This is a genomic window from Nitrospinota bacterium, from assembly GCA_029881495.1.
Lineage (GTDB): Bacteria > Nitrospinota_A > UBA7883 > JACRGQ01 > JACRGQ01 > JAOUMJ01.
On sequence record JAOUMJ010000004.1, the window covers coordinates 57,672 to 115,342 of the forward strand.

The window sequence follows — 57,671 nt, forward strand, 5'->3', positions numbered from 1 at the left end:
GAAGAGTTGATCGGGAAGGATATTTCCAGTTTTTACGTAAATCCGGAAGAGCGATTGAGGCTCCAGGAGTTGCTGAGGGAGAATGGCGGATTCGTAAAGAATTTTGAGGCAAAACTCCGGAAGAAGGATGGGAGCGAGATATGGCTCTCAACGGACACCGGTTATTATTACGACGAACACGGGAGCATCGCCGGAGTTGAAGGGGAGACCAAGGATGTAACCGAAAAGAAGGAGATCGAAAACGCCCTGAGGCTCTCCGAGGAAAAGTACAGAACGCTTATCGAAAATATACAGGAGGGGATATTCCTCCTTCAGGAAGGGAAGTTCGTCTACGTAAATGACAGGTTTGCCGAAATGACCGGCTACAAGGTAGCCGAGATAATTGGAAAGGAGTTTGCCCCTTTCGTGGCCCCGGAAGACAGGAACAAGGTTTTCGAGCGGTACAAAAGGAGGTTGCAGGGGGAAGACGTTCCAAAGGAGTACGAGTTCCGGCTCCTGCATAAGGATGGCAATGCGCGGGTGGTTGTGCATATGCTGGTGAGTCTCACCCAGTATCAGGGAAAACTGGCAACCACCGGTACGATCACCAATGTATCCGAAAAGCGGAAGATGGAAACTCTCTATCAAAAAGCCCAAAAACTCGAATCTGTGGGATTGCTGGCTGGCGGCATTGCCCATGATTTCAACAACCTCCTCACCTCGATACTGGGCGGTCTCTCACTGCTGAAGCTTACTATCGACAAGAGCGGAGATGACGAGGATTTGCAGATAGTCACGGAATCTATAAACGCCACTAAGCGCGCGAAAGACCTCGCAAGACAGCTCCTTTCATTTTCGAAGGGGTCGGAGCCTGTAAAGAAGCTGTTAAGCCTCAAAGATCTCCTGATGGACTGCGTGTCGTTTTCTCTTCGGGGTTCGTTATCGAATTATTCGTTCGATATTGTCGACGACCTCTGGAACGTGGAGGCCGATGAAGGACAGCTTAACCAGGTATTCAATAATTTGATAATCAACGCGGAACAGTCAATGCCGGACGGCGGCGTGATAGATGTCTGCGCCTACAATATAAACATATCGTCGCACAGCGGGATACCTCTTCCACCAGGGAAGTATGTTCAGATTACGGTTGAGGATGCCGGCCACGGAATACCGGATGAATATCTCGACAAGATATTCGATCCCTACTTCACCAGTAAACAGAAGGGGAGCGGGCTCGGCCTTGCGTCAGCATATTCGATAATCAGGAACCACGGCGGATTTATCGATGTTGAATCCGATCTCGGAAAGGGGAGCAGGTTCCATGTATTCGTTCCGGCCAGCGATTTGGCGATAAATGAATACGCCTCTTCTCCAGCGCTTGTGAAAGGCCATGGGAGGGTTCTTGTTATGGATGATGAGGATGTCGTAAGGAATGTTCTCGGCAGGATGTTAAAGAGGCTGGGGTACGAGACGGAGTATGCCGTCGACGGCGAAGAGGCCGTCAGCATTTACAGGCAAAACCTCGAAAACGGCACCCGGTTTAAGGCGATAATTACCGATCTCACGATACCCGGCGGGATGGGGGGAGAAAAGGTCTTGAAAATCCTCAAGGAGGCCGACCCTGAGATCAAGGCGATAGCAACAAGCGGCTACGCGCTTGATCCCATAATGTCGGATTATCCCAAATACGGATTTGCCGGAATTCTTCAAAAACCTTTTGAAATGGAAAACCTAAGCGTGGTACTGGAAAAGGTGACGGCGGAGAACGGCGGGAAATCATAACTCCCCTTATTTGGCTCTAATAACAACTTAATAAAGAGCTTTCCGGGCCTATTCCAGCATTGGGGTATCGTTTCCCGTAACGGCTCGGTTATTATCAATGTAATGAAAACTCTTCTCCACTATCTGAAGCTGGTCGCGATAGTTGTAGGCGCAGGGACGCTCAGCGGCCTCTTTGTGATGCTTATCGCCCTGAGGGACAAGGGTGAGGTGGAGGTTCCCTACATAGAGAGGGAAGAGATAGTCACGGCCCTTGAGAAGATATCTTCGGTTGGGCTGAACCTCAAGATGACCGAACTTGCCTATCACGATCATCTGCCGCGAAATTATGTGATAAGCCAGAATCCCGAAGCGGGGAAGGGGCTAAAGCCGGGGCGGGATGTCCGTGTTGTTGTCAGCAAGGGTGTGCGTGATTTTGTCATGCCGGACGTAAGGGAGATGTCGCTTCGGCAGGCAAAAAACATTCTTTCCCAGCGCGGCATGAAGATCTCCCAGGTAGAGGAGGCGCATTCCGATGTGAAGGAGGGGTATGTCATCGTCCAGTCCCCTCCGAGAGGGAGAAGGATAGATAAGGAGGCGCGCGTGGAGCTTTTTGTCAGCATCGGCCCGTGGCCGGAAAAATTCATCCTCCCCGATTTCCGCGGGGACGCGGCGGGGGACGCGGCGAGCGAGATACAGATGGCGGGGTTGAAACTTGGAAAGCTCCGCTACTCCAGCGAAGGGGACGGTTTGCCGGATACTGTTGTGGCGCAGGAGCCGACAGCAGGTAAACCTGTAGAAAAGGATGAAGAGATATCACTCGTTATAAAGAAGGAGAAGTCCTCCGCATCAAAGAAGGGGCGAACCTATACCGTATACAACTACACGGTTCCTTCAAACGCCTCCGGCACCGTCCGCGTAAAGGCGGAGAACGTCGACGGCGAAAAGGATATCTATCTCCGCTCCCACAAGGGGGGACAGACGATATCCATCCTTGTGGAGGTTGCCGGCAAAACAACGGTAAGGATATTCCTTGGCGACGAGCTGATGGAAGTTAAGGATTTTCAGTAATCGCGGAATTTGACCCGACGGCGGCAAGGAATGGTAAACTAGACCTCGTTTTTTACAGGATATTCCTTGTTGCGTTAAAGAAATAGTTTTCGTATTTAGGGGAAAGACAAATGGCTCTAATAGCGCCCTCGATACTCTCGGCGGATTTCGCACGCCTCGGCGAAGAGGTAAAGGCGGTAGAGAAAGCCGGCGCCGACTGGATACATGTCGACGTCATGGACGGCCATTTCGTTCCGAACATAACCATCGGTCCGCTTGTTGTCTCCGCCGTAAGGCCTGTCACGAAACTCACGCTCGACGTGCATCTGATGATAGAGAACGTCGATACATACATACCGGAGTTCGCAAAGGCTGGCGCCGATTACATCACCATCCATCAGGAGGCGGGGAAACATCTCCACCGCTCGCTGATGATGATAAGATCGCTCGGTAAAAAAGCGGGTATCTCGCTAAATCCGGCCACGCCTGTGGAGAGCATCCGTTCCATCGCAAAGGAGGTGGACCTTGTTCTTCTCATGTCGGTAAATCCCGGGTTCGGCGGGCAGTCTTTCATCGAAAGCTCCATCGCCAAGGGGAAGGAGCTTAGAAAACTGCTCGATGAAACAGGCTCGAAGGCCCTTATCGAGATGGACGGCGGCATCGGCACCGGGAACGCAAAAACCGTCAGGGAAGAGGGTTGCGTAGATGTTATCGTCGCCGGCTCCGCGGTCTTCGGCTCGAAGGACTACGCGGACGTGATCGCAAAGCTGAGAGGGTAGCCTCCGGCGCATCGTGACCTATCTTTCATATAGATGAAAGCTTTTCCTGTAAACCATCCATGCGCATCCACATTTTTTTATTTAATGGAAAGTTGCAGATGGGGTAATAAAACCGGGTCAGCTTGAAAGCGTTTTGAGCGACTGCCTGATTATCTCCGATATGGAGAGTTCCTTTTCAGGCGCCGATACCGCCATTACCGCTTTTTCCGCCTGCGCCCTTTTGTAGCCGAGGTTCACGAGCGCTTCTACAGAATCCCGTATATCGGCGCTTCCCGACAGCGCGGTTCCGGCGCCGGTCGGCGGTGCCATTTTATCCTTCAGCTCGATTATGATCCTTTCGGCGGTCTTCTTGCCGAGGCCGTGAACGCGGGAGAGTTTCGCCACGTCGTTATTCGCGATTGCCGATTCGAGGTTGCTTGAGCTGATGCCGGAGAGTGTCTGTATAGCGAGCTTCGGACCGACGCGCGAGACGGTTATCAGTTTGTTGAAAACATCCTTCTCATCGGTATCGAAAAATCCGTAGAGGTGCAAAGCGTCTTCCCTGGCTATCGTGACAACATGAAGCCTTGCGTTCTCCCCCCTTTGCGGAAGTTTTTCATAGGTGTTGAGCGATATGAAAAGCCGGTACCCGACCCCACCTACATCGAGGATGACCTGCGTCGGTTTTTTCTCCGCCACAATTCCGGTAAGCAGGGCGATCATTTGAGCGCAAGCCTCTTCAACGCGGGCGCCGAATGTATATGGCATATCGCGACGCCGAGCGCATCGGCGGCATCGGCAGGCTTTGGAGCCTCTTTGAGCGAAAGGAGACGGCGCACCATCCCGGCGACCTGATGCTTCTCCGCCTTCCCGTGTCCCGTAAGCGCCTTTTTCACCTGAAGCGCGCTGTATTCATATACGGCGATGCCGCGGTTTACGGCGGGGAGCATCGCGGCTGAGCGCGCCTGACCAAGAAGCAGTGCCGATCTCGGATTCTCGGCGGTGAATATGTTTTCTATCGCCGCTTCGTCCGGAGAATATTTTTCGATTATTTCGCTGAAGCTCCTGTATATTTCACCCAGCTTTTCTGGGAGATTTTTGGACGGGTCTGTCTTTACCGCGCCGAAAGCGACGAGGGAAAGCCTGTTCCCTTTTTCCTCAACGAGCCCCCACCCCGCTATTCTGCTTCCCGGATCTATGCCAAGGGTAAGGATGTCCGTTACTCCGAAAGCTTCTTCATGATTTCGTCGGAGATGTCGAAATTTGCGTAGACCTTTTGAACGTCGTCGTGGTCCTCGATGCTATCCATCAGTTTGAGCATTGCCGCCGCTTTGCTCTCGTCGAGGCTTACGGTATTTTGAGGGATCATTGTCAGCTCGCATTCTGTCGGTTCCAAGCCTTTTTTCTGAATGGCTTCCCTTACCGCTTCGAAATTCGAGGGTTCGGTCCTTATCTCGTAAACATCATCTTCGGTCTTGATGTCCTCCGCCCCTGCTTCGAGAGCCAACTCTATCAGCTCATCTTCAGATATCTGGTCGACCGGAATTTCGATGTACCCCTTGTTGTCGAATAGATAGCTCACACTGCCGGTAGTCCCCATGCTCCCTCCGCTTTTGCCGAGAAGGAGCCGTATTTCCGGGAGTGTTCTGTTCTTGTTGTCTGTCGCGCACTGAATGAGGATGGCCACTCCCCCCGGCCCGTATCCTTCATAAGCGACCTCTTCTATCATCTGTCCGGGGAGTTCTCCCGTCCCTTTCTTGATGGCTCTGGTAATGTTATCGGCCGGCATGTTCACCGATTTCGCGGCGTACACGGCTGTTCTTAGCCTCGGGTTGGCATCTATATCTCCTCCTCCCGACTTTGCGGCAAGAGTTATCTCCTTGATATATTTTCCAAAAATCTTCCCCTTTTTCTGGTCGGCGGCCCCCTTTTTCCGTTTTATCGTCGACCATTTTGAATGACCTGACATCGTAATGCTCCCAAAAAGTAAGGTTGTATCTGTAATTTGCTGTTGAGAATGTTATCACAGCTGAAATGCGCCGCATAGCGGACAACTTTTTCCTCTGAGTTGATCTGATTTCTGCGGGGAGGCAGGCTCATCCTTTCCGGATTTTTTCGATATCCTCCTCCCCCTTCGCCTCTATCTTGCGGATGTCTGCTGAGTATCTTTCGGTGATGTCGTCACGTTCCGCCGGATTGGAGGTTTTTGACAACGCCTCCCGAAACATTATCTCCTCCTGGGCGAGCCTCGCGGCGGTTTTGGAGCGCACTTCGGCTATCCCCTTTCTTTGTTCGTCGGTCAGTTTGCGGTTCTCTCCACCGGATCTTTCCATGGCGAGTTCTATGGCGCTTTTCATTACTCCCTCCGATTCAGAAACATTCTTTTCCAGATGATACATTATTTCGCGCCGCTTATCTGGTCAAGTACGCGCGCGCAAGGTTATAATCCGGTCATGTCCGAATTGATCGAACCGCAGGGAGAATCGCCGGCAGATGTCGTCATTGATGAAAGCCTCAGGCCGAAATCGATCGACGATTACGTCGGGCAACAGAGGATAAAGGAAAACCTCAAGATATCGATAGCCGCCACGCGCAAACGTGGCGAAGCGCTCGACCACATCCTTTTTTACGGACCTCCCGGCCTCGGAAAGACCACTCTCGCCTACATAATGGCAAACGAGCTTGAAGTGAACATAAGGGCCACCTCCGGCCCTGCCATAGAAAAAGCGGGAGACCTCGCCGCAATACTTACCAATATCGAAGAGAACGAGATAGTCTTTATCGACGAGATACACAGGCTTGCCCCGCCGGTGGAGGAGATACTCTATCCCGCCATGGAGGACGGGAATATAGATCTCGTTATCGGGCAGGGCCCGTCGGCAAGGTCGGTAAAGCTGGAAATCCCGCCATTCACGCTGGTAGGAGCCACAACGCGAGCCGGGCTTTTAACCTCCCCTTTAAGGGACAGGTTCGGCATTGTTCACCGTCTCGAATTCTATACCGAGGGGGAGCTTGCGCAGATAGTCAAGCGTTCAGCCGGAATCTTAGGCGCTCCTCTCGACGATGAAGGGGCAAGGGAGATCGCGCGCCGCTCGCGGGGAACCCCCCGCATCGCCAACCGGCTCCTTAGGCGCGTCCGTGATTACGCGGAGGTAAAGGGTGACGGCAGGGTAACCATGGAGATAGCGGGTCTCGCGCTCCGCATGATAGATATCGACGAAATGGGATTCGACAGAATGGATAGAATGCTTCTCCTTGCGATAATAGAAAAGTTCGGTGGAGGTCCGGTAGGGCTGGATACGCTTGCCGCCGCCATCAACGAGGAGAAGGATACGATAGAGGATGTCCTGGAGCCGTATCTCATCCAGGAGGGATTTCTCCAGAGGACACCTCGCGGAAGGGTCGCCTGTGAAGCGGCATATCGTCACCTGAAAAAAAATCCCCCTTCACGACAAAAAGAGATCTTTTAGGGCTACTCGAAAGAAGCCCTTTTCGACAGAGCCGTCCGGGGAAAACAGCCTCTCTCCCCCAACGAAATCTAAAAAGAGACTGTAACGGATGTTGCGACACTCGTATTTCCGTTACAGACAAATATAGTTATTTTGTATATAATTTTCCAATCTGCGCTTTAGCACAGTTTAAACCAGCGGTGTCTCTCTTTTTGCGGTTTTAAGCTGGTTTTATTTTATTTATGGGGAGAGCTAAATGAGTTCGTATTTTAAGAGTTCTGAATCTTGTGTCAGGTTTTTGATGCGTGTAAATATTTTGATTTTATCTCTGTTCATTAGTGCTGTCTTTAATCCATCGCCTGCGTATGCGGAAGTGCAGGTGGTTGCGTCGAACGATCTCTTCGATATGGACATAGTCGACCTCATGGAACTTGCTGTCACCACCGCGTCGAGAAAATCCGAGAAGCTTGTGCATACCTCCTCGGCAGTATATGTAATTACATCCGAGGCTATCAGGAACAGCGGAGCGACGACCATACCCGAAGCGCTGAGACTTGCGCCCGGGCTTCAGGTAGCGAGAATGGGATCGCACAGCTGGGCGATAACGTCGCGCGGTTTCAACAATGCATACGCAAACAAGCTCCTCGTATTGATAGACGGGCGGAGCGTATACACACCTCTCTTTGCGGGGGTCTACTGGGATGAGCAGGATACCCTGATGGAGGATATCGACAGGATAGAGGTGGTCCGAGGTCCCGGCGGCACCATGTGGGGGGCGAACGCCGTGAACGGGGTGATAAACATCATCACGAAAAAGGCAAACGAAACGGAGGGGACACTCACCTATATCGGAGGGGGCGATTTTGAAAAGAAATTTGCCGGTTTAAGGTATGGCGGGAAGCTGGGTGAAAACAGCTCGTACCGCATGTTCACGAAATATGACGACAGAGGCTCACTGGTAAAAAATGGTACTGATGAAAACATAAACGACGATTGGGATACCGGGAGATTCGGATTCAGGATAGATTCAGAACCTTCCAGTACGAACACGTTCATGTTGCAGGGTGACATCTTCAAAAAGAGGAATGATTACACCTCAGACTCGCAGACACTGAAGTACGGCGGGGATATCGTCGGAAATTGGAGCCATACCATCTCGGAGAAATCAAAGACCGATTTGCAGTTTTATTACGACAGGACCGAAATGTTCGACGAGGATTCCTCGAGGATAATCGAAACGCTGGATCTTGATTTTCAGCACCACCTCTCTGCGGGTGACAGGCATGATTTGAGCTGGGGAGCCGGGATGAGAAACATCAGGTTTGATAATGAAAATACCTCCCCCCCCATTTTCTACGATCCGGCGAAGCGGGAGGACAGCCTGACAAACGTTTTTTTGCAGGACAAGATAGCCGTTTCCCCCGGCCTGTTTTACTGGACTGTCGGGGCAAAGGTTGAGAACAATCCCTACACGGGGGTTGAGTACCAGCCGAATACCAGGTTCCTTTACACACCGGGTGAGAAGAACGTCTTTTGGGGTGCGGTATCAAGGGCTACCAAAACCCCCACGCGCGCCGACATGGACATGGGGATGTATAACTCAAAAGGGGGGCTTTTCCTAGTTCCGAAGAAGGATATGGCGTCGGAAATTCTCGTCGCCTACGAGCTTGGCCACCGCGCGATGCCGTCGGAAAAACTTTCATTTGATACCACCATCTTCTACAACGACTACGACAAACTTGAAACTACCGAATGCGGATTTGCCGGCGGTTCCATGCAGTGCTACCAGGACAACCAGATGTACGGAACCACCCACGGATTTGAAGCGGCCGCGAATTGGAGCCCGGTCCATGACTGGGTGCTCACCGCTACCTACACGTTCCTTGAGATGGATATGAAACTTCTCGATGGTTCCGAATCGATATACGCCACCGACGAGATGGAGTGGGAAAACCCCAAACAGCAGGCAAGGCTCAACTCCTATATCAAGCTCCCCTATAACATGCAGTTTGATTTGGCGGTATTTCATTCCGCCCCCGTAAGTTTCCAGCTATACACCGGCGAATACAAGCTGGCAGGCTACACGCGCGTAGATACCAGGCTGTCATGGAACGCGGGGAACGGATTTGTCACCTCGCTTTTTGTACAGGACGTGCTTAACGAATCAGGGCGCGGGGAATATAAAGGGGCAAGTTACGATCCATCTACTGACGTGGAAAGAAATGTATATCTGAAAGTTTCGTTTGAAAAGTAAACCGGGCAGGGGAGCATCGGAATTTTGAAAAGAAAGAACGGAGAGATACATGTCATCGCGGCGGTAATCTCCCTACTTCTCTGCTCATCCGCCTTTTCAAGTGAGAAGGTATTCACCGAGTACCAGGTAAAATCCGTTTTCATATACAACTTCGCGAAGTTCGTCGACTGGCCCGAACAGGCATTCAGTAGCGAGGCCTCCCCTGTAAACGTATGCGTGCTTGGCGAAGACCCTTTCGGCAACGAGATGGACCTCCTCACAAAAAAATCGGCCAGGGGGAGAGGATTCGACGTTCTCAGGTTCAGCAAGTTCAAGGATAAGGAGGAGCTGAAATCGTGCCACCTCCTCTTTATCAGTAAATCGGAAGAAAGCCGTATCGGCTCGATAATCGAGTCCCTTTCGGGATTCGGTGTCTTAACCATATCCGATGTGGAAGGTTTCATGGATTCCGGGGGGATCATTGAGTTCACGATGAGGGAGAACAAGGTTCGCTTCGCCGTAAATCTGAAGGCCTCCGAACAGGCAGGGATAAGAATAAGCGCGAAGCTTCTGAAACTTGCCGAGGCGGTGAAAAAATAGCCATGCCGAAAACCAGGGACTTCACGATAAAGCAGAAGCTGGGGCTCATCATCGGGGTGACCACTGTTGTGGCGCTCCTTCTCGCTTCGGTGTCGTTCATCCTCTACCAGAGATACATGCTAAGGCAGACCATAGTGCAGGATCTCTCTTCGCTAGCGGAGATCACGGGAAACAACAACGCCGCTTCACTCGCGTTCATGGACACCGGTTCGGCAAGGGATACGCTCGGTGGCCTGAGCGCCAGGCCGTCTATCGAAGGGGCCGCTATATACTCCGCTGACGGCGAGCTGTTCGTGAAATATATAAAGATGAACGCGGATTTTGACGTTCCTGAATACCCAGGCGAGGACGGGCAGAGCTTTTCAGGCGGGAGGCTTATCCTTGCAAGGGGGATAATATTCGACGGTGAGAGGATAGGTACCTTTTTCCTGGCGGCAAACATGGACGAGCTGAACGCACTGACAATAAAAAGTTCGATGACAGTTCTGCTGGTAATGTTTATTTCGTTGATAGCCTCAATGATCGTCTCTTCAAGGCTTCAGGGGCTTATTTCAAATCCGGTAGCGGCCCTTTCAAGCCTCGCCATATCGGTTTCTGAGAGCAAGGATTATTCCGTCCGCGCAAAAAGCGACAGCCGCGACGAATTCGGCGACCTCATGAACGCGTTTAACGAGATGCTTGAACAGATCCAGTCAAGGGATCAAAAGCTGAGGGAACATGGCAAAGAACTGGAAAAGGAAGTTGAGGAGCGTACAAGAGAGTTGAACATCGCCAATACGAATCTAAACGAAGAACTATTGGACCGCAGAAAGGCGGAACAGGCGCTTGCCCGCACGCTAAGCGAACTGGAAACGATAATGAACGCAAATCCCGACATCCTTTACGTCGTAAACATGGAAGGGAAACTGATCAAATGGAACAACGGACTGGCAATGCTCACTGGGCTGGGGCCGGACAAGCTGATGCTACGGCCGATAACCGAATTCATTCATGAAGATGACCGGGATATCGTCATGAGGAGGGTAAAGGATGTATTCCAAAATGGGGAGGCAACGGTCGAAGCGAGATTCTTCGACAGGAACGGCGACCTTTTCCCTTACTACTGCAACGGAATTGTTCTCAGGAACGAAAAGGGGGAAGTGACCGGCTTTACCGGAACGGGGCGCGACATCTCCATACTGAAGGAGACAGAGCTAGAACTGCGAAGGGCAAAGGATAGCGCCGAGGAGGCCACAAGGCTAAAGGACAAGTTCGTATCGCTAGTTTCCCACGACCTCAAAGGGCCTCTTGGAAGTCTTTTGGGATTTCTGGAGCTTATCAAAAGGGACTCTGCGAATGGCATCTCTGCGGAATCGGGAAAGTACCTAAGCATCGCCCTAGATTCCGGCGAGAAAATGCTCACATTGATAGATGATCTCCTCAACATCAGCAGGCTCAAGACCGGAAACATCATGCCGCACTACACATTCAACGATCTTCACATTATCATGTTGAAGATTCTTTCCGGCCTCGCCTATCCCGCGTCCCTGAAGGGTGTGACAATACAGAACGACGTAAGACCCGGCATCCGCGTATATGCCGATAAACAGCTTCTGCAGGAGGTTTTGCAAAACCTTATTTCAAATGCGGTGAAGTTCTGCAATCAAGGGGACACTATCAGGATATTCCTTCCGTCAGGAAACGGGGGGCAAATTTCCGTTGCCGACACCGGGCAGGGGATCGCCCCCGAAAGGATAGGTAAACTCTTTAATTACGAAGAGAAGACCTCCACTATAGGCACCGCAGGTGAGACCGGAACGGGGCTGGGGCTCCCGCTTTCAATGGACATCATAAAGGCGCACAAGGGGAACATAGCCATAAGTTCCGAAGTTGGCATAGGGAGCACTTTCACCGTTTCGCTCCCGATAGTGAAGCCTGTCATTCTCCTTGTGGAAGACGACATAAACCTGATGGAACTCGTAAAGTTCATGCTTGAAGGGCTGGATGTGTTTATTATGGAAGCGAGGGACGGACAGGAAGCACTCGATATTCTCAGCGAGAAAACCCCTCATCTCATTCTCTCCGACATAATGATGCCGCGAGTGGATGGTATGGAACTGCTCGAAAAGGTGAGAAATACCGAACTCCTTAAAGATATCCCTTTTATAGTAATGACAACTTCCAGGGAGCCTGAAGTATCGGAGAGAGCTTTTCAGCTTGGAGCGGACGACTTCCTGGTAAAACCGGTCACGCAAAACGAAATGATCCCGCGTATCAAGAGATTTATTTTATAGGCCGCTACAGGCGGTTGTACTTCGGTTCACATTTTTCGATTCCTTTGTTCGATAAACGTACAGCAATCCAGATATTTTGCGTATTGACGGTACCGGAGTTCAGAAATTATGAAACTTCCAGATATTGTTAAGCTTAAGCCTTATGAAACCAAATCCTTGCATGTGGTAAAATGTACTTGGTTGGAACTTCCATCCGAAATATGCGCACTAAACGGTGGAAATTCCCTAAAGGGGAGAAATCAGATTTGTTGCGAAATGGAACGTTTTTTTTACTGATTTTCTGCATCATGGAAGCTACGAAAGGGAGAAGCTGATCTCTCTGGATGAAAGCGACGGCATAAAAAACCGTCAATTTCCCGTATGGGTGTACGTAATGCAAGGAGTAGCCTGAGACAGATCAGGATCTTTCGGTGTAAATATGACCTCAAAGCCGCAATCAGGGATAGCAAAGCTGATTTTTTCCCCTTGGGGAGCCGTATTGGTATGGAGTGTCTTTATCGCCATCTCCCTTCTGTGGAACATCAGCCACCATAGGAAAGACACCCTGGAAATGGCGGTCAAGGAAGCAACCATCCACTTCAACAAGGATCAGGCTTTCAGGTACTGGGTTACTTCGCATGGCGGCGTTTACGTCCCTGTGGATGAAAGAACACCTCCAAATCCTCTTCTTTCGCATGTGCCGGAAAGGGATATCGAAACCAAATCGGGAAAAAAACTTACCCTGATGAATCCCGCTTACGCCTTGCGCCAGTTGATGAACGATTACAGCGACAAATACGGGATAAAAGGGCGCATTACGAGTCTGAAACTCCTTAACCCGGCAAACGCTCCCGACGAGTGGGAAAAGAAAGCGCTAAAGTCCTTCGAGAATGGCGCGGCTGAAGCGGTTGAATTCACCAAGATCGACGGCGTTCCGTTTCTGAGGTTCATGCGTCCGATGATCACCGAAGAGGGATGTCTTAAATGTCACGCGCATCAAGGGTACAAGGTCGGCGATGTGAGGGGTGGGGTCGGGGTAATCCTTCCGGTACAGCCGTATATGGAAATAGAGAAAAGCGAAGTTGCATCAATAGCCATCTCGCACAACCTGTTCTGGATAATCGGGCTTTTTGCCATCGGGTTCGTATCGAGGCTGAATAAAAAGAGGATACAGGAAAAGAGCGAGGCCGAACAGGCAGTTTTCCTTTTCAGGACCCTTCTTGACCGCTCCAGCGACGCCATCACCGTTGTTGATCCCGACAACGGAAGGTTCCTCGATTTCAATGAAAAGTTCTGCGCTAATCTCGGTTACGGACGCCATGAGATCATGGGGAAGAGCATTATTGATATCGATTCAACCATCAAGGATATCTACGAGTGGAACAAGCGAATTGAAGAGCTGGAGAAACATGAAGAGCTTGTTTTTGAGAGTGTGCATGTCCGGAAGGATGGCTACAAATTTCCGGTAGAGGTCAGCGTAAAGCTTGTTCGGGAAAAAGGGAAGAGGTTTATCATTGGAGTCACCAGGGATATTACGGAGAGAAAGCGCGCGGAAGAGGCGCTCTTGCGGAGCGAGGAAAAATACAGGCTGTTGGTGGAGAGCGGTCTCCTGATCGCGTGGGAAGCGAAGTTCCCTTCGCGGCAGTTCACCTTTGTAAGCTCGCATGCCGGAAAGCTCACAGGCTACAGCGAAAAGGAGTGGTGCAAGCAGGATTTCTGGGTGAACCATCTTTATACCGAAGACAGGGAGAAGGCAATAAAACAGAGCGGGGAGCTTGTCAAAAAAGGTGAGGGTCACACACTCGAATATCGGATGATCGCGAAGGACGGCAAGGTTATCTGGTTCAAGGATATGGTGAGCGTCATAAAGGATTCGGCCTCGGCGCCTGTCGGCCTGCGCGGGTTCCTTACCGATATAACAGAAAGAAAAAACATGGAAGATCTTGCCAAGAGCAGGGGGGAATCCCTCGCCAGAGCGCAGGAGATAGCGCACATAGGGAGCTGGAGCTGGGATGTTCAAACAGGCCATCTCTACTGGTCCGACGAAAATTTCAGGCTCTTCGGATTCTCTCCCCAGGAATTCGAGCCTACGTATGAAAAGTTCCTTGAAATTTTACATCCATCCGATAGAGAGAGCGTGATCCAGGCCGTCAATCTCACGCTGGAGGGGGGCGGGAATTACGATATTGAACATAGGATCGTCCGTCCCGACGGCACGGTAAGGCTGATACATGGGCAGGGGAGGGTTGAATACGGGAGGGACGGAACGCCTGCAAGGATGTATGGCACGGGACACGATATCACCGATCAGCGGAAATCCGAGGAGACCATGCGTCTGCAGAGCGAGATGATGGCGAACATGGGGGAGGGGGTTCTGCTGATAAAGGCCGACAACATGAAAATAGTTCACGCGAATTCCAGACTTGAGAAGATGTTCGGCTATGGTGAGGGGGAGCTTTTGGACAAAGAGGTCGCCATACTTAACGCGCCCACGGAACGCGATCCGAAGGAGACCGCGAGGGGAATAGTCACTCTGCTGCAGGAAAAAGGTTTCTGGCAGGGGGAGGTTCACAATATCAAAAAGGACGGTTCCACGTTCTGGTGTTTTGCGTCAATCGCGGGGTTCGACCACCAGGAGTACGGGAAGGTCTGGATATCGGTGCATGCCGACATAACCGAAAACAAACGCGCAGAGGAAGAAAAACTTCTTTTCAGGAGGCTTGTCAACAGATCTAACGACATGATCCTTCTGGTCGACCCGGAGAGCGCGCTCATTCTCGATATAAACGACAAGGGGTGCGAGCACCTCGGATATGACCGTGAAGAGTTGATGAAGATGCGGGTAATAGATTTCGACGCAACCGTAAGTGAAGTTGAAGCGTGGCAGGCACACACTGCGGAGCTGGAAGCTAAGGATTCACTCCTCTTTGAAAGCGTTCATATAAGAAAAGACGGCGCCCGGATACCGGTAGAGATAAACGTAAAGCTGGTTTCGGAGAGCGGCAGAAGCTTTATAATCGGCGTGGTTCGGGATATATCCGACAGAAAGCGCGCCGAAGAAGAGCTGAGAAACAGCCAGAAGATACTCGCCCGCGCCCAGAAGATAGCAAATATTGGAAACTGGACATGGGATGTGCCGGATCAGAAGTTCAGCTGGTCGGATGAGCTCTATCACATACTCGGTTTAAGCGAGAAGAAGGGGAAGGCGGATTACCTGGCGATACTGGAGACGACCCACCCGGAGGAGAGGGAAGGATTGAAGCGGGCAATTTTCGATGCGCTCGAAGAGAAAAAGCCATGGAACCTTGATCACAGAATAGTTCTTGAGGATGGGAATATTCGCGTAGTGCATCACCAGGGGGAGGTCACCTTGAACAGCGATGAGGAGGTCCTCCTCATCGAAGGGACGTTGCAGGATATTACCGAACGGAAGGAGGCCGAGCGCGCCCTGGAAAAGTCGGAGAGAAATATCAGGGCGATAGTCAAATCGGTCGGAGAAGGGATAGTCGTTGCCAATCGTGATTCGCGGGTGACATTCGTGAACGGAGAGCTCTGCGAAATTTTCGGCTGTTCCGAAGAGGAGATTATCGGACAGCCGCTCGAAATACTTATGCCGGAGCGTTTCAGGGAATCTCACAGGACGTCATTCAAGAGATATCTGGAAGGTGGGAAAGCGAGGGTCGTAGGGAAGAGGATCGAACTGGAAGGCCTTCGAAAGGATGGCTCGGAGTTCCCGCTTGAACTGAGGATCGAGGAGTCGGTATGGGATCACCAGGAGAAATTCTTCGTAGGCGCGATAAGGGATATTACTGAAAGCAGGCGAATCTTCGAGGAGCTCCGAAAGGCGAAGGAAGAGGCTGAAGGGGCCACAAAACTGAAGGACAAGTTTGTGTCGATGGTCTCGCACGACCTCAAGGGGCCGCTTGGGAACATGATGGGATACCTGAAACTGCTGTTGAACGAGCAGGCCGAGCCGCTGGGGGAAGGGGCAAATGTCATCCTCGGGTCCGCGCTGAAATGCGGCGAGGGGATGATAAGCCTGATAGAAGAACTCCTGAATATCTCCCGGCTTAAGACCGGTAAGCTGGTTCCGCAGATGAGATTCCACGATCTGTATGTTGTCTCATTGAGAGCGCTTTCGGGTCTCAGCTATCTCGCCCTCCAGAAAGGGATCGAAATTGTTAACGAAATAAAGCCCGGTGCGAGGGTCTTCGGAGACGAGCAGCTCCTTTCGGAGGTTGTCGCTAACGTCCTTTCTAACTCGATAAAATTCAGCGGGCGCGACAGCAGGATAACGATATCCCACTCCGCAGGAGAGAAGACACTCCTTGCCATCAAGGATAACGGAGTGGGAATTCCGCCCGAAAAAATTGAATTCCTGTTTGATTATGAGGTGAAGACATCGACCGTCGGAACCGCCGGGGAGACCGGCACCGGCCTCGGTCTCCCGCTGGCAATGGATATCGTCAAGGCGCATGGGGGGGATATATCGGTGGATTCAAAGCCGGATGCCGGGAGCAGCTTCACTATTGCGCTTCCGGTCGTGACGCCGAGGATCCTCGTGGCGGATGACGATGAAGGTGTACTCCATATCATCAGAACGATCCTTGCGGATGAGTCGGTGGAGATAATCGAAGCGCTCGACGGCAAGGAGGCGATGGAGCTCATCAGGGAGAAGGCTCCGCACTTTATAATCGCCGATTTCCACATGCCTGAGATCGACGGCCTAAAGCTCCTCGAAAGGGTGAAAAAAGAGAAGTCGATCAAGAACGCGGTATTCTTTATCATGACAAGCGACAAGGATACAGAGATAAAGGAGAGGGCGTTCCAGCTTGGGGCGGATGATTTTCTAAACAAACCGATATTGAAGGGGGACCTCCTCCCCAGGGTGAGGAGATATATAATTTAGCTGCCGAGGGTTGCAGTCCTTTGCTGTTCATAGTCATGGCAGTTCAATCACCTTTGCGGACGCGGGAATGAAAAATATCCAGCGCGATCGGGCGGGAAAAGAGCGTTTGAGTAATCTCGCCTACCTTCCGAAGTGGCGGAACAGTCTTTCTTTTTCGATGTTTATCGCCACCGGCCTTCCATGCGGGCAGGTGTAGGGGAGTTCGGCTCTACCGAGTTCGGCGACCATCGCGGTTATTTCGTTGAGCGAAAGTGTATCTCCCGCCATGACCGCCGCTCTGCATGCCATGTTTGAAACGAGTCCCGATATCATCGTCGTGAAATCGGAGTCGCGGTTTCCAGCGATACTCTCGGCGAGTTCGTCGATGAGCGGGACGATATCCTTTCCCGAAAGGATGGCCGGGATCTCCCGGACGATGAAAGAGGTGTCGCCGAACTCCTCTATCTTCCATCCCAGGTCGTCGAACGTTTTGAGATGGGCGCGTATGACATCTGCCCGCCCATGTTTTTTGTCTATCGTCAGTGGGATAAGTAGCTGTTGCCGCTCTACCTTTTTCTCCTTCAGTCGCTTGAGGAACTTTTCATAAAGTATCCTCTCGTGAACGGTATGCTGATCCATTATTACCAGCCTGTTGCCGTCTTCAATGATGAGAAGGGTATCGAACAGCTGACCGACAACTTTCGATTGAGGGGAGAGGACACCATGCACCGGCGAAAATACCGGAATCTCCCCAAGGGGGGGGTAATTGCTTCTGTCGTTTTCTCTGAGCGGTTCGCTCCAAAGCTCGAACGATCGTTCAAACCCGGCAGACATCCCCGTTTCGCGCTTGTTGGCAAGATGAGGCTCCATTTTGGGAGCGGGATAACCGGAGAGCGCCGGGGCGACGTAGTAGTCTGTACCGGCAGTTTGCGCCGCGACAGAGTATCCACCTCCACCGGCGTATTTTGAAAGCGACTGCCTGACGCAGGCGATGATGGCGGAAGTAATCCTCCCGGGGTCGGAAAAACGGACTTCGGCCTTTGTCGGGTGAACATTGACGTCGACTTCATTTACAGGGAGTTCGATAAAGATGAAGATGACCGGCTTTCTGCCGCGCGGGATGAGATCGTCGAACGCCCTGGCGAGCGACATCCTGATAAGGGGATCCTTCACCGGACGGTTGTTAACGAAAAAATATTGGTCCAGATTTGTTGCCCGGTTGAATTCCGGCTTTCCGGCGAGGCCTGAGACATGGAGTGTGCCGTCGGCCAATTCCATCTTCACCAGGTTTTCAGAATATTCCGAGCCGAATATCTGGTGAACCCTTTCGAGGAGCGACGAGGCGGGGGGGAACTCCATCACCCTCTTTTTCTCCTTTATGAATGTGTACCTGACGGAGGGGGTCGCCAGCGCGGCCTGTATTATCCTTCCGGTGATGTGACCCATTTCGGTTGTGTTGGCCCTTGCGAACTTCCTCCTGGCCGGCGTGTTGTAGAAAAGGTTTTCAACAATAGCCTCCGTTCCGCCGATAGGGGGGCTTTCATGGCTGCTCACGGTTTTGCCGCCGTCGACCACTATTGTCCTTCCGCTCTTTTCGCCGCTCCTTTGTGATGAGAGCGTAAACCGCGAAACGGAAGCAATCGAGGGGAGCGCCTCGCCACGGAAGCCGTAAGTGCCGATATTGAATATGTCGTCGAGCTCGAATACCTTGCTCGTCCCATGCCTCGCAACCGCCAGATGAAGCTCGCCGGAGGGTATCCCCGCGCCGTTGTCCTTTACACGGATCCTCTTCCGTGATAGCGACACCTCCACCTCTATGGAGGTCGCCCCGGAATCGAGGGAATTTTCGATAAGCTCCTTTATGACGTTTGCGGGCCTCTCGATCACTTCACCAGCCGCTATCTGGCTGGCAAGCTCCGGGGGCATAACTTTTATTTGACCGCTATTCTCCATAAGCCGATAATTTACCTTTCTGTCTGCATGGTAATAGTAATGCGTCCGCCATGCAAGCGGTAAGATAATTAATGGTAGTAATATATATACCACATAACAGGAGACGAGTCTGAGCGAAATGAAGAGCGATAAACCAAGTCAGTTAAGGTTCGGATTGACCCTGCCGGAGAAGACTCTCTTTTCGCTAGGCAGGTTCATCGAGGGGGAGCACAACGCAGTCCCGCTCGAGGCAGCAAGAAGGTTCACGCGCGAGGGGAATATCCAAAGCCTGGTGATCTTCGGGAGCCGGGGATCCGGCAAGAGCCATCTCCTTAAAGGGATGGCGATAAATATCGCGGATGAAAGATCAACCGCCGTAGTCGACGCGGCTGAAATGCTGAATAAAAGGAAGATACGGGAAGAGATGAAGAATCTTGCCGGCTATCAGGTTGTCTGCATCGACAACCTTGACGCCCTCTCTGGAACGCCGGAGCTTTTCGATGAGGTTTTCCACCTCTTCAACGAACTCACGGGGAAGGGGGGATTTTTCGCCGCCACAATGGAAGAGTCGCCGGCAAGGGGGGGGAATATGCCGGACTACCTCTATACCAGGCTCCTCTCCGGACTGATAGTGGCAATCGAAAGGCCCGGTGATGCGGAGAAGGGGGAGATACTCAAAAAACTCGCCGCCGACAGGCAGATCGAACTTTCGCAAAAAGAGGTCAAGTACATCCTTGAGCACTCCGCCAGGTCGATCGGCGATCTCGTAGGGCTGCTCGGCAGGCTCGAATCGATGCTTGGAAAAGGGGAGCGCAACATCGGCATACAGCATATAAAGGAGGCGATGTCGGCCGGTGAAATATTCAAAAAGTAAAATTGGAAAGAGGGCTCGATTTTTAATATCATACTGATTGGAGTTTGGTTCAAATTCATCCTGAATATTTCGAGGAGTTAATGGGAAAAAGGATTGGCGAAGGACAGAGCGGCCAGATAATAGACTGCCCGAAATGCGGCTGTCCAAACAGGTCCACCGACATACGTTGCACATACTGCCGCGTCGAGCTTTCATCAGCAAAACCGGGGCTGGGGGACAGGCTAGAACATTACTTCAATTACCTGAAGTTCAAATATAAGCTCCCCAGATACGCCACCTCCGCACGGGAAGCTGTCAAATACTCCCTCATTATCATGGCGGCTCTCCTCCTTTTCTTCGCCGGTAGCTACCTTATATATCTCGCCATGACAGGGGAAGGATTCCTCTACCTCTGTATTGGGATACTCCTCTGCCTCTACGGTGGGGGGGCTATTTACAGCGTTTACAACAGGCCCGCCTGACCTCCTTGAGTTGAAAGGGTCAGGGCATTAGCCTCCCACTGAACGGTGTCCCTGTGCTAGCTGATTATAAAGCTTGCGTACCCCACGACCCGATCCAGGTCGCCGGTTATGTCGCCGGAGTTCGCGTATTCCACCAGCTCCGCTTTCGTTGCCCCCATCTCGCCAGCCGCCCATAGGAGCGTTGAAACAGAGGAGACTCCGCAGAGGGCGTTGTCGCTCTTTAATATATCTATAATCGATTCCTCCGTGAATTCCACAATCTGTTCAATAGTGCGCCGGTCGCGTTCCCGCGCCTCGCTGTCGGTCAAAAAATGGGAAAGATCGCTACTCGATATCACTAGCGAGCCCGATTCGGATGCGCGCTTCCCGATAGCGCTCCCGAGCATCTTGAGCGTTTGCGCCCTCTGCGTACCTAGCGACACAGGCACTATCCTGATATTCTTGTTCCTGTAATAGAGGAACGGAACTAGCACTTCGAGGGAGTGCTCCATCATATGCGCGGCGGAATCAAACCTTACATGTTCGCAATCGGAGGCTATCTTTTTGGCGAGTTCCCGGTCGACAGGGACATCGCCGAACGGGAATTCCCACGCATTGGCGCTGTCGATAGCGACCCTTTCTCCAAGGCCACGGTGGTTTGGTCCGATAAGGATTATGCTGTCAGGTATCTTTATCGAGCCGAACAGCGCTCCGGCAACCTCCCCGGAGTACATCCACCCGGCGTGGGGGGAGATGCAGCCCGCGACTTCCCGCTCAACGCGACTGTCGCCAAGGAGCCTGTTTACCTCTTTCGACATCTCTTTTTCGGTGCCCGGATAAAAACTTCCAGCCACCGCCGTTCTTCTCTTCGCAGTAATGGGCATATTCAAATCACCTTGATTTATTCTAAACCTCTTTGTGGTTTTTTAGCTCCTTTTTCCAGAAGTGAGAGGTAGAGCTCTTCGTACTTCTTCGCCGACCCCTTCCATGAGTGATCTTGCGACATTCCGTTCCTCATGATCCTCGTCCATTCGGCACGGTCGCCAAACGCCTTTATCCCCCGCTTTGCGGCGTCGAGGAATTCCCCCGCTTCCGGTTTGCTGAAAACAAAACCATTCCCTCTTTCAGGGTTGGAGGTCCAGTCGGTGACGGTATCGGCAAGCCCCCCCGTAGAGCGGACAAGCGGGACCGTGCCGTACCGAAGGGAGAACATCTGGTTTAAACCGCACGGCTCAAATCGGGACGGCATTAGAAAAATGTCGGATCCCGCCTCGATAAGGTGGGCGATGGTGTTGTCGAATCCGATTTTGAGCGCCACCCTTCCCGGATGCTTTTTGGCGAGTGATGTAAAGAAAGATTCGTACTCCTTCTGTCCGGTTCCAAGGATGACGAGGTTCATCCTCTCCTCCATCAGTTTTTCCGCTGAGTCGGCGATTATGTCGCAACCCTTCTGCTCGATAAGTCGTGAGACCATGCCGAAGATCGGGGTATCCTCCCCACCGGTCAAACCAAACCGGTCGATCAGCGCTTTTCTGCAGTGACTCTTCCCTTCAAGGCTGTTAATCGAAAAATTGGCTGGTATAAGCCGGTCGGTCTCCGGGTTCCATTCGTCGGTGTCGATCCCGTTCAATATTCCGGCGAGATCCTCCTTCCGTTTTTCGAGGAACGGTTCAAGTCCGAAGCCTAGCTCCGGGGTGAGTATTTCGCGGGCGTATGTGGGGCTGACGGTTGTCAGCGCGTCGGCAAAAAGTATCGCGCTTTTGAGGAGCGCGAGCTTTCCGTACTGCTCCACTCCATCAATGGAGAATAGCTCTTCGGGTAGGGTGGTCAGTTTGAACGACTCTTTCGGAAAAAGTCCCTGGTATGCGAGATTGTGTATCGAAAAAACCGAAACAGTCCCCTTGAGCGGGGAGCGGTCAATCCCCCTCTCCAGTCGGAGTAACAGCGGAATGAGCCCCCCCTGCCAGTCGTTTGAATGGATTACATCAGGGAGAGGCTGTGACGATCTTGCCAATTCGACAACCGCGAGGTCGAAAAAGATGAAGCGTTCATCGTTGTTTTCATAGTCCCCGTTCTCATCGCCATACGGGTTTGGAAGTCCCCCGAAAAGCTCCGGCTGGTCGATAAACAGGGCTTCGGTATTTTCAGCTATTTTTTTTGAAAAAACTGCGGCATGAAAAATTTTTTTTCCAACTTTTTTTTCAATTGTGAACGGGAGCCTGGTGAAACCGCTTCTGTCGATCGAACCGTAAAGCGGGAGGATCACTTTGACATTGTGGCCAAGTCTTCCAAGCTCTACCGGGAGTGAATAGGAGACATCGGCCAAACCCCCTGTTTTTACAAAGGGTTTGACCTCTGATGAGGCAAAAAAGATGCAAAGACTCTTCTCTTGGCTAATTGCGGCCCCCAAAATGTGAAAGATTACCGAGCCAGAATATCATGAAAAAAGGGGTAAATCGGCAAGGAAAAAGTGGCGATATTTTTTTATTTTTTTCTTTGCAGGGGGTTGACAACCTGGTAAATATGTGCAAATATTAGTCATAGAATTAATTGGAATAGTAGCTATTTGACAATGAACTATTTTAAATTAATAAATAAATGGGGGTAAGTTGATGGCTGGCTCGAAGAAAAAGGTTCCGGTTACTACCCATTTATACGAGGACCAGGTTGAAATGCTCAACAAGATCGCCAAGGAGTTGCAGGTGACCAAGGCTGTGCTCTTTCGAACGGCTATTGAGGAGCTGTTGAAGAAATACGAGAACAAGCAACTCGACATTGGGATTAAATAGGGATTCTGTTTCAGGAACAGAAAACTAAATTAAGAAAGGAGGGTAGCAAAATGGCAACTAAGAAAAAAGCTAAGAAAAAGGCCACAAAGAAAAAAGCAGCTAAGAAAAAAGTAGCGAAGAAGAAATCAAAAAAGAAGAAATAAAAAAATAGGAAAATCATGAAGTCGGCCTTTGTTGCGGCACGCAACATATGGCGGACCTTAAGAGAGCATAGCTGTTCTTTTGAGCCGGGAGGCGAGCCAAGGAAAGCCTCCCGGCTTTTTTTTTACCAAATTCACCAGTTCAATCCAGCAATATATAGGAAATTGTCATCTCCACGTCTGTTAGACGTTCCCTATTCGATCAAAAAGGGGTAATATCTACCCCGATATGGAAGGTATGCGCAAGACGGGGAAGGGTGTTTTTCCAATACAGCTTATAAAACACGCGGTCCAGAAAGGTTTTATTCAGGCGCGCGAACCGATAAGGAGCGACCAGTACCAGCCGTCGAGCATTGATCTCCGCCTTGGGGAGAAGGCTTACCGTATCAGGAGTTCCTTCCTCCCTCAGAAACGGAAGGTCGAAGAGATACTGGGGGAGCTTGAGATGTACGAGATAGATCTCAAAAAGGGGGCGATACTCGAAAAGGGCAATGTCTATCTAATCCCGCTTCTTGAGGAGCTGAACCTCCCGGAAGATGTTTACGCGAGGGCGAATCCGAAATCGTCGACCGGCAGGCTCGACATATTCACAAGGGTAATTACCGACAATTCCCACAGGTTCGAGGATGTCGCGGCGGGATACCGGGGCAAACTTTACCTGGAGGTGGTCCCCCGCTCATTCACTATCAAGCTCAAGACAGGATTATGCCTGAACCAGTTGCGGTTATTCAGGGGTGATTCATCCCTTTCCGATATTGAAATCGCCAAGATACATGAGGAGAGTCCTCTTCTCTACTGCTATTCGAGGGAGAGCATAGTGCCGGTGCTCAACGACGGCCTCTTTGTGAGCATTGAGGTCGTAAAGGAGGGGAACGGCGGCGTGATCGGCTATATGGCGAAGAAGAACAGCACGGTAATAGATCTTTCCAACGTGGGGGGGTACAGGGTCCGTGATTTCTGGGATCCTATAACTTCGCCGGAGGAGAATTTTCTGATACTTGAACCGGAGGAGTTTTACATATTCGCGTCGAAGGAGCGGGTGAGGGTACCGGTTGACTGCGCCGCGGAGATGGCGGAGTACGACGCCGGATCGGGGGAGTTAAGGACACATTACGCCGGATTTTTCGATTCGGGATTCGGCGGGGGGAGCGTTGAGGGGACGAAGGCGGTTCTCGAAGTGAGGCCTCACGATGTGCCGTTCCGCATTGAGGACGGGCAGATATTTTTCAAGCTCCGTTACGAGAGGATGCTGGAAACGCCTAACGTCGCCTATGGCGAGAAACTTGGTTCGAACTATTTCAATCAGGGATTACGGCTCAGCAAACATTTTGTAATGGAAAGCGAATAGGGCGGAATCTTCTGCCGATTCGGGAGGGTTTTTAGTCTTAGTTCGCGAAGAGCTCCTTGTGTTTCAGTTTCCATTCGATATTCTCCAGCGTTGCGCTTGCCACTCTGCCGTATACGGAGAGCGGCTCCCCTTTTACCAGATCCTGTAGTTCCGCGGTTGCGTTTTCATCCTGGCTCAGCTTCAGCTGGCTGTCGCTCCTCACATACCGTACCCAGCTGTTCTGCTTGTCGTCCGGGTAGAGGTTTAGGACAGCTGTGGAATATTTCTGCACGGCGTCGAAATCGCGCGAGAGATAGGCTGATTCTATGAGCTGGTAGCGGCTCTCGACCACGAACCATTGGTCAGCCTGGCCAGGCATCTTTTCCTGTTTGTCGACCGCCATTTCGAAGTAGGTGATCGCGTTCTTGTATTCATGCCGCGCCTTGTGCATCAGACCGAGATAGTAGGCGGTCTTTGAAACCCTTTCGAAATCCTGGTCAAGGGAGATCGCCCGCACATATGTCGTCATCGCCTCGCTGTTCTTCTTCTGAATCAGGTAGATATCCCCGAGTGTATGGACAGCCTCCGGGGCGTGGATTGAGCTGTCAAGCAGGTCCGCAAATGGGAGGAGCGTCTCTTCCGCTTCGTCGTATCTCTTAAGGAGGGCAAGTGTCGTTCCCTTTCCAAGCCGTATCCTCTCCTTGAGGAATCCCTGCCTGTCGAGCCTTTCGGCCTCTTCAAAACGCGCGAGCGCCTTGTCGTTCAATCCCATTTCGGAGTAGGCATCGGCAACCTTCACCATTACATTGGCGTCCTTGATATCCGTGAGGAACGGATCAAAGTTGTCGTAATATGTCGCGAGTATGGTGTAGAACCCTTCCTGCTCATGCAGTCCGTGAATAAGCTCGTAGAGGTCGTTCTTGACGAGTTTCACAACAGGTTCCTCCATCTGCGAGTCGGGGAAGTCCACCATCATCTTTTTCAATGCAAGTATCGATTCAATGTATCTCTTCTCCTGGTTGAGGAGTTTAGCTTTCTGGAACAGCGCGTTTCTTGACTGCGGCGTGTTCGGATGTTTTTTGATTATGTGGTTGTATGTATTGTAGGGTTCGAAGTAATCGGGATAGTCGTATATGAGCGCGTCCTTTGGTTCGATAAGTTTTTTCGGCGCGTGACCGAGGGCGGCAAGCCTCAGCCTGGAGTCGAGGCCGTGCGGGAGTTCCGGTATTTTCCTTGCCTGAATCCCTAGAATTCTCATCGCTTCCATCGGCTGGTTTTTCGAAACATAAATGTCGGCGAGCCTGTTCACGGAGGCTCTCCCCTCGTCGCCGTTGGGGAAAAGGTTTATCAGCTTTACGTATAGATCCATAGCCTCGTCGAACTTGTTTAGCTGGTAATAGGTGTCGGCAAATCTGAAAAGTGTGTCGGGGTTCGACATAACGAATGAGGGCCACTTAAGGTTCGAATCTTCGAACATTTTAAGGGCGGTCTTGTACCGTTTTTTGAAATAGAACGCCTCTGCGATCTTGAACCTTGCCTCACGCACTTCCTTTGCTTCGGGGTAGAGGAGAAGTATCTTTTCAAGCTCGTTGTATGCGAGAGCGTAATCTCCATTCTTCAGGTATATGTTTGCCCTGCCGGTGAGCGCACTGACGGTGAATTTCCCTTCAGGCTCCGATTCGATAATGCTTTTATATATGGCGAGAGCTTCAACGTCGAGCCCCTGATCTATATAGAGGTTCGCGATCCTCATTTTCGCCCTGTTCGCCGCCATAGAGCTGGGGAATGAGGCGGCGACAAGCCTGAACGCATTTATCGCTTCAGGGATCCTTTCATTCTTTTTCTTTGCTATGCGGTAGACCGTTTCGGCAAGCATGAACATCGCTTTTTCCTGGTATTTGCTGTCGGGATACTGCCGAATGAATTCGGTAAGTTTGATTTCGGCGTCATCGAATTTGTTTTTCTGGAACGCCATCATACCCTCGGTATAGAGGTCCTTTCCGCCGAATTTCTGGATATCCTCAACCTTTGCGAGAAGCTCCTTTTCCTTTTTTTTCAATTCAGCTCTCTTCTCTTTCCCTTTGCTGTTTTTATCCACAGCAAGGAGTCCTGCCCTGTTTTTCAGTCTAATGGTCAGATCTTTTTTATCCGTTGAAAGGGAGTGGTATACGGATGTTTTAAAATCCTTCAGGTATATATTGGTGATCGTTTCGGCGTTGTCGGTAAGCATCACCGTTATCTTCTCAACCCTTTTATCGGCAAGCTTATCAGCGTCAAGCTGGGCTCCTATCCCGCTTTGTGGAGTGACTATGGTGATAACCTTGTCTTCCAGGTTAGGGTCAATGGAATACTCCATTGCCGGTTCGTCAAATGAAATTACCACGGAGGAGAACTGCTCCCCCTCGACCAGCGCGATCTTATTTATCTTGGTAAAGGAGGCCTCGGATATTCCCGCAAAGACAAGCATCAGAACCGATACTTTTACTGCAATAAATTTTCTCATATAAAATAATCCTTTCACTCTCACACCATAGGTAGCAAGATGCGGGCCAAAATGCAACCCGGATAGCCCGATACCTTTTATATTGCCACTTTCGTGTCTGACTAATATGTGAGCAATATAAGTGCCAACGAATCAAAGGCTTTAAGTCCTGAATAATTGGCGGGTATTTGGGAAAAACCTGGTCTGGATATCTGTATTTTGTTTTGAAACCGGCAAAATTTGCCGGGTGTGGGGCGGAATTATCCTTTTATCATGATCTCTACGGAAAAAGGGACGGATTTCGTCTGATAAATACCTGTAACGGCAACCTGAGGCGGGTTACCGCCTCTTTGCTGCTGTTGGAAGAGGGATCGTTTCAAGGAATTCCCGGTTGCTGGCCGACTCTTTGAATTTATCAAGGAACATTTTGTATTTTTCTCCCCGCCTGTCGTCGAGCATTGCCCTGCGCAGAAGCGTCGCCTTTGCGAGGATTTCGGGGTCGAGGAGTTTTTCCTCTTTTCTTGTTCCCGATTTTTGAAAGTTCATCGCCGGAAAAATTCTGAGGTCGGCCAGGCTTCGCTCAAGGACGAGCTCGGAGTTTCCGGTCCCTTTGAATTCCTGGAAGATCAGTTCGTCCATTTTGCTACCGGTATCGACCAGGATGGAGGCGATAATGGTCAGGCTCCCCCCGCCGTCGACATTCCGCGCGGAGCCGAAAATTTTTCTCGGGAAATCAAGCGCCCCGGTTGATAGACCTCCGGTCATGGTCTTTCCGCGGTTATCCATATCTCTGTTGAACGCCCTACCGAGTCTCGTGAGGGAATCGATCATCAGCACTACGTCCCTTCCCGACTCAACGAGGCTCTTAACCCTTTCGAATATGAGGTGTGCTACGCGGATATGCTCCTTGTTTGGTTTATCGAAATCGGTCGCGATCACCTCGCCGCCAATGAGACGCTTGAAGTGCGTAGACTCTTCCGGCCTTTCGTCGGCGAGATAGATTATCTGAGCCATATCCGGATAATTTTTCTTCATCCCCATGGCCATTTCTTCCATTATGGTGGTTTTACCGGCTTTCGGCGGAGAGACTATCAGGAAGCGTTGCCCCTTTCCGATAGGTATCAGCAGGTCGATAATCCTTGTGGAGACAGTATTCTGATCGGTTTCAAGAATAAGCTGTTCATTCGGATCGATGGCTGTCAGTTTGGGAAACGGCACCCGTTTTTTTATTTCGTCCGGGCTTCTTCCGTTTATCGATTCTATCGATTCAAGGGAGATGTTCGGCTGGTTTTTCAGCGCCTTCCCGGTTCCGGTGACTTCCATGCCTGTTTTAAGCCAGTTGGTCTGAATGAGTTTTGGCGACAGGTATGGATCGGTCGGCGCGATCCCTATGTCGTTGGTTACTGATCTTAAAAAACCGAATCCTTTCGGAACGATTTCAAGAATGCCTGTTACGGATTCTCCCATTTCTATACCTTTATAAGTTTTTTGGTTGCATTCCAAAACGTGGAATAAACAGCCGAGCCGCAAAGTTCAAATGCGGTAGGCGGATATCAAAAAATTCGAACTAGAAAAGTCGTATGGTCCCCTAGTTGGAGTTCTAATAATGACTATACAGGATTTATCCCAGGTTTTCTATTCTTTCCTGAGGGGTGATAACCTCTGTCAGGCGTACCCCAAATTTTTCATTAACAACTACAACCTCTCCCTTTGCGACAAGCTTGTCGTTAACGAGTACGTCAAGAGGTTCGCCGACAAGTTTGGTAAGTTCGATGACCGATCCCTGTCCCAGCTGAAGAAGGTCGTTGATCAGCATTTTCGCCTTCCCCATCTCAACCGAAAGGGTAAGCGGAATATCAAGCACGCGTGCGTACTTGACATCGTCCCGGGAGGATGGCTGTCCCGTGGCAAGGGCCCCGCCGCCGCTGGTCAATCCTTCAGGATTGCTTTCGACCTCTTCGCGGAGCATCTCGCGCTGTTTTTCAAGGTCGTCAGCCGCGGCTCCCCAAAGGTCGTCATCAGATTCCAAATTATCATCAACCATATTTCTACCCGATTTTACTTTCTTTCTCTATTCCATGTCTAGGAACAATGCTTGATATCCTGATAGCCTTGTTCCCCCTTACAACACCCGGATATCCCCGGAATTTTTCTACTTCGCTCACATAGATGGGGAGTTCGTCGGTAATATCCCGTTCCAGCTGTATTATCGACCCCTCTTTGAGATTTATGAAGTCCCTTGTCGACATTGTTGCTTCTCCCAGTTCCACCTTGATATCTACCTCGGCCTGCGCGAGCCTGTCGCTGAGCCTTGTTACCCATGTAAGGTCGACTTCCAGCTGATCGCTCTGGAAACCTGCTTTGAGTTTTCCGATGATAGGTTCGATGGTCGAGTATGGAAGACATATCGTCAACGTACCGGCAAACTGATCCATCTCCACTTCGTAAAGGACAACCACAACAACGTCCGTGGGGGGGACGATGGCGGCGAACTGCGGATTCACCTCCGAGCGTACAAACTGCATCTGGCATGGGTGAACGGGTTGCCATGCTTTCTGGGTGTCTCTCAGCATCATGAGAACGACCTTTTTTATTACTCTCTGCTCGATGGCGGTGAAGTCGCGCCCCTCTATCTTCATCTTCGCTTCTCCCGAGCCGCCGAAGAATGAATCTACAAGCGCGAACGCCATTTTCGATTCGACTACCAGAAGTGCGAATCCTCTGAGGGGATTTATTCGGAAGATGTGAAGGGATGCCGGCACCGGCAGGGATTTTATGAATTCGCCGAATTTCACCGTATCGGTTGAGACCGCGCTTACGTCGAGAACTTTCCTGAGGGCCGCCGAGAGGGAGTTTCTGAAGATACGCGAGAATCTCTGGTTGATGATGTCGAGAGTCGGCATCCTTCCCCTGATGATCCTCTCCTGGCTGGTAAGGTCGTAGGGAACCACGCCCGAATCGTCGCCGAGGTCATCGGCTTCGGTCTCTATCTCTCCGTCGCTTACGCCTCGTAATAGGGCGTCAACTTCGTCCTGAGAAAGTACCTGACTCATATTTTTTTGGCTCCCAATTCCACTTCCAGCTTTACCGGGGTTATCTTACCCCCAAGTTTGAAGCTATTGAATAACAAATTCAACAAAATATACGTTTTTTACGACTCCGGTTTTAATCCTTGAATTTATTCTTGTTAGAATCTGCTCTTTGAGCTTGAATTTCCCTTCCACGGTCAATATTTCATCGACTGTCTTGGAAGAGAGTACCGTTATTACCATATCTTTCACCTGAGGCATCCGGTTTGCCAACTCCTCGGCCACCTTCGGATTGTTAAGCTCAACCTGCATGGTTACCTTCAGGAAGCGCTTCCCCTCATCCCCTGAAAGGTTGACGATGAAAGGCTCGAAAGCGACCATCTCGCCTAGTTTAAGGGGGTCGTACTGCTCCTGGGCTTCGACCGCCTGCTTTGACTGGCCTCCGGCCCCTTCCTGCACAGCCGCGTCCTTTTTAATGAAGTTGGAATAGATCAGGAATCCGCCTACGCCGAGAAGTGTCAGAAGGAGAACGATTATGACAATAAGCAGTACCTTGCTTTTACCTTTAGCCGGTTTTTCTCCACCAGACTCTTCATCCATATCTTCTTCAATAGCCATCAGGCAACCTCCTAAACTTAAAAAGAATCCTTTTCGAATTGTTTTATCACAATTTCAACCCGTCTGTTGTATTTCCTGTATTTATCGCTAATGTTCTTAACGCGAGGCTTGTTTGAAGAGTAGCCCTTCGCCTCCATCCTCATAGTATCTATTAAGCCGGTCGACATAAAGTAGTTATATACGGAGAGGGCCCTGGCGGAGGAAATTTCCCAGTTGGAAGGGAAATTTTTCCCCTTTGCCGGAATATCGTCCGTGTGTCCCTCAATACTTATGTTGTTTTTCGAGATGGAGAGAATGCCGGCGATCCTGTTTAGAATCGGTTCAAGCGATTTTTTTATTTCGACGCTCCCCTTGTCGAACATCGCGTCATCCGGGATCGATAGTGCCACATCTTCGCCTCGCTTGATCACCTCGACGCCGCTCCGCTCTATAGTGATTAAAAGCGTCTGAGCCTCTTTTTCGAGAAGTTTGCGGGATTCGGCTATCTCCTGGTCGTAGGTGATCACCTCTTTCAATTCGTCCCAGCCTAGTGAATCGGGCTTGAAGTTCGGGACGACATCCATAGCGGAGGAGCGGGAGCTTTGCGTAAGGTTCAGTGCGCCAGCCGCGCCGGAGAAAACATTAAACATCTCCTTTATCACCTTGTCGTCCATTGATGACATTGAAATGAGCAGAACGAAAAAGGTGATAAGAAGCTGAAGGAGATCGGAGAAGGTGACCATCCACGCATCCTTGTCAGGTCCTGCTTCTTCTGTTTCTTCATCCTTTTTTCCGCTTTGCCAGTCGGTGATTTTGGAGTGTTCGGTTCCCTTTTCCTGTTCGCCCATTATGTCAGCCTCTGTTTTTTAAGAACTATTTCGATCCTGTCCTTGAACTTTTCCCTTGTGGCGGTATTACCGCCGAAAATGGGACGGCTGGAACCATATCCCGATACCGAGATCCTTCTCTCTTTTATTCTTTTGGTGCTTATAAGGAATTGTGCGGCGCTTCCCCCTCTGGCGATGGAGAGTATCTCCTCGTTTGGGAAATAGCCCCCCTTGTGCCCACCCTGCGACGCGTGCCCTATCAGGTTTATTTCACCGCTTATCGATACGAGTAGCGGGATTATCCTGGTTATTATTTCCGTGGCCTTCGGCTTGAGCTCCGCCTTCCCTTTGTCAAACGCGAGGTCGCCGGAAAGGATAAGTACTACTCCGTCTTTCCCCAGATTCAGGATTACTTCATCTGCGATATCCTTTTCAAGGCTGAATTTTTCAAGTTTGCGAATGAATTCCATGATGTTGTATTCCCTTGATGATAACTCCGACGAGGGGGGTACAGTGTTGCTCCCCTTGCTGGTTCCTGGTGAAAGTCCGCCGGGGAGGATACCTACCGTTCCGAGGAGGGAGCCGAGCGCCTTTCGCGTGCGGTTGTCGTCCTTTACCGCCAGTGAATTCAGAACGATGAAAAAAGCGAGCAGCACCATATTGAGCGTGGTGAAGAGAACGGTGGTTGAATCACCGCGTTGATTGAAGAAGGTATTGGAGAGAATTTTCATTTAAAGGATGATTTCCTGAACTTCGGCATGAGGTAGCCGTGAAGTTTTTGCTCAAGTATGCGCGGGTTGTCCCCCGCGGCAATGGAGACGACACCCTCCAGGGAGAGTTCAAGTATGAGTATTTCGTCTGAACTTTTCTTTTTCAGTTTTCCAGCCATAGGAATAAAGACAAGGTTGGCCAGAACCGCGCCGTAGAATGTCGTGATAAGAGCGATCGACATTGAAGGTCCGATTTTCGAAGGGTCGTCCATCTGCTGAAGCATAAGAACCAGGCCGATCAGTGTGCCGATCATCCCGAAAGCGGGGGCGAAAGTACCGAAAGTCAGAATAATTTCATAACCGGATTTATGCCTCCCTTTCACGTTATCGATCTCGTTTTCAAGGATGGCATTTATAACCTGCGGTTCCATGCCGTCTATGGCTAGCTGTATCCCTTTCTGAAGAAAAGGGTTTGCTATTCTGCCGGTTTCGTTTTGCAGTACCAGTATTCCGTCGCGCCTCGCTTTTTGTCCCAGTTCCACAAGCAGGGGAATAACTTTTTCGGGATTTTCAGTTGAGCCAAATATAGTCTTTTTAACCACCGCGATAGCAGTCAGAATATCCTTAAATGGATAATTAACCATTACCGCCGCGAAGGTTCCCCCCATAACGACAAGGACCGAAGGTATGCTGATAAAGAAGGGGAGATTTGCACCGCCTATCGCGGCTACAATCAGGCCTAGCCCCCCGACAATGCCGGCTATTGTTGCTATATCCATGAAACCGCTTTTCTCCTCCTAAGCCAAATTAAGGTATACCTTCACGGAAATCTTATCGGAATTTTGTCTATTTAGCTGAATACTTATATTGCCCGTGCCGATTTGTCATATCTGTTTTTCTGTTTCAACGCTTCCTTCACCATTGTAAACTTTTTTCTCGGTTTCTCCACACTCTTGGAGAGAGTATTTGAACAGGACGGGACCTACAAGGAGGTTAACGGCTACCGAAGCGATAATGATACTTGATACCGTATACCCGAAAGACGGGAAATTCGATTCAAGGATCATAACAAGTCCGAGCGTAACCCCTGCTTGCGGGACGAATCCGCTCCAGAGATGTTTTTTGACCAAAGGTTTCTCCTTCATCAGGGAGGCAACGCCTGTGGTTGTAGCCCAAATAAGCAGCATTCTTAAAACGACATAGAAAAGGGCGATTCCCCAAGTTGTTTGGAGCGCGTACAGGTCGATGGATGCCCCTGCCATTGCGAAAAAAACAACGAATACCGGCATTGAACCTTTTTCGAGGGAGAGTACGAACTCGTTTCCAGAAGCAAGGAGGCTCCGAAGCGCAAACCCTGCCGTCACGCAAAGCACAAGTTCATTCAGGCCGAGCATGGCGGATAACTCGCTACAGAGCACAGCAAGTCCGGAGATGAAGATGAAATTTTTGCTGGCGAATCCGCTGAAAAAAACGGCGACGATTCCGGCTATTGCCCCGCCGAGGGCCGCGGACATAATGACCGTCTTGCCCGTTGCCAGAAATATGGACCATGCAGTAGTATCTGCGCCGGGCTCCGATTGGTAGAAGTGGAGCGTCATTGAGACAGTAAGGGCGAAAAGCATGATAACCAGCACGTCTTTTAGCACGGAAACCGACAGGACGGTTTGGGAAACCGTCCCTTTCGCCCCGGTTTCGTTGATTACCGCTATGGCCGCATCCGGCGAGTTTACCGTCGCGATGATTCCGATAAATATCGCGGCGAATAGCGCGTGTCGCGGATCAGCCAATCCTCCAAAGCCAGCCTTAAAGAAAACAAGGAACGAGGCGAATACCGTAAAAAAGACCGTGATAACAAAAATAGTGGTAAGCCCTGTGATCTTCATTATCCTGTTTTGGAGTTTGCCCCATTCGAGTTCAGCTCCAGCCGATAGCGCGATAAAGGAGAGGGCGAGGTGGTTGATGAACTGAAGCCTGTCGAGATCTTCAATAGAAAGGATTTTCATTCCCCATGGGCCGAACAGCATCCCTCCGATTATGTATCCGGTGATCATCGGAAGTTTCATTCTTCCCGACGCCTTTCCGATGAAGAGCGAGGCAAGAAGGAGGAATCCGAGCACAGCGGTTGTATACACAGGTTCATGCGCGGGGAGGGCGCCGGGGAGGGAGGGGAGTATGGACATTGTCACGAAAAGAACGGAGAGAATGAAAAGCCAGACGATCATGATATCCCCCGAAAGACCTTTGTTATCAGGTAGGGTGCGATCATTTCGCTTACCATTACGCATATGAGTATTACTGAAAAGAGGATCTCGGAGTTGTTCCCGGGATAGGTTGTAAGGAAAGCGAAACCTATAGTCAGCGCCATGGCCCCCTGCGATGCGAGGGCGAACCCGGCATTTGCGGGAAACGTCATGGAGCGATCGAGGCGTGGAGCCGCGTATGCCATGAACAGATACTTTCCGGCGAATCTGAAAACAATTATCAAGAAGGAAAGGAGGAGGCCGAATCCACCGGGATAGGAGAACATAATGCCTGCGATTATCAGCATGAGGATGTAAAGTGGTTTTTCGGCATTAATAATGACGGCGTGAAACTTGTCGTCCTTTGTAAGCATGTTGGCCAGATACATTCCGCATACAAGATTTATGAAAAGGGGTGATACCTGAAGTATCCCTCCAACGCCGCTGCTGAAAAGGAGGAAGCCGAGGAAGATCACTATCAGTTCATTTTCAGTCAGCTTCTCCCTTGGAAGCTGGGTAAATATGTATCCAAGAAAAACTCCGATACCGACCGACTGGAACAGAAGTAGGAGGCTTCCGTAATAGCCCGCCACCGGACGAAGGAGTGTGAACGCGATACCAATTACGGCAACCGCGATTATTCCATCGAGATTTGTTATTACATGGAGAAGTTTCAAAATTTTCTCCCTGTAGCCGGTTTCTTTTCCGATAAGGTACATGATGGTTGGCGATGATATGGAAGCGGATGCCGCCAGCGCGGCAACGGAAACATGAAGAAGGTAGGGCTGGGAGGAGAGTAGGCTCTTCAAAGGAAACCAGAGCGCAAGTGCCACCAGCATTCCGGTAAAGAGTACTTGAAGGAATGTAATGGCGAGATGGTTCGATTGAAGGCGGTTGATATCGGATATTCTCAATTGGAGGCCGAGAAATAATCCTACCCATCCGAGACCGAGATGTATTATCGGTGCAAAACTTGCGGTCATTGTTTTCGGGAAAAGATCGAGGCCGATCGGTCCGAGTGCGATCCCAAGGAGTATGTATTCAAACCCGGAGAAGAAGAGGTATCTAAGTATTGCAGGCAGTTTCTCCTTGGAAAAGGCGTAAACCGATCCCAGGTAACTTATGGCTGCGATTATCAGCAGTCCAAGAAGTATTGCCATTCCTTAATACTCTCCGTTTGGGAAAATAATTTATTCCGTATGTTATCGCTTTAACAGCCCAATTTGAAATCCGGCCATGATCCAGTCTGAAGGGTCGGACATAATATTTATTGATGCTGAATATTGCGTTCCGCAAGGAGTTGCGCGCAAGATATCTAGCTTTTTGCGGACGTAAGCCCCTCAACGCGGGAGACCGGGATGGTAAAAAGTATCCCGGCATTCGGTTCGTCGAATTCGCCGTAGATCTTTTTTATCACGGTGATAGCTTCGTTCATCACCTCTTCCTCCTTTACAACGGAGAAAATCGTGAAATTCGATTCGCGCGCGCCGGAAAAAAGGGATTTGAAGCCGGAGAATATAGGTATGTCCTGGGAGATGATCTTTCCCATTCCCTGGCTGTCTATAACGGTACATCCTGAAATTCCCGCTTCGAGCATCCCCGCAAGGATCTCATCGAGAAGTTCGGATTTATTGATAACGCATACGAGGAGTTCCATCAGGTCTCCACCATGCGTATCGCCTCAAGGATTTCCTTTTGGGTGGCTCCGCTTCTTATCGTTTTCATAAGATCCTTGTTTTTACAGAGGCGGACGATCTTAGCTAGTATCTGTATATGCTGGCGCGGGACATTCTGCGAGCCGATGATCATGAAGATAACGTCGACAGGGGCGCCGTCCACGGATGAAAAGTCTATGCCTTTTTGTGAAATGCCGAGTGCGATAACCGTTTCCTTTATGGAACTGAGCGACGCGTGGGGTATCGCAATCCCTTCTCCCACTCCGGTAGTGCTAAGTGCTTCCCTCTCTTCCAGCTTCTGAACAAGAGTATCCTTGTCGCTGTTCTCAAGAACACCGGTAGTTGCGAGGCTTGAGACAAGTTCATTAAAAATATCAAGCCTTGATCCGGCGTTGCTGGAGATTACGATATTTTCCGGTTTGATATATTGGGCAATACTCATTCTCTTCCTCCCAGAACTGGCTTTGTGAAATTACCTAAGGCCTAAAACGTCCTGCATATCGTAGATGCCGGGCTTTTGCCCTGTGATCCACTGAGCGGCCCTGACGGCTCCTCGCGCGAAATTGCTACGGCTTCCCGCCTTGTGCGTTATCTCGACTCTTTCGCCGGGCCCGGCAAACATGACGGTATGTTCGCCTACCACGTCACCGGCGCGAAAGCTCATAACCCCTATCTCATCCTTGCTACGTTCGCCGACAATTCCATGCCTGCCGTAGTTGCCTACCTTGGAAATGTCGCGCCCTGTTTCTCTTGCGCATATTTCTGCAAGCCTTGCGGCCGTCCCGGACGGGGAGTCCACCTTTTTGTTGTGGTGTATGTCTATGATCTCCATATCGTAATTTTTACCGATAACCTTTGCCGCTTCGGCTACCAGCTTGAACATGAGGTTTACCCCTACGCTCATGTTCGGGGCTATCACGCAGCGGACGTCCCCCTTTCTCGACTGAATGTGAGACAACTGTTCATCAGAAAATCCGGTCGTTCCAATGATTATCGCTTTCCCTTTATTGGCGATCGCGTCGAAGTTCTTTATTGTCGCTCCCGGGACTGTGAAATCGATAATGACGTCTATTTCATCGACTATCTTGCTGACGTCGTCCTTGATATCCGGCCCTCCGGTCTTCCCGGCGACGAATGCATGGAGGTGCATTCCTATCAGCGGACTTCCGGGAGCTTCGGTACCTCCGGCGAGTTCCATCCCTTCGGTATCCATCACTATTTGGCAGATCTCCGTCCCCATTCTGCCGCCGCATCCCATAACACCTATTTTCAATTTATTCATTACCACCGTTCCATCCTGATATTTCCATTATATATATAACCATGTTCATTCCGGGTGTCTTAGCGGAACCGAACACCTCTTTCCCCTTCGACTATATCCCCTATCAGGAAAGCGGGGTGCCCCTTTGAGTTGAAGAACTCTATGGCGCTTTCAGCCCTCCCCTTGTTCATTACGATTATAAACCCTATGCCGTTGTTGAATGCGCGATCCATGTCATCCTGCGGGACCTCACCCTTCTCCCGGATAAAGTCGAAAACCGGTAGCGACGGCCAAGAGCCGCGTTTAATTACAGCTTCGGTTTTTTCAGGTAGTATGCGTATCAGGTTTCCGGCGATCCCGCCCCCTGTTATATGAGCCATCCCCTCCACGGTATGGTTTTCCAGGAATTCAAGAACGGCTGGGGCGTAGTTCGTATGCGGACGAAGGAGGCTCTCTCCGACGGTAGCGTCAAACCGATCCGGCGTATCGTCGATGCCGAGTCCGGCTATATCGAAGAATACCTTTCTAGCGAGAGTATATCCGTTCGTGTGAAGCCCGTTTGATGCCAGGCCGACCAGAACGTCGCCCGGTTTGATGCTCCTTCCGTTAACTATTCTCTCCCTTTCCACCACCCCAGTAATTATCCCGGCAATGTCGTATTCGTTTTCACGGTACATCCCGGGGAGTTCGGCCGTTTCGCCGCCGAGTATTGCTATTCCCGCCTCTTTGCAAGCGGAGGCCATGCCCCGCATGATCTCCTCTACCTGGATTGCGCTCAGTTTCGACATCGCTATGTAATCGAGAAATGTTATACCCTTTGCGCCCTGGCACAGGATGTCGTTACAGCCATGATTGACGATATCAATGCCGACGGTCGTATGTTTTTTTGCGAGTGTGGCTACCATCAGTTTGGTGCCTACACCGTCGATACTTTGAACGAGCACCGGATTTTTGTAGCTTCTCAAAAGGTCGGATATATCGAATAGGCCGCCGAAAGCGCCTATCCCGCCGAGCACGCGCCTGTCGTGTGTGGAATTGACATGTTTGGAGATAAGTTCGACGCTTTTAGCCCCCTCGTCTATGTCGACGCCCGAATCCTTGTAGGTTACCCCTTTTTTATTTTTCATACCTCTTCCTGCCAGCCATTCAGCCCGATAAGTTTTACGAATGTGCATTCATCATAGGAGCTTTCACGGAATCCGCTTGGAGTTTTAATTATTTTTTTTAACACCTGTTTTTTATCATTTCCTGTAGGTATAACAAGTCTCCCTCCCACCCTCAGCTGGTCGAGCAGCGCTTTTGGGGTTTCGGGGGAGCCGGCGGTAACGAGTATGGCGTCGTACGGCGCGAACTCGCTCCAGCCGAGGGTGCCGTCGAAAACCTTCAGGCCGATGTTCGCGTATCCGAGTTTCTCAAGAACACCCCTCGCCCTTATCTGGAGTTTTTGAATTCTCTCGACTGAATAAACCTTTTCAGCGAGAAGCCCGAGAATTGCTGTCTGGTAGCCGGAGCCGGTTCCAATTTCAAGGATCTTTTCGGAACCTTTCAATTCCAGAAGTTGCGTCATGATCGCCACCATGTACGGCTGGCTTATTGTCTGCTTTTCGCCTATCGGCAAAGGGCAGTCGGCATATGCCTTGTGCCTGAATTCGTCGATTACGAAGAGATGACGCGGTACTCTCCCCATTGCGTCGAGAACCTTTTTGTCGCTGATGCCGCGCGTCAACAGCTGTTTCTCGACCATTTCCCGGCGCTCGCGGGCAACGGCGTCCTCTGCTTTCAAGTTGTGTATGGAGACCATCCGGGGTATTTAATCCCATCTATAAATATAAATCCAGAAAAAGAAGGGATTTGAGAGAGAGTGAAGCATAAAGACCCCAATAATGGTAAAATCTCTCTCCGTGGATAACAATATCGAGAAGAAGAAAACTACCGTATTTATCAACCCGGCTTCAGGCAATATGCGCGGGGAAAAGCTCCATGAAGCATTTGTCCGCGAACTGGAACAAGACCCGGCGTTGAAGGAGAGGATACTCTCCGTAATCAAGACAACTGAAGAGCAGGATGACGAAATTTTCCGGAAGACGGCTCTCGAATCGGACCATGTGATCATCTGCGGGGGCGACGGCACGGTTCACCGCGTAATGAACGGTTTGCTGAAACATTCGTACAGGAAATCAGTTTCCGTTTACCCTGTGGGAACCGCCAACGACCTTGCCAAAAACCTGAAGGTGGAGAAGATGGATTTTCCGTCATTCGTGAGGAAGGTCATCTCAAGCGGGTACAGCCTGAAGCTAGACATATTCTCGGTAAACAAAAAGGTGTTTTTCATGAATTACGCGGGCTTCGGATTCGACGCGTTTGTTGTCGATCTGAATGTAAAGGCAATCGCCTGGCTTAAAGGATTCCAGGCTGGCAAAGTATTGCTGGGGCTTCCTCTGTTCAAAAAGGCTCTTTTTGTACTGGTAGGATTGTTGGTGTTTGTCACCTACGAGAAGAGGCTTGTTCTGAATCCGCATGGGAAGAAATATATCAATCTTATTTTCAACAATCTGTCGACGTATGCCGGCGGTTCCATTTTCAGCGAGGACAGCTCTTTCTCGGACGGCAAGCCCGAAAGGGTGTTTCTTTCCAACAAGCTTGATTTTATCAAGCTGATCCTTAACAGGTTCCATATCGGAGTGATGGTTTACGATCTGGGTGCGGCGACGATTAAGACCCCGACGAAATTCTCCTTCAGGGAGCCGGACGCTCCCCGCGTACCGGTTCAGCTGGACGGGGAGGAGTATACGGAATTTTTTTCAGGCACGAATGAATTCGAGATTGCCTGGGAGGGTCGATGGGACGTCTACCGCTAGAAGGGGTTGTTTGACATGAACAGCAGGTTTGGCCTGTACGGGACGATCGTATTTTTTTTCGCGTTTGCGCTCTCTCTGGAGAGGGGGGTCTTCTATTCGAGATATGAGGAGGTCTTCGCGAGCGCGAGCTTTTCAGAGCTGGCGTACGCTTTTCTTCTCGGTTTGAGGTTTGACCTCTCCACAGCCGCCACGATGCTGAGCCCGTTCATTCTGGCGATTTTTTTCCCTGGAGTTTCTGGGCGCAAGAAATTGTTGAAAGCGTTGATCTATCTTCTCCTGCTTTGGCAAGTGTTCATGCTTGGTTACAATTACGGCGATATTCTCTACTTCTCTTTCACCCAACGGCACATAACATTCGAGTTTGGGAATCTCGGCGGTGATATCGGGGCGATATTCGCCATCGCCGTAAAGGGGTATGGTTCCGAGATAGCGGTTGTGCTCCTTGCCATTCTGGCTTACGCGATCATATTCCTCTTTTTGGCGATGTATTGCATTTCTGAAAGAAAGAAAACCGTGTCGATATACGGCCAGAGCGATATTCTCTCGTCGCCGGTTGCATATGTGATCCTGATAATCTTCAGCACAATACTGATAAGGGGCGGTTTTCAGATGAAACCTCTCGGGATAAAGAACGCGTTCCAAAACGAGAAGGTGGAGCTAGGCTTGTTAAGCCTCAACGGAGTCTATACTACGTTTAACACCGTCTACAACAGCTACAAGGGGAGGGATCCGCTGGACGCGATATCCGGCCTCAGCATACCAAAGGATGAAGCCGAGAGGTTTTTCCTTGGAATGCTCGACGCTGGGGAGACAGCCGACCCTGAATACCCTCTTTACAGGCGCTACAACTTCCGCCCTGAGGAGAGGAAGAAAAGCAACGTAGTTATCTTCGTCATGGAGAGCTGGTCCTCTAAATTTTCCCGCCTCCTGGGCGCACCGGACGGCGGATTGAATGTCGCGGATGCTCTTCCGAATTTCGACAAGCTCGCGCGAAACGGTTTCCTCTCTTACAACTGCTTTGCCAATGCGCAGAGATCTGTCGAAGGTTTGGCCGCGGTGATAGGGTCGCTTCCATCATGGAAAGGGATGATGCTGGGGAAAGGGGGGCTTCTTTACCAGACCAGGATGAGGCCATCAGGGGAGGTATTTTCGGACCTGGGGTACAATACGATGTTCATTCACGGAGCAGACCCTGGAAGCATGGGTTTCGACGGATTGGCAAAGAGGCTTGGATTCAAGTCGCACATATCCAAAAAGGATTTCGAGCTCACCTCCGAGAACTCCGATGGAGTATGGGGGGTATACGACGAATACGCATTTCTCCGGGCGAACGAGGAATTCAAAAAAATGGCCTCTCAGAACTCCCCGTTTTTCAGCGTCGTCTTTTCCCTTACATCGCATTCTCCGTACACTTTTCCTGAAGGGAGGATTGAAAAATTCGACGAGTCGACCCCCTTCGCGGAATTTCTCAATTCGCTGAAATATTCCGATTACGCATTGGGGCGTTTTTTCGAGGAAGCGGAGAAGGAGGAGTATTATAAAAATACCCTTTTTATCATCGTCGGGGATCACGCTGAGGGAGCCTCCACTTCCGGTTCTCTTTACGAATCGTACAGGGTTCCGCTACTCTTTTTCTGGCCCGGCGTCGTAGCGCCCGGTGAAATTTGGGATCCCGTGAGCCAGCTCGACATTATCCCGTCGATAATGCAGTTGCTCAAAATATCGGAGCCATATACTTCGTGGGGCAAATCGGTCTTTTCGTCCCCTGACAGGGAGATGCTTCTGCCACGAGGAAACCTTTTTGTTTTCGAGTCTGACGGAAAAATGCTTATCTCGGATCTGGAAAATCCGAAAGGATTGTACGATAACCTGTTCGACCCGACCGTAAACATCATTCGGGACGAGGAGGGAGCCCTCAGCAGGGACGCGGAGGATCTTTTTTACAGGATGAAGCGGTATCTGAGATTGAGCTACAACCTGATAGCCGACAACAGGGTCGCGCCTCCAAAGCGTCGAACTCCCTAGCGGCATAAAGGACAGAGGTTTTCTATCCTGCCGAATTATTGTAATATATTCTTCTATTTCTTATGGATGTGACAGCGGCAGAATAAAGGAGTTCAATCTTGATAAACGTTGTTTTTTTGATCGCAGACAGCTCGACTTTTATTCGCAAATCCATCCGCCGCGTGCTCGAATCGCAAATCGGCGCAAAGTCGGTACTGGAAGCGGTTGACGGCGAGGTTGCACTCGGCATATTGCGAAGTCAGGAGATCGATTTCATAATTTCCGGCTGGGAGATGGCGAAATTGACAGGCGATCAGCTCCTTACAGAGGTGAGGGCAAATCCGAAATGGGCCGATATCCCGTTTATTATGGCTACTTCCCATGACGATGAGAAATCGGTCATATCCTCGCTTAAAAGAGGGGTTTCCGATTACATAGTGAAACCTTTTTCCGCCAAAGATCTTGAAGTAAAGGTCAGGAGCTCGTGGAACGGCGCGAAGAAGAGGAAGCACGAAAGGTATTACTCCATACCGAATCACAAGGGGTTCATTACTGTTGATGGAACCGATATCCCGTGCAAGCTGGTCAACCTCAGCCAGAAGGGGGCGCTGGTAGAACTGGAGTATTCAAAAGCGCTTGGATTGGCTCAAACCTATGGACTCGATATCTCCGTAGAGGTGGAATCCCCGCCGAAAAAGTATGTTTTAAGCAAGTTGCTCGGCACTTCAACGAGGATGGAGCTCGTTGAGTATACCCAGACGAAATCAAGCACTTGCCATATGGGAATCTGGTTCGGAGAGCATGAGATGAATCCGGAAATGGAGAAAGAGCTGGAAAGCCTGTTGCAGTACCTGAAGAATTCCACGCCGCAGACCATCGGGAAGAACTGATCTGTTTGAGGCCTCTTGCTCCCGGCATGCCTCGATTCCAAGATGCTGTCTTGTCGACTCCCTTCAGGAGATGCGGGTTTCCAATGAACTCCTCCAATCCGGATTTTGTTCAGATCCGGCAGAGACAAATTGATAACAGGCATTATGCAAAATAAGGATGTCTTGGATTGTTAACTGTAAAATTTTTGATCGTTGACGACTCTGCCGTGGCCAGGAAGGCTATCAGGAGAGTGCTGGAGATGCAGCTGGGGGTGCAGAAGATTTTTGAAGCCGAGAACGGCGAGCATGCGATAGAAATCCTTCACAAGGAACAAGTCGAATTCATCATTTCCGACTGGGAGATGCCGGGGATGAACGGTGAGGAGTTTCTGTATGAGGTTCGAAACAGCCGGAAATGGAAAGACCTTCCATTCATCATGGCCACCATTCACGGTGACAGGGATCATGTAATAACCGCTATCCAGAACGGCGTATCCAATTATGTCGTAAAGCCGTTTTCCGCCAAGGAGCTTGAAGAAAAGATCAGGAGGACGTGGAGCAGTTCAAACCGCAGGGAATCCGAAAGATATTACTCGCTCCCAAAACACCAGGCGGTCATGATGGCTGACGACAGGAAATATACATGCACTATCCTTAATATCAGCAGAATGGGAATGCTGGTTCAGCTTAAATACGATCCTTCTCTTCAGCTCATGAAGACCTACGACATATCAATAATAGTCGAGTGGAGCCGCCCGACCGCCCGTTCCGTCACGGTAAGCCCTCTTGAAGGGATGTGCACTCGGCTTGAGCTGGATGATTCCTTCCACCCGAGCCCGGAAAACTGCTGTATGGGGCTCTGGTTCGGCGTGAACAGAATGGAGGGATCGGTGGAGAGAAGTCTCAACAAACTTCTCGACGCGCTAAGAGAGTCGTCGCCAGATATGATCCACGATAATACCAATATCAAGTGGGAGTATTGATGGAGAGGGAGCGCATGGGGAGTTTCGATGATTAAAATTGCCGCCGCTATCGGTCTTGTATTCGGCGTGATGACGGTGATATCGGGAGGCGCGGTAATTTTCGGAGGGAGCGGAGTAAAGGAGATGGCCGGAAACTATCTCCCTTTCGTGGTCTGGTTCAATTTCATTGCCGGGTTTGCCTATGTAGCCGCTGGAGCCGGTCTTTTTGTGGGGAGGGGATGGTCGGCGCCGCTTTCGCTTGCGATAGCAATAGTTACGGGAATAGTGTTTCTCGTTTTCCTCGCCTTCGTGGCGTTTGGCACCCCTTACGAGATGCGCACGGTCTTCGCCCTGATTTTCAGAGGGGGACTCTGGGGAGCAATCGCCTATCTCGCTTTCCGACATTTCAAAGGCGTGGCGGCTGCCGGGTGATCAGACAGGTTCAATGGTGAACGTAAGGGGGTAATCGAATCCCCTGGCGTAATTGTGCGCCTGTTCCACCTTGAATTCAGCCCTCTCCAGCGGCATTATCGCTACGAGTGCATATCCGCTCTTGTGGGCCTCGATCATTACTTCCCTGGCCTTTTCATGCTCAAGGGAGAAAAAGCGGACAATGACGGAGATGACGAAATCCATCGGCGTGATATCGTCGTTATGCAATATCACCTTATGTTGCGGGATAAGGATCACCTGGCTGTCGGTACCCTCCTGCGTTTCCCTTAAAGGGTCTTCTTTTTTCAAGGACTACTCCTTAGTGCGCAATATCCCTTCGTGCAGTTCATAAACACGGTCCATCTCTCTGGCAAGCCTCAGATTGTGCGTCACGATTACCGATGCGAGATTTCTCTCCTTCACCAGTTTCCTTAGCATTCCAAAAACATCCTCGGCTGTTTTTTCATCCAGATTACCCGTTGGCTCGTCGGCAAGCAATACGCTTGGATTATTTATCAGGGCGCGGACCATCGCGGTTCTCTGCTGTTCGCCACCCGATAGTTTTCCCGGCCTGTGATCCATCCTGTCGGCCAGCCCTATCGACGCGAAAAGTTCTTCGGCCCTGCCAATCGCTTCACTCTTTTCCATACCGGCTATCATCGCCGGTATCAAAACGTTTTCCAGGGCGGTGAATTCGGGCAGGAGGTGATGGAACTGAAATACGAAACCTATCTTGCGCCCCCTTACACCCGACCGGCTGGTGTCTTTTAATCTGTAAATGTCGTCACCGTCGATGGAGACCTCCCCCCCGCTCGGCTGTTCAAGCCCGCCGAGGATATGGAGAAGCGTCGATTTGCCGACTCCCGACGCGCCGACGATGCCGAGAAGCTCGCCGCTCCTGACGGTAAGGTCGAGGCCGCGCAGGACGTCGATCTTTTTCCGGTCCATGGTGAAGCTCCGGCGGAGTCCCTTCGCCTGAATAACTTCTTTCTCCTTCTCCATCCCTATAATCTACACTATCGGCAGTCCGATTTGTGTCCCTCCCGGTTTTGACTCCCCTTCCAGCATTTCCTTGAACTCCTTTTCCGAAATTATCCTTACGCCAAGCTCTTTGGCCCTATCGTATTTGGAGCCGGGCTCTTCGCCGGCGAGAAGGTAATCGGTCTTTTTGCTCACCGTCCCTGTTACGCGCCCACCGGCTCTAGTGATCAGCTCCTTTGCCTTGTCGCGCGAATAGTTTTCAAGCGTTCCGGTGAGCACGAAGTTCTTCCCTTCGAAGAGCTGGATATCGGGCGACTCATGCTGACTTTCCAGGGAGACGCCCCGCTCCCCAAGTTTTTGTATCAGGTCTCTGTTTTTCGCTTCGGCAAAAAAGGCGATTACCGAACCGGCTACCTCGTCCCCTATTTCGTAGATCTTCACCATCTCTTCACGTGTAGCTCTCATCAACTTTTCCATCGCAGTGAAATTCCGCGAGAGGAGGAGCGATGCGCGCGCGCCGACATGCTTTATGCCGAGCGCCATCAGTACCCTCTGCATTCCGCGCCCCTTCGCTTCCTCGATAGCCGCGCGGAGGTTCTCGGCGGACTTCCCACCCATCTTTTCGAGCTCGGCCACTTTCGTGAAATCGAGCGCGAATATGTCGGCGACGTCCTTCACCATTCCGTTTGATATGAATTGCTCTATAAGGGCCGGGCCGAGGCCGTCGATATCAAGCCCCCCTTTCGAGGCGAAGTGGATGATAGATTCGCGAATCTGATCTGGGCAGTTCCTGTTTGGGCAATACCACGCCGCTTCACCCGCTTCCCGTTTCGCCCTTAAGCCGCACGACGGGCAGGTTTGCGGCATATTGAATTCGGAGGAGCCGCTTTTCCTCTTTTCCTTTATCACCCGTATTACCTGCGGGATTATCTCTCCCGCCTTTTCGATTATTACCGTATCTCCGATACGGACATCCTTTTTTCGCAGTTCATCCTCGTTATGCAGTGTCGCCCGCGAAATGGTAGAGCCGGAGAGGAAAACAGGTTCCAACTCTGCAACCGGCGTGAGCCTCCCGGTACGGCCAACCTGTATTACGATATTTCTAATAACTGTCTCCGCTTCCTCCGCCTTGAATTTCCAGGCTATCGCCCAGCGGGGGAACTTGGATGTGCTCCCAAGCTCCCTTTGGGCAGAGAGGGAATTCACCTTTATCACAACGCCGTCGGTCTCGAAGTCGAGACCTTTTCTTCTCTCGTCCTGCATGGCGATATTTTCAAGGACCGATCCGATGTCCTGATGTTTCTCAAAAGGTTCATTTACTGTAAAACCTGTTTTTTTCAGGAACATCATAAGTTCGTATTGCGTTTTCACCCCTTCGGCTTCCAGAGATTTTTTATTTTTATCGAAAACAAAAAGTGAGTAAGCCAGGAAGTTGAGCTTCCTTTCAGCAGTGATATTCGCATCGAGGAGACGGACGGAACCTGCCGAAGCGTTCCTGGGATTTGCGAAAGGTTCATCGCCATCTTTTATTCTTTGTTGGTTGAGCGCGATGAAGTCGGAAGTCTTCATATATATCTCCCCCCTTATCTCCGCGTGGCCCCAGTTTTCGGGCCACTCTATTTTTTGCGGTATGGAGCCTATGGTCTTGATGTTTTCAGTTACATCTTCCCCTGTTTTTCCATCCCCCCTTGTCAGGCCTTTTATCAGCCCCCCATTTTCATAGATGAGATTGACTCCGAGGCCGTCTATTTTCAGTTCCGTTATGTATTCCGGTTTTTTTGATTCGAGGTTTTTCGATACCCTCTCGTCGAATTTTATAAGCTCATCCGGAGTGAACGCGTTGTCGAGGGAGAGCATAGGGGGATTGTGATGATAGGTTTTGAATTTTTCCGAAACGCCTCCACCCACTTTTCTGGTAGGTGAATCTTTCGGTACCGGCGCCCCCTCTTCCTCTTCCAGGCGGCGCAGTTCGCGCATGAGGGCGTCGTATTCGGAATCGGGAACAGTCGGGCTGTCTTTTAGATAATACTCTTCGTTGTATTTTTTAAGAAGCGTTCTCAGTTCTTGAATACGGTCCTTGCGGCTTTGAGGAGCCACTTATCCCGCAAGGCGGACGAACTTGATGAAAGGGAGGATTCTCTTGATATCTTCCTGTGAAAGCTCGTCACCTCTCCTGTATAGGTTCAGGATCTGCGCGTCAATCGCTTCGTAATGTCCGTTCCAGCAGTGGTAGGTAAGAAGAGGGGTGCCGGTGTTGTCGATTACCCTCGAAAACCAGATGGGCGCCTCACAATGCCTGCAGTGGCCGAATATCTTGGTATATTTTTTTGCCAATCTCGTCTGCGGGTCTATCCGTCCTGCCATTTTCCAAATGTCTCCCTAAATTTTTGGTTAGTATAACAGAAAGTGTTTATATAAATGAGCCTAAAAAATGGAGGCTGGAAATCCTGAAGATAAATTTTATCGGCGGTCGTGTACGCCCATTCGCTGAGCTGGCCTGCACCTTTGGCTACAAAGTGGGAGCGTTCGACCTCTTCAACGACTGGGATCTGGCGAAATTCATTATTGATGGGAGCGCCATCACCGGCAAAGAGACGAGAGAGCCGTCTTACAGTAAACCTTCCTGCTGGAATGATATTCGGCACGAATATAAGAAATTCGATATGGGGCCGATAATCTTCTGCGGGCCGATAGAGGCTACCCCTGAAGTGGCTGAAGAGGCAAGCCGGACGCGCGAAGTGTGGAACGCGCCGCCGGATGCGATGAGGAGATGCAGGGATATCCGGTTTTTACGGAGCATGGCGAGCGGCGGGATACTCTATCCATCGAATGATTTCGATGGGTCCGGGAGATGGATAAGAAAAGATCTTTACGGCGCCGGAGGAACGTCGGTCTCGGATTACAAAGGGGAAAAACTTCATGGAAGCGAATATACTCAGAGATATATTCAGGGGGGTTCGATCGGCGCTACCTATTTCACATCCGCGGGTGGGACATCCCTCCTCGGTGTTACGCGGCATTTGAACGGTTACGTGGCGTTTCGCCAGCCGGAGTTCTCCTTCGGCGGCATTCTTTATCCTGCCGTAATTGATGATGATGCCGATGTGATGCTTGAGGAGTTTGGAAAGCTGGCTGGTGACGCTTCGGGATTGCGCGGTTTCTGGGGAGCGGACTTCATTCTCGGGGTGGACAAAAGGATTTGGCTGTTGGAGATAAATCCCCGCCCGACCGCGTCTTTAGAGCTTATCGCGAAGGAGCATGGTATCGATATTGTTTCGCTTCAAGGTGAGTCTGTACGTGGCGGCAAGGATAAGCATGAAAGGCTGGTGCAGAAGCCGGGGAGGTTTTCCGGCACCGCAGTCTGCTATGCGGAGGACGATCTGATATTCGCTTCACCCGGAATTTGGTTCGAAAAAGGGGGGAGAGACCTGCCGTATCACGGTGAAGCCGTCAAAAAAGGGGAGCCGGTGCTTTCCCTGTACGCTGAATCGGGTTCAGCCGAGGGTGTAATGCAGAAAATGGAAAAGCTGGCCGCAGAATTTTATCGAAAAGAGGTGCAGTTCTGAACGATATTAGCGTAGTATATCGTCCATGAGCGATACAAAAATGATTATGCCGAAGGAACACGGGATGTGGGCCTGGATTCTTCTCCCCCTTATCGTCGGCATCGGAAGCGCCACAGGCCCAAAAGTTTTGGGGATGCCTCTGCTTATCTCGGTCATTTTATGGTTTCTCGCGTTCACACCGGCGAGAATGATATACAAAAACGCGAAAAAGGGGATACCGCAGTCTGACAATGTTATCAAGTGGTGCATCAGGTATTCGGCGCTGGGTCTTGCTTTTGTTTACGTTTCGCTGTCGTTGCAGATCCGCTCACTTCTTGTTTTTGCGCTCTTTGCTCCGCTTTTCTATTTTGGAGTGAGGGCTTCGTACGCGGGGTACCAGCGAAGTTTCATATTTGAGATTACGGGGATAGTTTTTCTTTCGCTACTCTCGTTCGGCGGAGCGCTCACGGTTTCCGGCACTCTGTCTCAAGCTGATGTCGCGGTTTGGGCGGTGTTGCTTCTGTTTCTACTCGACAGGAATCTTCAGGCGAGAAACGCCGTGAGGGGGGGGGATTGGTTCGAAGAGGAGCCGCCGAAGGCGAGCGAGCTGAGATTCGTATTCCGGATAAATATTTTCATAGCTCTTGCGTCGCTTCTGATAGCGTCGCTCCTGCTGGAATATTTCATGATGCCAAAAATCTATATGGCGGCTTTCCTGCCAGGTTTTCTTGCAACCGGTTATTTCTTCATGAGGCCGCCGACATCCGTGAAGAGCCTCGGGTGGATGGAAGTCGCGGTTGCTGTTTCCTACGCGATCATTTTTCTCTATCTAAAATCCACCTTATAACCTGGCGGTGTGCCGGATCTTTTTCTTCTCAACCGGCATTTGCCACGCTGATGAAATGGGGCGCTCTAATGTCCTATAATCACCTCTAATGTTTATAGAGGTTTCAGGCTGCAGGGTATATTTTGAAGAGGCTGGAAAGGGTGAACCCCTGCTCCTGTTGCACGGCTGGGGCGTTTCGAGCGAGACGCTAAAACCGCTCTTTTATCACCTTGCGAAGAGGAGGCATGTGCGCGTAATCGATTTTCCCGGGTTCGGACTTTCGAACGCTCCCCCATCCGGAGGTGGCGAGGTCTGGGGGACGAGTGAATACGCGGAGATGCTTCATTCCATTCTTGATTCGTGGGGATGGAAGGGGGCCGACGTATTGGCCCACTCTTTTGGATGCAGGGTGGTCATCCGCCTGATTGCGGGGAGGAAGGGATATTTCAAAAGACTTCTCCTCACCGGCGCCCCTGGGATCAGGCTGAAAGGGAGCGTCCCTCTTTACAAGAAAATCCTCTCCTTGGCCGGGAAGATGTTTGCCTCGTTTGGCCCCCCCGGAAGATGGGTAAGGGGGAGGATATATGCAAAGATCGGTTCTGCCGATTACATCGCCGCAGGCGAGATGCGCGACATACTTGTAAAGGTTGTAAACGAGGATCTCTCCCCGCTTCTGGCGGAAGTGGAGAACGAGACCCTGCTGGTCTGGGGAGAAGCCGACACCGCGACCCCGCTTGAGATAGGGAAGAAGATGGAAGCTCTGATGCCAAACGTCACGCTCAATGTCATACCGGGAGCCGGGCATTACTCCTTCACGGAAAAGCCGGAGACCTTTTTCTCCATTGCCGACAGATTTTTCGAGCGGGATAACCGATGACATATATTGATCTGGCGACAACCGCTGCATGGCTATTGATGTCCATAATGATAATGACCCGTTTCATCGCCATTCTGCAGAGTGAGCGTTATCACACCGATTCCTATCTGAAGTGGGTAATGGACGGCGGCGGGCTGAAGGTCTATTCGCCGGTGAAGTACGACAAGCCGCTCCACTTTGTATGTCTTGCGATAATGGCGAGCTACTATTTTTCACCGTACAAGGTTCACATAGAGCAGTTGATCCTGACAGCCGGGGCCGTTTACTGGACGCTCACTCACTTCAGGGGGGTGAAATCGGGGAAAAAACCGTTCGCATTGACAGCGAGGGTGAAAAGGCTTTTCGTGATAACCATCGCCCTTGAAGGGCTCCTCCTTTTCGTAGCGTACCTGTTCGGCATGAGGATGTTCATCGCCTTGATAGTGCTTTTCGCGTACATGCAGCCGTTCCTCATCGCGCTTGCGAACATTATCGCCAAACCGGTCGAGCAGTTCTTTCAGCAGGGTTTCAAGAGAGCGGCGATGAAAAAGATCGCGGGGAAAAGGGTGGTCGCCATCACCGGAAGCTACGGCAAGACCGGGACAAAGGAAGCGGTTGCGCATATGCTCGAAACGGCGTACCCGCTTTTGAAGACTCCGGGAAGCTACAACACTCCGATGGGGCTTTGTAAGGTAATAAACGACGAGATGAGCCCGCATCACGAAATCTTTGTTTCTGAAATGGGGGCAACGCGAAAAGGGGATATAAAAGAACTTTGCGAAATAGCCAGGCCGTCGATAGCGGTGATAACGAGCATCGGCGAGGCGCACATGGAAAGCTTCGGGTCGATAGAGAATGTTGCTTCGACCAAATTCGAGATAGCCGAGGCGTTGCCGGATGACGGCGTGCTGGCATACAACAGCGATTACAAACTGGCGAGGGAGAGAGCCGGTGCGATTCCGCAAAGAACAGTCACCTTCGGTTTCGAGAACGGCGCGGAATACAGGCCGTATAACATCCGCTGTGACTCCAGGGGCTCGACTTTCGACTTGCAGACCCCCGGCGGAGTTGTCGAGGGTATTGGCATAAAACTTCTTGGGCGGTTGAACGTGATAAACGTTGTCGCCGGGTTTGTCGTCGGAGAACTGATGGGGGTCGGCAGGGATAAGCTGAAGAACGCGGCGGCGACGCTTCCACAAATGGAGGCGAGGCTCCAGCTGCTTTCCACGGGGTCGTACCTGGTAATAAACGACGGTTTTAATTCAAATCTTCTCGGCGCGAAAGCGGCCACGGAAACGCTCTCCTATTTCGAAGGTTACAGGAGGATACTGGTGACCCCCGGGATAGTTGATCTCGGACATAAACATGAAGTGATAAATTTCGATTTTGGAAAATCGGCCGCCAGAAACTGCGACCAGGCTATCTTGATAAACGAGAGGCGCACGAAACCGCTGAAAAACGGTCTGCTGGCAGGAGGGATGAAACCGGATGATATCAAGGTCTTCCCGTCACTGGCGGAAGCGAGGGAGTTTATCGACGAAACCGTGGGAGAGGGGAGCGTGGTTCTTTTTGAAAATGACCTCCCGGACCATATGGAAGTATTTTAGGCGTATTAAGCGTTTGAAAGAAGGGCGAGAGCGTCCTTTGCTTCTTTCATATCCGGGCTGAATTGAAGAGCTTTTTCGAACTCTTCCTTTGCCTTTTTTTCGTTCTTCAGGGAATGATATGCTTTCCCGAGATTGTAATGCACATTTGAATCTTCAGGGTCGATGCTTAACGCCTTCAGATAGAATTCAACGGAAAGCTTCGGCTCATCCATGAGGCGGTAGCATATTCCGGTAAGGTTGTATGCCCTTATGTCCGAGGGATTTATTGTCGAGGAATTTTTAAGCATCTCTATAGCCTCCGAGAACATTCTTTGGTGCAGGTACGCTTCTCCAGCGATGAACGGTATGCGGGGGTCGTCCGGCTCCATGGCAAGAGCCTTGCCAAGCGAAAATTTGGCCTTCCCGAGATCGCCATCCTCAAGGTAATGGAGGAAGAGGTCGAGCCAGTCTTTCGCGCTTTCGGGAGTTATTTTCATGGCCTTTTTCATCACTTCCCTTGCTTCCGCTTCCATCCCGAGTTTTTTATAAACGCTGATAAGATTGAAGTAGGCGAGCACAAGGGTAGGGTCTACTTTGATCGCTTCATTGAATTCGTTTTTGGCTGTCTCCTGATTTTCCGGGCTGTCTTCTATCGCCAGGAGCGATTTACCGATACCCCAGTGCGATTTTGCCTTTATTCTGTTTGAGTCGGAAGGTTTATGCTTGCTTATCGCCTTTTTGAAAAATTCGATCGCCTTAACGTAATTCTTTTCACGCAACAAAGCTTCGCCGTATTTGACGTTCGCCTCGGATGAATTGGGGTTTGAATTTACCAGTTTTTTAAGCTCCTCAACCTCTTCCTTGTGCATACCGGTTTTCTGGTAGCAGGTTTTAAGGAGCAGGTGCGCCCTCTGGTCGGTGAAATCTATAAAAACGGCGGAGCGGAGGATCGGGATGGCAGATTTGAAATCCCCTTCTTCGACCATATATTCGGCGATGGTTATATACGGCGACTTGCTCCACGGGGCGAGTTTTTTTATGTTTTCAAGTTCGCCTATCGCGCTTAAATTTAATTTTGTGCGGAACTCCGCGATATCGTCTGTTTGACCTTTCTCCCAAAACTGCTGAAGCGCAGCGTCGCGGTTCCTTTGAAGCCTTCTCACATAGTGATCGACAACCTTTGTAAGGCATGACTGAAAATCCGCATTTGAAAAAGGCATTTTAAGAAACTCGATGCCGAGTTTTTTCAAGGTGCTTCTTTCGGTTTTTTCTATTTCTTCCGCCTCCAGAATGATGGCGATGGCAGGAGGTAATTTCTTTTTCATCAATACGGTCGCGGTCTTGATGCCCCCCATCCCTTTCTTCGTAAACTGGGATACAAGGATCAGTTCGAAATATTGGTTTTTTGCCGCGTCGTCATCGACTTTTCTCAGCGCAGTTTCGCCGATATCTGCTTCAACCACATTGATCGTATGATTTGATTCATGGGTTCTGTATGGCAGGGTCTCAAGGGCGCTTCGGACGTGCGAGATCTCAAAAGCCTTTTCACTGACAATGAGCACTCTCAAGGGAGCCAACTCCTCGCATGTGAAGAAGTGAAGGAAATTTCGTTGCAGGGAGCCTGTAAATTCTCAAATGGCGGTATATGCGAAGTCGTATTAATTGACATTTTCCAGTTGAGCGATAGCTTCTTTGGCTTCGCGCAGGTCAGGGTTCAGATTCAGCGCCGTCTGGAAGGAATCCGTCGCTTTTCTCACATCCTTTAAAGCGGTGAATGCCTTTCCAAGATTGTAGTGCACGTTGAAATCCTTGGGATCTATTTGAAGCGCCTTTTGATAGTAATCCACCGAGCGTTTAGGCTCGTTGAGGTGCCTGTAGCAGATGCCGAGAGAGTTGTACGACCTGATCTCGGAAGGATATATCTCTATGGATTTTTCGAAATTTTCCGCCGCGTCCTTGAACATCCTTTGTCGCAGGAATGCTTCTCCGGCAAGGTAAAGCGTAAGAGGATTTTCCTCTTCCATGGAAAGCGATTTGTTAAGCGCGAATTTGGCTTTTGTCGTATCGCCGTCTTCGAGGTAGAAGAAAAAGAGGTCGAGCCAGTCCTTGGCGGTATTGGGAGTGATCTTTACCGCGCTCCTCATCACCTCTTCGGCTTCCTTTTGCATGCCGAGTTTCTTGTAGACGCTTATGAGGTTGAAATAGGCGAGCACAAGCGTCGGGTCTACGTTGATTGCGGCGTTTAATTCCTCTTTTGCCTGCTCCTGGAGATTTTTGTCGTCTCCCATTCCCATAAGCGATTTTCCAACGCCGTAATGTGATTTAGCCTTTATCCTGTTTGAGTCGGTAGGTTTGTGATTGGCGATCGCCTTTTTGAAGAACTCGGCCGCTTTCGTGTAGTTGCCTTCCTGAAGGAGCGTTTCCCCGACGCGCGCATTTATTTCGGCCGATTTCGGGTTCTGCGCGAGGAGTTTTTTCAGTTCCCCCAATTCTTCCTTTGCCATGCCGATCTTCCGGTAGCAGGTCTTCAGGAGTTTGTGGGGCATCTGGTCGTTGAAATCAATCCGTATGGCTGTTCGTAGAAGAGTAATAGGGGTTTTAAAATCCCCTTCCTCTATCAGATACCGGCTGATAAGAAGATACGGCTTTTTGTTCCAGGGGGCGATTATCTTTATTTTTCCCAGTTCGTTGATGGAGCTTTTATTTATTTTGTGCCGGAATTCCGTGATGTTCACGGTCGCCCCCTGCGATTCTATACGCTTGAGCGCGTTCTCGCGGTTTCTCTCGACATTGGAAGCGACAGAGCCGACGACGTTCGACAGCGACTGTTCAAAATCCTCGAGGTTGTAGGGCATTTTCAAAAAGCCGTGAATTCCCGCCTTTGTCCCTGCGGACATCATATCCTTGTCTATGAATTCAGTTACAAGGAGGATCGGCGGAACCGGAAGATTTTTTTTGGCGGCCAGGTTTTGCGCGGTCTGGAGACCGGAAAATATTTTCATTTTCTGGGAGATTATCAGAAGGTCGTAAACAGCCCCCTTTTTGGCGTCCGTTTCAAGCTTTTCCATGGCGGCCTTGCCGGAATTCGCCTCATAGAAATCAATGCGTATATCCGACTCGTATATCTTGTATGGAGATTTTTCAAAATAGCCGCGCAACTGCTGTATTTCAAAACTTTTCTCGCTAACTATCAGAATTCTCATATTTCTCCCAGCTCCATGCTAAAAATCCTCTCCTGACTCCTCTATTATTTATAAAAAGAATATGGAAAACAGGAAGGTACCGGAACAGAATAACTAGACAGGCATCTGTTTGTAAAGTGTAAAGAAGAGAAACATATTTGCGGGTGCTGGGTCGACTCTTGGATGTCTTGTGAAGCGATGTCTGTTTTATTTGAATCGTGACAGCATTGCGGATACCACATGCCTGATGGAGCCCCTGTTTTCAGCATCGATAACCGCAAAGTAGTATGCCGTGAAAAAAAGAGTTGTATGAAGAAGCAGTTTTACGGGGAACAGAAAAGAGGGGCTGGAAATGAAATATACCGGTACAAATATCAATCCGGCGATAGCTGTTTTCAGCAAACCTGAAAAAATCGAAAACAGCCCGGCATCCAGGTTTCTCCCGGCTAAGTAAACAAGGAGGAGAAGACCGACCGCCTGGCAAGCAAGTGTAGCGTAAACCACACCGATCATCCCAACCGCCTCTACCATAATGAAGTCGAGCGCGATATTTGCCGTGGCGATGCCAACCGCAAGTTTAGCGGTTATTTCAGGTTTGTCGACAGCCTGCATAACGAGGCGGGGGACGGTAGAGACTGCGCCCAAAAGCCATGCAACGCTCAGCCATTGAAGTATGGGAGCGGCAGGCGCGAAGTCTTCACCGACCCAGAGGCGGAGCATATCCTCCGCGTAGACAAAAAAGAAAACAGCAACGGGGATCAGTAGGGCCAGTGAATGCATGGTTCCCGATACGAATATGTTTTTTATTTCATTGTTTCGTTTTTCGCCGTAAAGACCGGAGAGGGTAGGGAGGAGGACAGCTCCAAGCACCCCCGATACTTCCATAATCTTTATGGCAATGACATTCGCGACAGAATAGAGCGCGACGGAAGCGGGAGTGAGCATGATGCCGAGAACGTATACGTCGCACTGGTTGATCGTCTGTCCGGCGGCCTGTGCGGTGAATGAGTAGGACTTGAACCGCATGGTATCTTTCATGGTTTTTCTGTCGAAAAGTTTCAGGCTCACCCTGATCTCCGGGAAATATTTCAGGAAAAGCATCATCGAGTGCGCCCTCCAGACAATCCCGCCGACCGTAATGACCGCAACAGCGGCTTCCGCGCTGTTCCACCTTTTCAGCGTGATGATAAGCGCGCCGAGGATAATCGTCTGGTAAAAGATCCGGAGCATGTTGTAGATATCAAATCGGTTTTGCGCGACGAAACCCTTGTTGTATACGTTCAGCGGGTAGAGGATTATCAATCCGGCGGCGATGATGAAAAATATGTTTTTAAGGCTCTCCATCAATGCATGCGGGAAGGTGAAAAGGAGGTCTATCCCGTACCATGCGAAAATCAGGGTGAGGAGAGAAAAAAGAAATCCGAAGAAGATGCTGGTGGCAAAAAGCGTGGAGGCCACCCTGCTCTTCTCTTCGCTGTTTTGCGCTTCGGATATCTTTTTAACTATCGTGTCGCCGATACCTATGTCGATGTAGACGAAATACCCAGATACTCCCCCTACGAGGGCCAATAGCCCGAATGCGTCTGTTCCTATCAGGTCAATTACGGTGCGCGTGCCGACGAGCACGAGAATGAACTGCCAAAGCGCGCCGAAAGTATTCGTGGCGACATTTTTTCCGAATATCCTTGCGGTTGACGAATTGTTCATCGGGATACTTTAGAAGCTACCGGTTTGCTCTGCAAGCGGGTAGTTTTTGCTCCGGCTGTTTGCCGGCGCGAAGGGGTGTGGCTAATTCGTCAGTTTGACGTATCTCTTCTTGCCGAGCTTTATAACGTACTCTCCAGGAGAGATGGAAAATGTTTCGTCCGAAATCTTCTCGCCGTCGACCGCCAGTCCCCCCTGCTTGATTAGGCGTCTTGCCTCGGAAGAGCTTTTCACCGCTCCGGTCTTGGCCAGGATTATGGAGAGCGGCTCTTTCTCCCCCTCCCATTGGTGAGTGAAGGTTTCCATATCGTCGGGCACCTTCTTTTCGCGGAACTGTGAATCGAAATCGGCTCCTGCGCTCTCCGCGGTTATGCTGTCGTAAAAACGCTCAACTATTCTCTTTGCCAGCTCCATCTTCGCTTCTCGCGGGTGGAGGTCTCCCCCTGAGAGTTTTTCCTTTATGGCTTTAAACTCTTCGGGAGTGAGTCCGCCAACGAGCTCGTAGTACCGCACCATAAGTTCGTCCGATATCGACATTATCTTGCCGACGATGTCACCCGGCTTTTCGTCTACAC

At 50.5% G+C, this 57,671-nt stretch carries 51 protein-coding genes (2 of these 51 cut by a window edge); 21 read left to right on the plus strand and 30 right to left on the minus strand.

The window, feature by feature from the left end; all coding sequences use genetic code 11:
- From OEY64_02675 to rpe, 3 genes are all read left to right on the plus strand, one after another.
- Positions 1 to 1,761 carry the 3' portion of a PAS domain S-box protein gene (locus tag OEY64_02675; protein ID MDH5541848.1) on the plus strand. 381 nt of this gene lie to the left of the window's left edge, so the window shows 1,761 of its 2,142 coding nt (coding positions 382-2,142); its start codon lies beyond the left edge, outside the window; it ends in the stop codon at positions 1,759 to 1,761.
- Positions 1,762 to 1,863: 102 nt separating this feature from the next.
- Complete coding sequence (locus tag OEY64_02680) at positions 1,864 to 2,808, plus strand: PASTA domain-containing protein (protein ID MDH5541849.1); 945 nt, start codon at positions 1,864 to 1,866, stop codon at positions 2,806 to 2,808.
- Between the two features lie 110 nt (positions 2,809 to 2,918).
- Positions 2,919 to 3,566, plus strand: a complete 648-nt coding sequence (gene rpe, locus OEY64_02685) for a ribulose-phosphate 3-epimerase (protein ID MDH5541850.1) — start codon at positions 2,919 to 2,921, stop codon at positions 3,564 to 3,566.
- A gap of 117 nt (positions 3,567 to 3,683) precedes the next feature.
- Here the strand turns inward: rpe and ruvA are convergent, their stop codons facing one another.
- The 4 genes from ruvA to OEY64_02705 form a co-directional block, all read right to left on the minus strand.
- The gene (ruvA, locus tag OEY64_02690; GenBank protein ID MDH5541851.1) at positions 3,684 to 4,313 is read right to left on the minus strand and encodes a Holliday junction branch migration protein RuvA; all 630 of its coding nucleotides are present in this window, start codon (positions 4,311 to 4,313) and stop codon (positions 3,684 to 3,686) included.
- Positions 4,265 to 4,726, minus strand: a complete 462-nt coding sequence (gene ruvC / locus OEY64_02695; protein ID MDH5541852.1) for a crossover junction endodeoxyribonuclease RuvC — start codon at positions 4,724 to 4,726, stop codon at positions 4,265 to 4,267. Before ruvC ends, ruvA begins: the two co-directional genes overlap by 49 nt.
- 38 nt (positions 4,727 to 4,764) lie before the next feature.
- A complete protein-coding gene (locus tag OEY64_02700) occupies positions 4,765 to 5,514 on the minus strand; it encodes a YebC/PmpR family DNA-binding transcriptional regulator (GenBank protein ID MDH5541853.1) in 750 nt (249 codons plus the stop codon).
- Positions 5,515 to 5,641: 127 nt separating this feature from the next.
- On the minus strand, positions 5,642 to 5,902 hold the full coding sequence (locus OEY64_02705; protein ID MDH5541854.1) for a hypothetical protein: 261 nt from the start codon (positions 5,900 to 5,902) through the stop codon (positions 5,642 to 5,644).
- Between the two features lie 96 nt (positions 5,903 to 5,998).
- Between OEY64_02705 and ruvB the strand changes: the two genes are divergently transcribed.
- The 5 genes from ruvB (at position 5,999) to OEY64_02730 (ending at position 16,988) form a co-directional block, all read left to right on the plus strand.
- Positions 5,999 to 7,015 carry a Holliday junction branch migration DNA helicase RuvB gene (gene ruvB, locus OEY64_02710; protein MDH5541855.1) on the plus strand — a complete coding sequence of 339 codons (1,017 nt, stop codon included), beginning with the start codon at positions 5,999 to 6,001 and terminating at the stop codon, positions 7,013 to 7,015.
- A 358-nt stretch (positions 7,016 to 7,373) separates the two neighbouring features.
- On the plus strand, positions 7,374 to 9,248 hold the full coding sequence (locus OEY64_02715) for a TonB-dependent receptor (GenBank protein MDH5541856.1): 1,875 nt from the start codon (positions 7,374 to 7,376) through the stop codon (positions 9,246 to 9,248).
- Between the two features lie 24 nt (positions 9,249 to 9,272).
- Positions 9,273 to 9,827 (plus strand): YfiR family protein, encoded by a 555-nt coding sequence (locus OEY64_02720; protein ID MDH5541857.1) that lies wholly within the window; start codon positions 9,273 to 9,275, stop codon positions 9,825 to 9,827.
- Positions 9,828 to 9,829: 2 nt separating this feature from the next.
- A complete protein-coding gene (locus tag OEY64_02725) occupies positions 9,830 to 12,100 on the plus strand; it encodes a response regulator (GenBank protein ID MDH5541858.1) in 2,271 nt (756 codons plus the stop codon).
- Between the two features lie 418 nt (positions 12,101 to 12,518).
- Positions 12,519 to 16,988: a PAS domain S-box protein gene (locus tag OEY64_02730; GenBank protein ID MDH5541859.1), complete on the plus strand. Its 4,470-nt coding sequence runs from the start codon at positions 12,519 to 12,521 to the stop codon at positions 16,986 to 16,988.
- A gap of 120 nt (positions 16,989 to 17,108) precedes the next feature.
- On the opposite strand, the gene mutL is transcribed toward OEY64_02730, so the two are convergent.
- Positions 17,109 to 18,893: a DNA mismatch repair endonuclease MutL gene (mutL, locus tag OEY64_02735; protein ID MDH5541860.1), complete on the minus strand. Its 1,785-nt coding sequence runs from the start codon at positions 18,891 to 18,893 to the stop codon at positions 17,109 to 17,111.
- Between the two features lie 145 nt (positions 18,894 to 19,038).
- Here mutL and OEY64_02740 point away from each other — a divergent pair, with 145 nt between their 5' ends.
- Positions 19,039 to 19,773: a DnaA/Hda family protein gene (locus OEY64_02740; GenBank protein ID MDH5541861.1), complete on the plus strand. Its 735-nt coding sequence runs from the start codon at positions 19,039 to 19,041 to the stop codon at positions 19,771 to 19,773.
- Between the two features lie 80 nt (positions 19,774 to 19,853).
- Positions 19,854 to 20,234, plus strand: a complete 381-nt coding sequence (locus OEY64_02745; GenBank protein MDH5541862.1) for a hypothetical protein — start codon at positions 19,854 to 19,856, stop codon at positions 20,232 to 20,234.
- Positions 20,235 to 20,290: 56 nt separating this feature from the next.
- Here the strand turns inward: OEY64_02745 and amrB are convergent, their stop codons facing one another.
- Complete coding sequence (gene amrB, locus OEY64_02750) at positions 20,291 to 21,097, minus strand: AmmeMemoRadiSam system protein B (GenBank protein ID MDH5541863.1); 807 nt, start codon at positions 21,095 to 21,097, stop codon at positions 20,291 to 20,293.
- A gap of 17 nt (positions 21,098 to 21,114) precedes the next feature.
- Complete coding sequence (gene glgA / locus OEY64_02755) at positions 21,115 to 22,623, minus strand: glycogen synthase GlgA (protein MDH5541864.1); 1,509 nt, start codon at positions 22,621 to 22,623, stop codon at positions 21,115 to 21,117.
- A gap of 202 nt (positions 22,624 to 22,825) precedes the next feature.
- Here glgA and OEY64_02760 point away from each other — a divergent pair, with 202 nt between their 5' ends.
- Both OEY64_02760 and OEY64_02765 read left to right on the plus strand, forming a co-directional pair.
- A complete protein-coding gene (locus OEY64_02760; GenBank protein ID MDH5541865.1) occupies positions 22,826 to 23,002 on the plus strand; it encodes a ribbon-helix-helix domain-containing protein in 177 nt (58 codons plus the stop codon).
- A 369-nt stretch (positions 23,003 to 23,371) separates the two neighbouring features.
- On the plus strand, positions 23,372 to 24,490 hold the full coding sequence (locus OEY64_02765; protein ID MDH5541866.1) for a 2'-deoxycytidine 5'-triphosphate deaminase: 1,119 nt from the start codon (positions 23,372 to 23,374) through the stop codon (positions 24,488 to 24,490).
- Between the two features lie 37 nt (positions 24,491 to 24,527).
- Here the strand turns inward: OEY64_02765 and OEY64_02770 are convergent, their stop codons facing one another.
- The 15 genes from OEY64_02770 to OEY64_02840 all read right to left on the minus strand — a co-directional run bounded on the left by OEY64_02770 (position 24,528) and on the right by OEY64_02840 (position 39,092).
- Positions 24,528 to 26,972, minus strand: coding sequence for a tetratricopeptide repeat protein (locus OEY64_02770; GenBank protein MDH5541867.1), 2,445 nt, complete (start codon positions 26,970 to 26,972; stop codon positions 24,528 to 24,530).
- A 318-nt stretch (positions 26,973 to 27,290) separates the two neighbouring features.
- Entirely contained in the window at positions 27,291 to 28,418 is a 1,128-nt protein-coding gene (gene rho / locus OEY64_02775; GenBank protein ID MDH5541868.1) for a transcription termination factor Rho, read from the minus strand.
- A 154-nt stretch (positions 28,419 to 28,572) separates the two neighbouring features.
- Complete coding sequence (fliN, locus tag OEY64_02780; GenBank protein ID MDH5541869.1) at positions 28,573 to 28,995, minus strand: flagellar motor switch protein FliN; 423 nt, start codon at positions 28,993 to 28,995, stop codon at positions 28,573 to 28,575.
- A 4-nt stretch (positions 28,996 to 28,999) separates the two neighbouring features.
- On the minus strand, positions 29,000 to 30,004 hold the full coding sequence (gene fliM / locus OEY64_02785) for a flagellar motor switch protein FliM (protein MDH5541870.1): 1,005 nt from the start codon (positions 30,002 to 30,004) through the stop codon (positions 29,000 to 29,002).
- 63 nt (positions 30,005 to 30,067) lie between these two features.
- Positions 30,068 to 30,598, minus strand: coding sequence for a flagellar basal body-associated FliL family protein (locus OEY64_02790; protein MDH5541871.1), 531 nt, complete (start codon positions 30,596 to 30,598; stop codon positions 30,068 to 30,070).
- Positions 30,599 to 30,615: 17 nt separating this feature from the next.
- On the minus strand, positions 30,616 to 31,425 hold the full coding sequence (locus tag OEY64_02795) for a flagellar motor protein MotB (GenBank protein MDH5541872.1): 810 nt from the start codon (positions 31,423 to 31,425) through the stop codon (positions 30,616 to 30,618).
- Positions 31,425 to 32,135, minus strand: coding sequence for an OmpA family protein (locus tag OEY64_02800; protein ID MDH5541873.1), 711 nt, complete (start codon positions 32,133 to 32,135; stop codon positions 31,425 to 31,427). Before OEY64_02800 ends, OEY64_02795 begins: the two co-directional genes overlap by 1 nt.
- Entirely contained in the window at positions 32,132 to 32,893 is a 762-nt protein-coding gene (locus OEY64_02805) for a MotA/TolQ/ExbB proton channel family protein (protein MDH5541874.1), read from the minus strand. The genes OEY64_02800 and OEY64_02805 overlap by 4 nt, the downstream gene beginning before the upstream one ends.
- A gap of 105 nt (positions 32,894 to 32,998) precedes the next feature.
- A complete protein-coding gene (locus OEY64_02810; GenBank protein MDH5541875.1) occupies positions 32,999 to 34,336 on the minus strand; it encodes a cation:proton antiporter in 1,338 nt (445 codons plus the stop codon).
- Positions 34,333 to 35,514, minus strand: coding sequence for a hypothetical protein (locus tag OEY64_02815; GenBank protein MDH5541876.1), 1,182 nt, complete (start codon positions 35,512 to 35,514; stop codon positions 34,333 to 34,335). Before OEY64_02815 ends, OEY64_02810 begins: the two co-directional genes overlap by 4 nt.
- A 155-nt stretch (positions 35,515 to 35,669) precedes the next feature.
- Positions 35,670 to 36,011, minus strand: a complete 342-nt coding sequence (locus OEY64_02820; protein MDH5541877.1) for a hypothetical protein — start codon at positions 36,009 to 36,011, stop codon at positions 35,670 to 35,672.
- Entirely contained in the window at positions 36,011 to 36,472 is a 462-nt protein-coding gene (locus OEY64_02825) for a PTS sugar transporter subunit IIA (GenBank protein MDH5541878.1), read from the minus strand. Before OEY64_02825 ends, OEY64_02820 begins: the two co-directional genes overlap by 1 nt.
- Positions 36,473 to 36,502: 30 nt before the next feature.
- On the minus strand, positions 36,503 to 37,312 hold the full coding sequence (gene dapB, locus OEY64_02830) for a 4-hydroxy-tetrahydrodipicolinate reductase (GenBank protein MDH5541879.1): 810 nt from the start codon (positions 37,310 to 37,312) through the stop codon (positions 36,503 to 36,505).
- Positions 37,313 to 37,371: 59 nt separating this feature from the next.
- Entirely contained in the window at positions 37,372 to 38,418 is a 1,047-nt protein-coding gene (purM, locus tag OEY64_02835) for a phosphoribosylformylglycinamidine cyclo-ligase (GenBank protein ID MDH5541880.1), read from the minus strand.
- Positions 38,415 to 39,092, minus strand: coding sequence for a protein-L-isoaspartate(D-aspartate) O-methyltransferase (locus OEY64_02840; GenBank protein MDH5541881.1), 678 nt, complete (start codon positions 39,090 to 39,092; stop codon positions 38,415 to 38,417). The genes purM and OEY64_02840 overlap by 4 nt, the downstream gene beginning before the upstream one ends.
- A gap of 82 nt (positions 39,093 to 39,174) precedes the next feature.
- Between OEY64_02840 and OEY64_02845 the strand changes: the two genes are divergently transcribed.
- The 5 genes from OEY64_02845 to OEY64_02865 all read left to right on the plus strand — a co-directional run bounded on the left by OEY64_02845 (position 39,175) and on the right by OEY64_02865 (position 44,416).
- Positions 39,175 to 40,149, plus strand: a complete 975-nt coding sequence (locus OEY64_02845) for a diacylglycerol kinase family protein (GenBank protein MDH5541882.1) — start codon at positions 39,175 to 39,177, stop codon at positions 40,147 to 40,149.
- Between the two features lie 15 nt (positions 40,150 to 40,164).
- The gene (locus tag OEY64_02850) at positions 40,165 to 42,174 is read left to right on the plus strand and encodes an LTA synthase family protein (GenBank protein MDH5541883.1); all 2,010 of its coding nucleotides are present in this window, start codon (positions 40,165 to 40,167) and stop codon (positions 42,172 to 42,174) included.
- 98 nt (positions 42,175 to 42,272) lie between these two features.
- Positions 42,273 to 43,043: a response regulator gene (locus OEY64_02855; protein MDH5541884.1), complete on the plus strand. Its 771-nt coding sequence runs from the start codon at positions 42,273 to 42,275 to the stop codon at positions 43,041 to 43,043.
- Between the two features lie 167 nt (positions 43,044 to 43,210).
- Positions 43,211 to 44,005, plus strand: coding sequence for a response regulator (locus tag OEY64_02860; protein MDH5541885.1), 795 nt, complete (start codon positions 43,211 to 43,213; stop codon positions 44,003 to 44,005).
- 27 nt (positions 44,006 to 44,032) lie between these two features.
- Positions 44,033 to 44,416, plus strand: a complete 384-nt coding sequence (locus OEY64_02865) for a hypothetical protein (GenBank protein ID MDH5541886.1) — start codon at positions 44,033 to 44,035, stop codon at positions 44,414 to 44,416.
- Here OEY64_02865 and OEY64_02870 read toward each other — a convergent pair whose 3' ends face one another.
- Genes OEY64_02870 through OEY64_02885 form a run of 4 tightly spaced genes read right to left on the minus strand, consistent with a single transcriptional unit; the run spans position 44,417 to position 47,761 of the window.
- Complete coding sequence (locus OEY64_02870) at positions 44,417 to 44,725, minus strand: ATP-dependent Clp protease adaptor ClpS (GenBank protein MDH5541887.1); 309 nt, start codon at positions 44,723 to 44,725, stop codon at positions 44,417 to 44,419.
- A 3-nt stretch (positions 44,726 to 44,728) separates the two neighbouring features.
- Complete coding sequence (locus OEY64_02875; protein MDH5541888.1) at positions 44,729 to 45,418, minus strand: ABC transporter ATP-binding protein; 690 nt, start codon at positions 45,416 to 45,418, stop codon at positions 44,729 to 44,731.
- A gap of 9 nt (positions 45,419 to 45,427) precedes the next feature.
- A complete protein-coding gene (gene ligA / locus OEY64_02880; GenBank protein MDH5541889.1) occupies positions 45,428 to 47,494 on the minus strand; it encodes an NAD-dependent DNA ligase LigA in 2,067 nt (688 codons plus the stop codon).
- Positions 47,495 to 47,761, minus strand: a complete 267-nt coding sequence (locus tag OEY64_02885; protein ID MDH5541890.1) for a hypothetical protein — start codon at positions 47,759 to 47,761, stop codon at positions 47,495 to 47,497.
- Positions 47,762 to 47,784: 23 nt separating this feature from the next.
- Between OEY64_02885 and OEY64_02890 the strand changes: the two genes are divergently transcribed.
- The 4 genes from OEY64_02890 (at position 47,785) to OEY64_02905 (ending at position 52,231) form a co-directional block, all read left to right on the plus strand.
- Positions 47,785 to 48,963, plus strand: coding sequence for an ATP-grasp domain-containing protein (locus OEY64_02890; GenBank protein MDH5541891.1), 1,179 nt, complete (start codon positions 47,785 to 47,787; stop codon positions 48,961 to 48,963).
- A 25-nt stretch (positions 48,964 to 48,988) separates the two neighbouring features.
- Complete coding sequence (locus OEY64_02895) at positions 48,989 to 49,789, plus strand: YwiC-like family protein (GenBank protein MDH5541892.1); 801 nt, start codon at positions 48,989 to 48,991, stop codon at positions 49,787 to 49,789.
- Positions 49,790 to 49,877: 88 nt separating this feature from the next.
- A complete protein-coding gene (locus tag OEY64_02900) occupies positions 49,878 to 50,645 on the plus strand; it encodes an alpha/beta hydrolase (GenBank protein ID MDH5541893.1) in 768 nt (255 codons plus the stop codon).
- Entirely contained in the window at positions 50,642 to 52,231 is a 1,590-nt protein-coding gene (locus OEY64_02905; protein MDH5541894.1) for a UDP-N-acetylmuramoyl-tripeptide--D-alanyl-D-alanine ligase, read from the plus strand. Before OEY64_02900 ends, OEY64_02905 begins: the two co-directional genes overlap by 4 nt.
- 5 nt (positions 52,232 to 52,236) lie before the next feature.
- On the opposite strand, the gene OEY64_02910 is transcribed toward OEY64_02905, so the two are convergent.
- The 4 genes from OEY64_02910 to tyrS all read right to left on the minus strand — a co-directional run.
- Positions 52,237 to 53,772, minus strand: coding sequence for a tetratricopeptide repeat protein (locus OEY64_02910; GenBank protein ID MDH5541895.1), 1,536 nt, complete (start codon positions 53,770 to 53,772; stop codon positions 52,237 to 52,239).
- Positions 53,773 to 53,868: 96 nt separating this feature from the next.
- Positions 53,869 to 55,413, minus strand: coding sequence for a tetratricopeptide repeat protein (locus tag OEY64_02915; GenBank protein ID MDH5541896.1), 1,545 nt, complete (start codon positions 55,411 to 55,413; stop codon positions 53,869 to 53,871).
- A gap of 186 nt (positions 55,414 to 55,599) precedes the next feature.
- A complete protein-coding gene (locus tag OEY64_02920; protein ID MDH5541897.1) occupies positions 55,600 to 57,099 on the minus strand; it encodes an oligosaccharide flippase family protein in 1,500 nt (499 codons plus the stop codon).
- Between the two features lie 81 nt (positions 57,100 to 57,180).
- On the minus strand, positions 57,181 to 57,671 hold the 3' portion of the coding sequence (gene tyrS, locus OEY64_02925; protein MDH5541898.1) for a tyrosine--tRNA ligase. The gene runs 712 nt beyond the window's last position; only the last 491 of its 1,203 coding nucleotides appear in the window; its start codon lies beyond the right edge, outside the window — the gene reads right to left on this strand; its stop codon occupies positions 57,181 to 57,183.

What these genes read in the sequence shown, in the direction of transcription:
- OEY64_02680 (MDH5541849.1), top strand. Translation starts at nt 1,864, where the DNA reads ATGAAAACTCTTCTCCACTATCTGAAGCTGGTCGCGATAGTTGTAGGC.
- rpe (MDH5541850.1), top strand. Translation starts at nt 2,919, where the DNA reads ATGGCTCTAATAGCGCCCTCGATACTCTCGGCGGATTTCGCACGCCTC.
- ruvA (MDH5541851.1), bottom strand. Translation starts at nt 4,313, where the DNA reads ATGCCATATACATTCGGCGCCCGCGTTGAAGAGGCTTGCGCTCAAATG.
- OEY64_02700 (MDH5541853.1), bottom strand. Translation starts at nt 5,514, where the DNA reads ATGTCAGGTCATTCAAAATGGTCGACGATAAAACGGAAAAAGGGGGCC.
- OEY64_02705 (MDH5541854.1), bottom strand. Translation starts at nt 5,902, where the DNA reads ATGAAAAGCGCCATAGAACTCGCCATGGAAAGATCCGGTGGAGAGAAC.
- ruvB (MDH5541855.1), top strand. Translation starts at nt 5,999, where the DNA reads ATGTCCGAATTGATCGAACCGCAGGGAGAATCGCCGGCAGATGTCGTC.
- OEY64_02725 (MDH5541858.1), top strand. Translation starts at nt 9,830, where the DNA reads ATGCCGAAAACCAGGGACTTCACGATAAAGCAGAAGCTGGGGCTCATC.
- OEY64_02730 (MDH5541859.1), top strand. Translation starts at nt 12,519, where the DNA reads ATGACCTCAAAGCCGCAATCAGGGATAGCAAAGCTGATTTTTTCCCCT.
- mutL (MDH5541860.1), bottom strand. Translation starts at nt 18,893, where the DNA reads ATGCCCCCGGAGCTTGCCAGCCAGATAGCGGCTGGTGAAGTGATCGAG.
- OEY64_02740 (MDH5541861.1), top strand. Translation starts at nt 19,039, where the DNA reads ATGAAGAGCGATAAACCAAGTCAGTTAAGGTTCGGATTGACCCTGCCG.
- OEY64_02745 (MDH5541862.1), top strand. Translation starts at nt 19,854, where the DNA reads ATGGGAAAAAGGATTGGCGAAGGACAGAGCGGCCAGATAATAGACTGC.
- amrB (MDH5541863.1), bottom strand. Translation starts at nt 21,097, where the DNA reads ATGCCCATTACTGCGAAGAGAAGAACGGCGGTGGCTGGAAGTTTTTAT.
- OEY64_02760 (MDH5541865.1), top strand. Translation starts at nt 22,826, where the DNA reads ATGGCTGGCTCGAAGAAAAAGGTTCCGGTTACTACCCATTTATACGAG.
- OEY64_02765 (MDH5541866.1), top strand. Translation starts at nt 23,372, where the DNA reads ATGGAAGGTATGCGCAAGACGGGGAAGGGTGTTTTTCCAATACAGCTT.
- OEY64_02770 (MDH5541867.1), bottom strand. Translation starts at nt 26,972, where the DNA reads ATGAGAAAATTTATTGCAGTAAAAGTATCGGTTCTGATGCTTGTCTTT.
- rho (MDH5541868.1), bottom strand. Translation starts at nt 28,418, where the DNA reads ATGGGAGAATCCGTAACAGGCATTCTTGAAATCGTTCCGAAAGGATTC.
- fliN (MDH5541869.1), bottom strand. Translation starts at nt 28,995, where the DNA reads ATGGTTGATGATAATTTGGAATCTGATGACGACCTTTGGGGAGCCGCG.
- fliM (MDH5541870.1), bottom strand. Translation starts at nt 30,004, where the DNA reads ATGAGTCAGGTACTTTCTCAGGACGAAGTTGACGCCCTATTACGAGGC.
- OEY64_02790 (MDH5541871.1), bottom strand. Translation starts at nt 30,598, where the DNA reads ATGGCTATTGAAGAAGATATGGATGAAGAGTCTGGTGGAGAAAAACCG.
- OEY64_02795 (MDH5541872.1), bottom strand. Translation starts at nt 31,425, where the DNA reads ATGGGCGAACAGGAAAAGGGAACCGAACACTCCAAAATCACCGACTGG.
- OEY64_02800 (MDH5541873.1), bottom strand. Translation starts at nt 32,135, where the DNA reads ATGAAAATTCTCTCCAATACCTTCTTCAATCAACGCGGTGATTCAACC.
- OEY64_02805 (MDH5541874.1), bottom strand. Translation starts at nt 32,893, where the DNA reads ATGGATATAGCAACAATAGCCGGCATTGTCGGGGGGCTAGGCCTGATT.
- OEY64_02810 (MDH5541875.1), bottom strand. Translation starts at nt 34,336, where the DNA reads ATGATCGTCTGGCTTTTCATTCTCTCCGTTCTTTTCGTGACAATGTCC.
- OEY64_02815 (MDH5541876.1), bottom strand. Translation starts at nt 35,514, where the DNA reads ATGGCAATACTTCTTGGACTGCTGATAATCGCAGCCATAAGTTACCTG.
- OEY64_02820 (MDH5541877.1), bottom strand. Translation starts at nt 36,011, where the DNA reads ATGGAACTCCTCGTATGCGTTATCAATAAATCCGAACTTCTCGATGAG.
- OEY64_02825 (MDH5541878.1), bottom strand. Translation starts at nt 36,472, where the DNA reads ATGAGTATTGCCCAATATATCAAACCGGAAAATATCGTAATCTCCAGC.
- dapB (MDH5541879.1), bottom strand. Translation starts at nt 37,312, where the DNA reads ATGAATAAATTGAAAATAGGTGTTATGGGATGCGGCGGCAGAATGGGG.
- purM (MDH5541880.1), bottom strand. Translation starts at nt 38,418, where the DNA reads ATGAAAAATAAAAAAGGGGTAACCTACAAGGATTCGGGCGTCGACATA.
- OEY64_02840 (MDH5541881.1), bottom strand. Translation starts at nt 39,092, where the DNA reads ATGGTCTCCATACACAACTTGAAAGCAGAGGACGCCGTTGCCCGCGAG.
- OEY64_02845 (MDH5541882.1), top strand. Translation starts at nt 39,175, where the DNA reads ATGGTAAAATCTCTCTCCGTGGATAACAATATCGAGAAGAAGAAAACT.
- OEY64_02850 (MDH5541883.1), top strand. Translation starts at nt 40,165, where the DNA reads ATGAACAGCAGGTTTGGCCTGTACGGGACGATCGTATTTTTTTTCGCG.
- OEY64_02865 (MDH5541886.1), top strand. Translation starts at nt 44,033, where the DNA reads ATGATTAAAATTGCCGCCGCTATCGGTCTTGTATTCGGCGTGATGACG.
- OEY64_02875 (MDH5541888.1), bottom strand. Translation starts at nt 45,418, where the DNA reads ATGGAGAAGGAGAAAGAAGTTATTCAGGCGAAGGGACTCCGCCGGAGC.
- OEY64_02885 (MDH5541890.1), bottom strand. Translation starts at nt 47,761, where the DNA reads ATGGCAGGACGGATAGACCCGCAGACGAGATTGGCAAAAAAATATACC.
- OEY64_02895 (MDH5541892.1), top strand. Translation starts at nt 48,989, where the DNA reads ATGAGCGATACAAAAATGATTATGCCGAAGGAACACGGGATGTGGGCC.
- OEY64_02900 (MDH5541893.1), top strand. Translation starts at nt 49,878, where the DNA reads ATGTTTATAGAGGTTTCAGGCTGCAGGGTATATTTTGAAGAGGCTGGA.
- OEY64_02905 (MDH5541894.1), top strand. Translation starts at nt 50,642, where the DNA reads ATGACATATATTGATCTGGCGACAACCGCTGCATGGCTATTGATGTCC.
- OEY64_02915 (MDH5541896.1), bottom strand. Translation starts at nt 55,413, where the DNA reads ATGAGAATTCTGATAGTTAGCGAGAAAAGTTTTGAAATACAGCAGTTG.
- OEY64_02920 (MDH5541897.1), bottom strand. Translation starts at nt 57,099, where the DNA reads ATGAACAATTCGTCAACCGCAAGGATATTCGGAAAAAATGTCGCCACG.